Below are 57671 nucleotides of genomic sequence, written 5' to 3' on the forward strand. Positions count from 1 at the left end.
TGGTTCGCCTCGATGGCCTATGTGCTGATTTGCGCGCTGCGCCGCATCGGCCTGGTGGATACACGGCTCGCCAGGGCAAGCTGCGCCACCATCCGGCTCAAGCTGTTCAAGATCGGCGCCCTGGTCAGCGTCTCGGTGCGCCGCATCAAGCTGGCCATGAACTCCGCCTGCCCCTTCCAGCGCGAATGGGCCCTGACCTATGCCCGGCTCTCGGCAGCCGCCGCCTGAGCGGCCCGATCCACCCCTCCCGTCAACAGCAAGGAAACAGCGCCGAACCACACCAACCGCTCCAAGCGGCCGACATCCCTTGCCCGCAGCTCAAGCGCCGGCAAAATCGCTGCCGCCAGCCTCGCGCCGAAAGACTGTGTGAGATATCCGGGCTAAGCGCCACCCTCCCCCTTGAGGGGAGGGTGGCCCGAAGGGCCGGGAGGGGTCCGACGTGAAGCGCGCCGACGCCCTTCAGACCACATGCCCTCGAGGGTCATCGCTGCACCCTTTTTGATCACACTCGGTTTTAAAAAAGGCCGAGCATTCTTCGGCGACCCCACCCGACCGCTTCGCGGCCACCCTCCCCTCAAGGGGGAGGGATCTACGCCGCCTGCGCCATGCGCTCCGAACTCATGCGATAGGAGATCGCTTCGGCGAGATGGATGCGGCCGACCGTCTCGCTGGCGTCGAGATCGGCCAGTGTGCGCGCTACCTTCAGCACCCGGTGGTAAGCGCGGGCGGAAAAGGCGAGCTTCTCGCTGGCATCCTTGAGCAGCGACAGGCCGGCGGCGTCAGGCATGGCGATCTCCTCGATGACCGAGGGCACGCAATGCGCGTTGGTGGTAGCGCGGGTAGCGCCGAGACGTTCGAAGCGCTCGCGCTGGATGGTGCGGGCGCGGGCCACGCGCAGCGCCACATCGGCACTTTTCTCCGCCCGGTCCGGCCGGATGAGATCGCTGGCAGAGACCGCCGGAACCTCGATACGCAGGTCGATGCGGTCGAGCAGCGGGCCTGAGATGCGCGCCTGGTAGTCGGTGCGGCAGCGGTCGCCGCGCAGGCAGCGATAGCCGGGCTCGCCGGCCATGCCGCAGCGGCACGGGTTCATCGCCGCGACCAGCTGGATGCGCGCCGGATATGTGACGCGATGGTTGGCGCGTGCGATCATGCAGTCGCCGGTTTCCAGCGGCTGGCGCAGCGCATCGAGCGTCTGCGGCGTGAACTCCGGAAATTCGTCGAGGAACAGCACGCCATGATGGGCAAGCGACACTTCGCCCGGCCGTGCGCGGATGCCACCGCCGACCATCGCCGCCATCGAGGCCGAGTGGTGCGGCGCGCGGAACGGCCGCCGGTCGGTCAGCTTGCCCTCGCCGAGTTCTCCCGCCACCGAGGCGATCATCGACACCTCGAGCAGTTCCTTTGGCGCCAACGGCGGCAAAATCGACGGCAGCCGCTGCGCCAGCATCGATTTTCCCGATCCCGGTGGCCCGATCATCAGCAAATTATGCCCACCGGCGGCCGCCACTTCCAGCGCCCGCTTGGCGGTCTCCTGGCCCTTGATGTCGGCGAGGTCGGGCAGGTCGCGCGCCGCGGCGTGGATGCCGGCTTCCGGCCGTGACAGCACCTGCGTGCCGCGAAAATGATTGGCGATGGCGATCAGGCTGCGCGGCGCCAGAATGTCGATATCCTTGCCGGCCCAGGCCGCTTCCGGCCCGCAGGCGAACGGGCAGATCAGGCCCTTGCCTTCGGCATTGGCCCCGATCGCTGCCGGCAAGGCGCCGGCGACCGCGGCAATCGTGCCGTCGAGCGACAATTCGCCGAGCACGACATAGCCGGCCAGCATGTCGCCCGGAATGGCGCCCAACGCCGCCATCAGGCCAAGCGCGATCGGCAGATCGTAGTGGCTGCCCTCCTTGGGCAGGTCGGCGGGCGCCAGATTGACCGTGACCTTCTTCGACGGCATCGACAGGCCCGATGCATGCAGCGCCGCCTGCACCCGCTCGCGGCTTTCGGCGACCGCTTTGTCGCCAAGACCGACGATGTGCATGTTGACCTTGCCGGGCGCAATCATCACCTGCACGTCGACCGGCACGGCCTCGATGCCCTGGAAAGCGACCGTGCGAACCCGCGCCACCATTTCTTGCCCCCGGATAGTGGTTCGCCCATGCCCTGGCGACCAGGGTGTGAGCGAAGTCAAGGGAGACAACCACAGATTTCAGAGTTAGGCAAGAACATTACAAGAACATGTGGCCGCCTCACAACGGTGAAGAATGCTGCCGGCAAGGACGCGCGTTCATAAGTTGGGCTCGATCGGAAGCTCGAGCGCCCGCTTTGTCAAAAGCTCGCTCGCATCAGGGATGAGATACCCGAGCGTGGATGGCTAGAATTTGTCAAACAGGCGCTCCACCTTGCGGGCGAACATTTCCCTTTTGTCATAAGAAATGCTCTCGACAGAATATTTCGTCAAATAGAGGTGCTTCACGTTGCGGCCGCACATAGTCTTGAGGCCTCGCAGCAGCACTTTCCTCCCCGGGTTTTGCATGTAGAGTTCGGTATACCACCATGGCGACCCGCATGTGGTAACGACGCCGATCCGCCGGATGTTCAATAGCGCCGGCTTGATCGTGCCACCGTCTGCCGGCAATTCGTAAGCCACCCCTGGTCGCCAAACTCGATCGAAATAGCCCTTCAGGATTGCAGGCATGCCCGACCACCATGTGGGAAAGCAGAAAACGCAAGCTTCCGCCCATCTCAACGCATCGATGTAAATCTGCAAGTCGCCGGGTGCTTGAGCAGGATCGAAGTGGCCGCGTCTTTCTTCGGCATGCATCACAGGATCGAACTTCATTTGATGGAGATCGAAATCAACGACCTCGTCTCCCCTGGCCTTGAGGGTCTGAACGACCCGTTTGTGGAGCGATGCCTGGTAGCTGTCGACTAATGGATGCGCATAGACGACATTAATTTTCATGGCGTGGGCCTTCAGGCTTCGGACTACACATACATATTTAGCGATCACGCAACCAACAAGGAACAGCAGGTCAGCGGCGAGGAAGGAAAAGCCTTTCGCTAATCGCCTGGTCAAACCATGAACACTGCAGGAACATGCAACCGCCCCGGTCGCGGTCAGGTTGTGCCCGGTTGCAAAAGCGGAACATGTTAAGACAAAATGAAAACGGTTACTTCCGCTTGTCCTCGACCGCGTCCCAGAACAGGCCGGCGATGTCGGCGCCGCCGAAGCGTTGGACTTCGCGCACGCCGGTCGGCGAGGTCACGTTGATCTCGGTCATGTAGTCGCCGATCACGTCGATGCCGACCAGGATGAAGCCGCGCTCCTTCAGCGAGGGCCCGATGCGGGCGCAGATCTCGCGTTCGCGCTCCGTCAGTTCGGTCTTTTCGGCGCGGCCGCCGACATGCATGTTGGAGCGGGAATCATGTTCGGCCGGCACCCGGTTGATGGCGCCGACCGGCTCGCCGTCGATCAGGATGATGCGCTTGTCGCCCTTGCGCACGTCCTTCAGATAGCGCTGCACGATATAGGGTTCACGGAACATCTGGCCGAACATTTCGAGCAGCGAGGCAAGGTTGCGGTCGCCCTCCAGCAGATGGAAGATGCCGGCGCCGCCATTGCCGTAGAGCGGCTTGATGATGATGTCGCCGAACTCCTTGCGGAAGGCGGCCACTTCCAGCGGATCCTTGGTGATCAGCGTGTCCGGCATCAGGTCGGAAAACTCGGTGACGAAGATCTTTTCCGGGCTGTTGCGCACCCAGGCCGGATCGTTGACCACCAACGTCCCGGGATGGATGCGCTCGAGGATGTGCGTGGTGGTGATGTAGTTCATGTCGAAGGGCGGATCCTGGCGCAGCAGGACGACGTCCATCTCCGACAGATCGGTGCGCACCTTCTCGCCCAGCGAATAGTGGCTGCCTTTCTCGTCGCGCACCTGCATTTCCTCGATGCGGGCAAACACCTTGCCGTCGCGCAGCGACAGCCGCTCGGGCGTGTAATGGAACAGTTGGTGGCCGCGCCGTTGCGCTTCCAGCGACAGCGCGAACGAGGTGTCGCCGGCGATCGACACGGTGGAGATGTGGTCCATCTGGACGGCGATTTTCAGCTTCATGGCGGGTCTCCGGCGGACTCGGATGGGGCGACTGTCTTGCCTGTACAGGCTCACTGTGCGTCTGCCAATCGCGACCTTTTGAAGATTGGCATAAGCAAGCCGCAAAGCCAGGTCGGCCCCCGATCTCGCCAGCCATCTGGAGACAAGGCGAGGCGCCGCGTCATCCAACGGCGGGAAACGGCTGAAGATGTGCGTGAAAACAAAGGTTTGACGCACCCGTCTCGACCTTCCCGAAGGTCATGCGCTTTACCCGTGAAAAATCTATTTCGCGATACGTTTCCTAAAGGGTTTGCTGCCAGTCTCGAAATAAATTCCGACGTCACAAAACAGGGACACCGATGCAAACTTCGTTTGGCACCGGTCAGGCAAACAGGGAGAGCACGGATCTGGCATTCACAGATCCGTTGACCGGGCTTGGCAACCATCGCCGGTTCTTCGACAAGGTCGATCGCCTGATCAGCGATCGTGCCGACGACCCCGCACCTTTTACCGTCGGCATCCTCGACCTCGACGGCTTCAAGCCGATCAATGACCTGTTCGGACACAAGGCCGGTGACGATATCCTGATCCAGGTCGCGATGCGGCTGCGCGCCTCGATGGACGGCTACTCCACGGTCTGCCGCATCGGCGCCGACGAATTCGCCTTTCTCTATCCGATGGTGTTCAGTGAGGAAGCGGCGGCCGAAAAGTCGCGCATGCTGATCGAGATCCTGTCGGCGCCCTACGATGTCGGCGAACGCACCGCCAGGCTCTCGGCTTCGGTCGGCTGCTCGCTGTTCTCTTCGGGCGACGAAACCACTGAGATCCTCATCAACAAGGCAGAGACGGCGCTCTACCACGCCAAGCGTTCCGGGCGTGGCCGCGTCGTCGTCTACACCCGCGAGATGGAAGAGGCGGCCAAGCGCGTCACCCGCATCGAACAGGCGCTGCGCCGCGCCGTCTCGGCCGGCGAGGTGGAACCGCATTTCCAGCCCATCGTCGACCTCAACACGCGCCGCACCATAGGCTTCGAGACGCTGGCGCGCTGGACCGATCGCGACCTCGGCTCCGTGCCGCCAACCGTCTTCATTCCCATCGCCGAGGAGCGCGGCATCATCGGCCCGCTGTCGCAGCTGGTGCTGCGCAAGGCGACCGAGGCGGCCCGGAGCTGGCCGAAGGACCTGTTCCTGTCGTTCAACCTGTCACCCTCGCAGCTCGTCGACCAGAACACCGGCCTGCACATACTGGCGATCCTCGATCGCACCGGCTTCGATCCGCGCCGGCTGGAGATCGAGATCACCGAGACCGGCCTGATGAACGACCCGGCCTCGGCCGCGCAGATCGTCGAAGACCTGCGCCGCGTCGGCATCCGCGTTTCGCTCGACGATTTCGGCACCGGCCAGTCCTCGCTCGGCCGCCTGCGCGAATTCCATTTCGACAAGCTCAAGATCGACCGCGCCTTCGTCTCCTCGATTCTCGATGATAGGCCGTCCGAACACATCATCCGCGCCATTCTCGCCATGTGCGAGGGGCTCGGCATGGATGTGGTCGCCGAGGGCATCGAGCAGGAAGCGCAGGCCGATCGTCTGGTCCAGTTCGGCTGCGCCGGCGGGCAAGGCTATCTGTTCGGCAAGCCGGCCGATGCCGCCGCCACGCTCGGCTACCTCCGCGATTCTTTCCGCGGCGCCCTGCGCGCCAAGGCGATCTGATCGCTGGTCTCGAAGCCGCCGCCAATCCCGATGATGCCACTGTGCGCAATCCGATGCGGCGCATTGTCGTTTTGTCTGACATAAGGCCAGAAATCCGAAGGTTCGCCCTTGCCCGCGCGCCTTGCGTGGCTAGGATGCGCGCCGGTCTGGCTACAGCGCCGCGCCTCCTTCAGGACGCGCAAAGGACGTTGTAGCATTTTATATTTGCGCATGATCCCTTTCCGAAAATCGATCCGATTTTCGGGGTCATGCGCTCGGAGAGAAAAGATATGATGCCATCGGCGAATTTTGCCGACCTGGAAGGCGCTTCGGTGCTGATCACCGGCGGCGGCTCCGGGATTGGCGCGGCACTGACCGAGGGGTTTGTGCGCCAGGGCGCCAATGTCGCCTTCATCGATATCGCCGATGGTCCAAGCACGATACTTGCCGACCGCATCGAGAAGGAGTTCGGGCGGCGGCCGCTCTATCTCAAGACCGATTTGCGCGACGTCGAGGCCTTGCGGGCTTCGGTAGCCAGGGCGGCAGAGGCGCACGGCGACGTCACCGTGCTGGTCAACAATGCCGCATGGGACGAACGCCACGCCGTCGAGGACGTGACGGTCGAATTCTGGGACAACAACCAGGCCGTCAATCTGCGGCCGCATTTCTTCACCGCGCAGGCGGTAGCGCCGGGCATGAAGCGGGCCGGCGGCGGCTCGATCATCAACTTCACCTCGACATCCTACCTGATCAACCATCCCGACATGCCGTCCTACACCGCCGCCAAGGCCGGTATCCTTGGTCTGACCAAGGGGTTGGCCGGCAAGCTCGGCGTCGACGGCATCCGCGTCAACGCCATCGCGCCGGGCTGGGTGATCACCGAGCGGCAGAAGGAACTCTGGGTGACCGAACAGGCGCTTGCCGCCCATGTCGCCAAGCAGTGCATCAAGCAGGTGATGCAGCCCGACGACATCGTCGGCACGGTGCTGTTCCTGGCCTCTGACGCCTCGCGCATGCTGACCGCGCAGATGCTGATCGTCGATGGAGGCTTCCTGTGAGCCCGGAGTTTGCCAGCAACGCATCGGCGGTCGCCGCCGTCGACTGGGGCACGACCCGCATGCGGGTCTGGCTGGTCGACGGACAAGGCAAGCTGCTAGCCGAACGCCGCGGCGATGATGGCCTGATCACCGCCCAGCAAAAGGGCTTTTCTACCATCCTTGAAGGGCATCTGGCGGCGATGGGAGCACCGGAAGCACTGCCCGTGATCATCTGCGGCATGGCCGGCTCCCGCCAGGGCTGGCTGGAAGCGCCGTACGTGACGGTGCCGGCGCCGCTCAGTGCCATTCTCGGCGGTGCTGCCAAGGTGCCCGGCCAGAGCCGTGACATCCGCATCGTTCCGGGCCTTGCCCAGCGGCTGGCCGATGCGCCAGACGTCATGCGCGGCGAGGAAACCCAACTTGCCGGCGCCGGCCTGCCGGCCAAGGGGCGCCAGTTGGTCTGCATGCCCGGCACCCATTCAAAATGGGTGCTGGTCGAGGACGGCACCGTCGTCGGTTTTGGTACCTGGCCGACCGGCGAACTGTTTTCCGTGCTTGCCGCGCACTCGATCCTGCGCCATTCACTCGGCGAACATCCGAAGCCCGTCACAGCAGACAATCCGTTCTTCCGCCGCTGGTGCGAAACCGCACTGGCCGAAGGCGGCGATGTCACCTCGCGGCTGTTTTCCATTCGCGCCGCCGGCCTGCTTCAGGATCTGAAAGCCGATGATGCCGCCGCCTGCCTGTCCGGGCTGTTGATCGGTGGCGAGATCGCCTCGGCCAGCCGTCGTCACGGCGCCGGCGCGGAGCCCGTCGTGCTGGTGGCATCCGGTGCGCTCGCCGCCCTTTACAGTGAGGCGCTCGGCCTCGCCGGGCTTGCAGTCCGGGTCGTCGATGCCGACGAAGCGGTGCGTGCCGGGCTCATTGAAGCCGCGCGCGAGAACGGCATGATCGCCAGAATTGGAGCAGCCTCATGAGCCAGACCGCACCTTTTCCCAAGCTCAAGCGCGGCTTGGTCGCCATCTTGCGCGGGCTGAAACCGACTGAGGCAGTCGCCATCGGCCAAGCATTGTTCGACGCCGGCATCGAGGCGATCGAAGTGCCGCTCAATTCACCGGAGCCGTTTTCGTCGATCGCCGGGATCGTCGAAGCGCTTCCGAAAACGGCTCTGGTCGGCGCCGGCACGGTGCTGACGCCGGCCGATGTCGATGGCCTGCACAAGGCCGGCGGGCGGCTGCTGGTCAGCCCCAACATCGATGCCGAGGTGATGGCGCGCGCCATGCACTATGGCATGGTCACCATGCCCGGTGTGTTCACGCCGACCGAGGCTTTCCTGGCGATCAAGCTAGGCGCTTCGGCGCTGAAGTTCTTCCCGGCGAGCGTGCTGGGTGCTGCCGGTATTTCCGCGATGCGCGCGGTGTTGCCGGCGCAAACACTGGTCGGTGCTGTCGGCGGCGTCTCCGAAAAAGATTTTGCCGGCTACAAGGCGGCGGGCGTGACCGCCTTTGGTCTGGGCTCCAGCCTGTTCAAGCCGGGCATGAGCGTCGACGAGGTGGCCGGGCGGGCCCAGGCGGCGGTGACAGCCTGGGATGCAACGTTCGGCGGAGAGGCATGATGAGCGAAGCCATCGTTTCGGTTTTTTCCGATCATGTCTGCCAACTCGGCGAGGGGCCGAGCTACGATCCCGCCACCGATACGCTCTACTGGTTCGACATCGTCAACAGCCAGCTTCTGGAAAAGCGGCTGTCCGGCGGCTCGACCACCGTCCATGAGCTTGGCCAAATGGCGAGCGCCATCGCCGTCATCGACGACAAGCGCCAGCTGATCGCCACCGAGACCGGCCTTTTTGTCCGCGACGTGGCGACCGGCAGGCTGACGCTGCATACACCTGTCGAAGCCGACAATGCGCTGACGCGCTCCAACGATTCGCGCGTCCATCCCTGCGGCGCCTTGTGGATGGGCACGATGGCCAAGGACGAGAGCAAGGGCGCGGGCTCGATCTACTGGTTTTTCAAGGGTGAGTTGCGCAAGCTGTTTTCCGACATCACCGTCTCCAATTCGATCTGCTTTTCGGAAGATGGCACGCTCGCCTACTACACCGACACTTCGACCGGGTTGCTGATGCGGATCGCTTGCGACCCGGCCACCGGCCTGCCCATCGGCGAACCGAAAATCTTCATCGATCACCGCTCGTCCAAGGGTTTTGTCGACGGCTCGGTCGTCGACCGCGACGGCGTGCTGTGGAATGCCGTCTGGGGCGGCAAGGTGGTCAAGGCCTATTCGCCTGAAGGCGTGCTGCTGCGCGAAATCCCGATGCCGGTGACGCAGCCATCCTGTCCGGCCTTCGTCGGCAAGAACGCCGACCGGCTGGCGGTGACTTCCGCCTGGAAGGGTAAGGACGAGAAGCAGCGCCAGCTCGATCCGCAGGCGGGCATGACCTTCCTGCTCGACATCAAGGTCAACGGCCGCTTCGAGCCGCGCGTGCTGATCGCCTGAACTGCATTCTGCGGTCGGCCCGTGTGCTGTCGTGCAGGCGCCCGCGCCGTGTCGGTTTCGCGAGAGCCTGACGCCTTCACCGTGCGATGGTAGGCGATCGCACCGCCGGGAAGCGTTAATTTCATGCCGAGCCGCAAGCCAAGACTGATCCTCGTCCATGAGCCGGAAAAGGCCTGTTTCGACCGTCTGGTCGCCGACGGTCATGCACCAGAGCGCGCTGCTGAGATCGCCTCCTATCTGGCGCAGTCGACCGATTTCGCCCCTGAATTCGAAGCACTCGGCCGCGCCTGCCAGGCACGCGGCCTGTCTTTCGCGCCGGTGGCGCTTGACGAGGCTGCAGGCGTGCTCGCCGGCGAGGATCCCGGCACGACGCTGGTCTGGACGCTGACCGATGGCATCGCCTATTTCCGAGGCGGCGCGGCACCCGCTTTGGCGAGACTGGGCGGGTTCAAGACGATCGGCGCCGACGATGCGCTGTTCGCGCTTTGCCAGGACAAGTTCCGCTCCGGCGCCGTGCTTGGCGCGCTCGGCTTGCCGGTGCCGCGGGCCGGGCTTGCACGCGACGGCAAATGGCTGGTCGAGCCGCCGGCCTCGCCCGCCGGCTGGTTCGTCAAGCCGAACCGGCTTGGCGCCAAGATCGGCATCTGGCCGGATTCGCGCTGCAGCGACCTCGGCCACGCGCTGGAACTCAGCCGGCGTGTGTTCGCCGCTTATCGTGATGACGTCGTCGTCCAGCCCTATGTCGCCGGCCGCAATGTGCGCGCCAGTTTTCTCGGCCTGGTGCCGGGCGCAGGGGTCGAAGCGCTCGGCGTGGCCTTTGTCGATTCAGGCGCGGATTTCCAGACTATGGCGGACAGCCTGGCACTCTACGGCGACACCGGCGAGGCGGCGAAGGCGGCGGGACATTATGCCGAACCGGAACTCGTTGCGGTTGCCGACAGCCAGCCGGTCGCCGACGCCAGGATTCGCGTGATCGCCGAGCGGCTGATGAGCGGGCTCGGCCTGCGCGACGTTTTTTCGATCGATTTCAGGGTCGAGGCCAACGACACCGTCCATCTCATCGAGTTCGAGGTCTGCCCCGGCCTGCCCTGCTTCGATTTCCGCGCCTATTGCCGCCAGCAATGGGGCCTCGAACTCGTTGACGCCATGGCCGAAACCGCGGCAAGCCGGCTGATCGGCCAGCAGCGCTGCGTTTAGACGGCCCAACCGAACGCCACCAAGCGGAAGCGCTCGCCAGTGACGAGCACTCGCCACGCCACGAGAGCTGTTAACTCACGGAATAGCGTAGGCGGCCCGATCGGCGGGACCTATCCCTACGGCATTCGCTCGAACGCCTGCAAAGACGGATCCATCCTGTCCCAGTCATGGCCGCGGATCGTGTAGGTGACCACCTGCGGTTCGAAAACACTGGGGTCGTCGAGGCTGGTCGCATTGATCGCTATGAACTCCGGCATGGCGACGAATGTCAGGTAGACTGGCGTTCCGCATGTTGGGCAGAAGGCGTGGATCTTTTCGTTGCCGCTGGCGCCCGCCACGCGCCATGTGCTCGCCTCGCCGGTGATTGCCATATCGGCGCGCCGGCCGAAGGTCATGTAGGATCCGTGGCCCGTGCCGCTACGCTTTTGGCAATCGATGCATTGGCAGTGGTTCTGGAAGATCGGCTCGCCGCTGGCTTCATAGCGGATCGCGCCGCATGCACAGCCGCCGGTATAGCGCTTGGTCATTGTCATTCTCCGCTGGCTTTGGTTCTGCGTGATTCGAGCGACATCAAGCCGATTTCGGCTTGGCGGAAATGTCGATGCCGCTGCCGGTTTCGAGGAAAGATTTCAGGCTGGACAGCACCGCTGGCCATCCCTGGCTGATGCCTTTCGCCATGCCGCTGCCGGCTTCGAGTTCGTCATGGGTGACGGTCAGCCGCACCATGGTGTCGTATTCCTCGATGCCGAACGTTACCCGGCTGTACTTCGACGGATCGTCGGCCTGCGAGGCGTTCGCCCAGGTGATGACGAGACGGGTCGGCGGCGAGATCTCGACGACCTTGCCGACAAGTTCGAGGGTCCGTTCGTCATTGGCGCGGATGTGCTCCCATTTCGATCCCGCCTTCCAGTCGGAGACGTTCTCGTGGCCCCAGTAGCGCCTTGCGACATCGGGCTTGATTATGGCCTCGAACACCTTTTGCGGCGTCGAGCGGATATAGGTCACGTAGACAAAACTGGTCGTCTCTTTGGTGGTCATTGGTCGTCTCCTTCGAGTTCTTGCTTCAGGTCGTGCAGCAGGCTGAGCCGCTGCCGTTCGAATTTCCGCACCCAGCGCTCGTAGACTTCGTGCAGCGGCACGGGGTTGATGAAATGCAGCTTCTCGCGACCACGCTTGACGGTGCTCACCAGATTGGCCGCCTCCAGCAGGTCGAGGTGCTGGGTGGCGGATTGCCGTGCCATGTCCAGGTGTTCGCAAAGCTGACCGAGCGTCTGCCCGTTCTGCTCACACAGAAGGTCAAGCAGCCTTCGGCGTGTCGGGTCGCCCAGCGCTTTGAAAACCTTGTCGGCGTCCATCGTCCCCACTCTGTTGTGGGGTATAATATGCAGGCAAATACCTGCATGTCAACTGGCGCAATTATCCGGCCTCGCAAGATTGGATGCGGCTATTCGGACTCGGACGTTGATTGCGCGACGGGCCGCGCCGGCCATGTACGGACGTAAACCTGCAGGATTTCGTCTGAAGTCCTGCTACTAGCGCTGCAGCAGGGATTTGACAGGATGCCTATCGACGGCCGAGATTTCATCGTTCGTTGGTGGACCATCCTAAGCGTTCGAGATTGGCCGAAGCCTCCCAACTTCGTCATCCCTGGGCGAAGCAGGAGCGAAGCGACGCAGCGCAGACCCGTGGATGACGAAGGCGCTGGGCGTTTGCGCCAATCGCCAAGGTATGCCGTCCGTCACACCCGCGATTCGTCAAAACTGCTCCAGGCGGATTTTAGGCGCCCTCGACCAGGACGATCTCGCCGTCGGCGACCTTCTGGCGAATGGCGACAGCGCGCTGGTATTCCGGCGAGTGGTAGCAATCATGTGCGGCGGCGAGCGATTCGAACTCGATGATGACATTGCGTGCGCGGCCCGGGCCTTCAGCCTTTTCATGCTGGCCGCCGCGCGCCAGGAATTTCGCGCCGAAGCGCTCGAAGGCAGGCTTGGCGGCGGCGACATAGTCCTTGTAGCCTTCGGCGTCGCGCACATCGACGCGGGCGATCCAGTATCCCTTGGGCATGTCTTGTCTCCGAACTTTTTCTTGGGAAATTATGCCGAGCGCATTTCATCAAGAATGGCCTCGGCCGCTTCCCGTTTGTTGGCCGCCGCGACGATCGGTCGGCCGACGACGAGGTGGCTGGAGCCGTTGCGGATTGCCTGTCCCGGCGTCACCACGCGCTTCTGGTCGCCATGGTCGCTGCCGGCCGGCCGGATGCCGGGCGTCACCACCGCCATATCGGGTCCGACGATGCGGCGCACCGCCTCGGCCTCCGCCGCCGAGCAGACGATGCCGCCCATGCCGGCATGCAGCGCCTGTTCCGAGCGCCGCAGCACCAGCGTATGCGGGTCATATTCGTAGCCCGCGTCGATCACGTCCTGCTCGTCCATCGAGGTCAGCACACTGACCGCAAGCAGGCAAAGGTCGCTGCCGCGCGCTGCTTCCACCGCCGCCGCCATCGCCTTGGGATAGGCATGGATGGTCAGCATGGTCATGCCCATCTTGACGATGTTCTCGACGCCCTTGGCCACCGTGTGGTCGATGTCGAGCAGCTTCATGTCGAGAAAGATTTTTGTCCCGCCGCTGGCCAGTTCCCTGGCGAAGTCGAGCCCGCCGGCGAAGGCCAGCTGATAGCCGATCTTGTAGAAGGAGACGACGCCGTCGAGTTCCCGCACCGCCTGCTCGGCTTGCTTCACGGTCGGCAGGTCGAGGCCAACGATGAGCCTTTCCTGCATGGATTGGGCGCGTATGGTGCCGGCAATCATGTCTCGATCCGGGTGGACAGCATGCGCGAGGTCTCGATCAGCGTGCGGCATAGGTGCTCCATCGATTTGTACAGTCTGTCGTCACGGAAATGGCCATCCTCGTCGAAGGCGTCGCCGCCCTCCGGCACCGAGCATTCCGGCGTCACCACCTCCATCTGGCAGCGCACCAGAACGGCGCGCAGATGGTTGATGCAGCGGATGCCGGCAAAGTGGCCGCTGGAGGACGAGCAGAGGCCGGCGACCTTGCCGGCCAGCGGCCGGACCGATCGGCCACCATCCCTGCGCACCCGGCTCACCCAGTCGATCGTGTTCTTGAGCAGCGGTGGGATGGAGCCGTTATATTCGGGCGTGGCGATCAGCAGCCCGTCATGGGCGATCACCAGCCGGCCGAGTTTCAGGGCGTTTTCGGGAACGCCCTTTTCCTTTTCCAGATCCTCGTCGAGGATCGGCAGGGGATAGTCTGCGAGCGAGATGCGGGTCACCTCGGCGCCCTGCATGGCGAGTTCCTTTTGTGCCACGTCGGCTGTCCTGCCGCTATAGGCGCCGCTGCGCACCGAGCCGGCGAAGACGAGGATTTTCGGGATCACTGCCATTGGCCACCCTTGTTCCCGGACAGGTACAGCCAAGGACGGCTCAAATCAACGCATCGGAGCCACAAAACGATCGGGATTAGCAGAAGCCCCCGAACTTCGTCATCCCTGGGCGGAGCAGGAGCGAAGCTCCGTCGCGGAGACCCTGGGATCCATGCCGCGACTGTGGTCGGAGAGTGCCGCGGTTCAGAATCTTGCACCGTAGCGGCGCCCGGAAGTCGCGGCATGGATCCTCGGGTCTGCGCCGCGTCGCTGCGCTCCTTGCTCCGCCCGTGGATGACGAAGTGAGAGATGTTACCGCCAATCGCCAAGGTATGCAGCCAGCGCTAGGAACCGCGAACGATTGTGCGTCGAGGAACCTAATGCGCTCCACGCCGGTATATCCACAGCTGCGTCGGGGGGATGTTGCGGATGACGAAATGGAAATGCTCGACGCTGTAGTCGCCGCGGCCGGCCGGGATCGGCGACATCGGGCCATAGGTCAGCTGCACGATCGGCCGTCCGGCCGGGATGCGGTCGAGCAGGCTCTCGATATAGGCGATGCGCTGGGCGACCGGGAAATTGAGCAACGGCACGCCGGAAACGACGGAATCGAAGATCATCCCGCTCTTCTCGCCAAGCGTGGCGTTGAGGTTGAAGGCATCGCCCTCGATGACATTGACGCCGGGATAGAGCCGCCGCAGGTGGCGCACGAAATCCGTGGAATATTCGACCGCGTAGAGATTTTCGGGCCGCACGCCCTGGGCCAGGATGGCGCGGGTGATGACACCGGTGCCGGGACCGACCTCAAGCACCGGCAGGCCGGATTTCGGGTTGACGATCGAGGCCATCTTGCGCGCAGTGATCGAACTGGTCGGCACGATCGAGCCGACCGTCTTCGGCTTGTCGATCCAGCCCTTGAAGAATTTGAGCTCGTCGTCGAACTTTTCGGCAAGCGCCTTGCGCAGTCCGGGACGTGTCATGCAAGCTCTCCTCAGCGCTCCCCTTCAAGTTACTTAACACTTGAGCGGCGCAAGGCAAGGCGCGGCCAGGCGCATGTCGTGGATAAGATAATTTTCGTCGCGTCTCAAGACACGGTGTGGGTCACGATTTTCGCGGCCCAAACCGGTTTCCGCTGCTGGCCAACGTGCATCAACGCTCGCCGAAGGACTCGAAAAAATCCTTCATGCGGGTGAAAAAGCCGCTCGATTGGGGCGAATTGTCCTGCGAGGAGAGCTGTTCGAACTCCTCCAGCAGCTCGCGCTGGCGGCGGGTCAGGTTCTGCGGCGTCTCGACCGCGGTCTGGATATAGAGATCGCCGATATTGGGCTGGCGCAGCACCGGCATGCCCTTGCCCTTGAGGCGGAACTGGCGCCCGTTCTGGGTGCCTTCCGGCACTTTCACCTTGGTCTGCGTGCCATCCAGCGTCGTCACCTCGAAGGAACCGCCAAGGGCGGCCGTCGTCATCGAGATCGGCACCTTGCAGTAGAGATCGGCGCCGTCGCGCTGGAAGAATTCGTGCGGCTTGACCGCCAGGAAAATGTAGAGGTCGCCCGACGGCCCGCCACGCAGGCCGGCCTCGCCTTCATTGGCAAGGCGGATGCGGGTGCCGTCCTCGATGCCGGCCGGGATGTTGACCGACAGCGAACGCTCCTCGGTGACGCGGCCCTGGCCGGCGCATTTCGGGCATGGGTCCTTGATCGTCTGGCCGCGCCCCTGGCATTGCGGGCAGGTGCGTTCGATCGAGAAGAAGCCTTGCGTGGCGCGCACCTTGCCGTGGCCGTTGCACATCGAGCAGGTGACGGGCTGGGTGCCGGGCTTGGCGCCGCTGCCCGAACATTCAGAGCAGGAGATCGACGCCGGCACGCGAATCTGCGCGGTCTTGCCGGCAAAAGCTTCTTCCAGCGAGATTTCCATATTGTAGCGCAGGTCGGCGCCACGTTCGCGGCCGCCCGACGAGCGGCGCTGGCGCCCGCCCATCATGTCGCCGAAGATATCCTCGAAGATGTCGGCGAAGCCGCCGGCGCCAAAGCCTTGCGCGCCGCCATTCATGCCGCCCTGTTCGAAGGCGGCGTGGCCGAAACGGTCATAGGCCGCACGCTTCTGCGGGTCCTTCAGCGTCTCGTAGGCTTCGTTGATTTCCTTGAATTTGTGCTCGCAGGAATGATCGCCGGGGTTGCGGTCGGGATGGAACTGCATGGCGAGCTTGCGGAAAGCGCTCTTGAGCTCCTTCTCATCGGCACCTTTTTGGACGCCCAGCGTCTCGTAGAAATCAGCTTTCATTTTTTCCCGCTGTCCGGATGCTCAACGTCTTCAAGCATTGTTGCGTCTCTTGCCGGCACTGACGCTTCGATTTAGGTGCGATGGAACCGCGATGCCAGTGTCGACGCGGCTTTGCCCGCATTTTTTCGGCGTGGTCCGCTGTTTTTCCGCAAAGGGTTGCAAAAAAGCCCGGCTCTGCGCCGGGCTTTTCGCACTATCTTGCCGTCAAACGGTTCAGGCCGACTTCTTCTTGTCGTCATCCTCGTCGATTTCCTCGAAATCGGCGTCGACGACGTCACTGTCCTTGGCGGCGTCCGCCTTGGCGTCGGCTTCCGCCGCTTCCTTCTGCGAAGCCTCGTACATGGCCTGGCCAAGCTTCATCGAAGCCTCGGCAAGCGCCTGCGACTTGGCCTCGATGTCGGCCGCGTCATCGCCCTCGGTTGCGGTCTTCAGCGCCGCGATCGCATCGGAGATCGCCGTGCGCTCGGTTTCCGAAACCTTGTCGCCATATTCCTTCAGCGACTTCTCCGAGGAATGCAGCAGCGCTTCGGCCTGGTTGCGGGCCTCGACTAGCGCACGCCGCTTCTTGTCGGTCTCGGCATTGGCCTCGGCGTCCTTGACCATCTTCTCGATGTCGGCGTCCGAAAGACCGCCCGATGCCTGGATGCGGATCTGGTGCTCCTTGCCGGTGCCCTTGTCCTTGGCCGAAACGTTGACGATGCCGTTGGCGTCGATGTCGAAGGTGACCTCGATCTGCGGCACCCCCCGCGGCGCCGGCGGGATGCCGACCAGGTCGAACTGGCCGAGCGCCTTGTTGTCGGCGGCCATTTCGCGTTCACCCTGGAAGACCCGGATGGTCACGGCCGACTGACTGTCCTCGGCCGTCGAGAACACCTGGCTCTTCTTGGTCGGGATCGTCGTGTTGCGCTCGATCAGGCGGGTGAACACGCCACCCAGCGTCTCGATGCCGAGCGACAGTGGCGTCACGTCGAGCAAAAGCACGTCCTTGACGTCGCCCTGCAGCACGCCGGCCTGGATGGCGGCGCCGAGAGCGACGACCTCGTCCGGATTGACGCCCTTGTGCGGCTCCTTGCCGAAGAACTGCTTCACGATCTCCTGGATCTTGGGCATGCGGGTCATGCCGCCGACCAGAACGACCTCGTCGATCTCGCCGGCTTTCAGGCCGGCATCCTTGAGCGCCGCCTTGCAAGGGGCAATCGTGCGCTGGACGAGGTCGTCGACCAGCTGCTCGAACTTGGCGCGCGTCAGCTTCAGCGTCAGGTGCTTCGGGCCGGTCGCGTCGGCGGTGATGAAGGGCAGGTTGATTTCGGTCTGGGTGGTCGACGACAGCTCGATCTTGGCCTTTTCAGCCGCCTCCTTGAGGCGCTGCAGGGCGAGCTTGTCGTTCTTCAGGTCGATGCCCTGTTCCTTCTTGAACTCGGCCGCCAGGTACTCGACCAGACGCATGTCGAAATCCTCGCCGCCGAGGAAGGTGTCGCCATTGGTCGACTTGACCTCGAACACGCCGTCGCCGATTTCGAGCACCGAAATATCGAACGTGCCGCCGCCAAGGTCATAGACGGCAATGGTCTTGCCTTCCTTCTTGTCGAGGCCATAGGCAAGCGCCGCAGCCGTCGGCTCATTGATGATGCGCAGCACTTCGAGGCCGGCGATCTTGCCGGCATCCTTGGTTGCCTGGCGCTGGGCGTCGTTGAAATAGGCCGGAACGGTGATAACTGCCTTCTCGACCTTCTCGCCGAGATAGGCTTCCGCCGTTTCCTTCATCTTCTGCAGGATCATGGCCGAAATCTGCGAGGGCGACTGCTTCCTGCCGCCGGCCTCGACCCAGGCATCGCCATTGTCGCCCTTGACGATCTTGTAGGGGACAAGCTTCTTGTCCTTCTCCGTCACCGGATCGTCATAGCGGCGGCCGATCAGGCGCTTGACCGCGAAGATGGTGTTTTCAGGATTGGTGACCGCCTGGCGCTTGGCCGGCTGGCCGACGAGACGTTCGTCGTCACCGCTGATGGCGACGATGGAAGGCGTCGTGCGCGCGCCTTCCGCATTCTCGATTACCTTCGGCTCCTTGCCATCCATGATGGCGATACAGGAGTTGGTGGTGCCGAGATCGATACCGATTACTTTTGCCATTTTTCTAGTCTCTCCGCTAAGCAGGCTCTCAGGACCCGTACAGGCATTCCGACGAAAGCCCCTGTTCACAAGAAATCCCGTTCCGGCAACCGGCATTCCGGCGCCGAACGGCTTGGCGCGTATATAAGAACAGGCTGCATCGCGCGCAAGCATTCTGCGCAAGGCTTCCATGAACCTTTCCACTTCCGCCTGCGACTGATCTCCAGGTGCCGCATGGTGCGGCCCGGAAAGGAAGCCCCCATGACCAATAACCCAGAGGCTCTGCGGTCTCCGGGAACAACAGAAGTTCGGCGCGACCACCGCCTTCGGGACGGAGTCGATGCGCTGGGCTTTCCGCTGATTCCGTTGACCCTGCGTAAGAGCAGGCGTATCGTGACAATGAGGAAAGCAGACAATTCGATCGGGGAAGAACGAGCCGGACCGCCGCGCCTTGCCCTGATTTGCGCGGCCAGACCGGCCATTTCCCCCGTCGACTACGGGGGGAATGTCATGTCTCGCATCCGCGGCTTGTTCGTGTCGTCTCTTGATGGACATTTGCATCGTGCCGCACATGTCGGCGGCGCATTGCTGGCGCTGACGCTCAGCGCCAGCCTGTGGCAGGGCAGCGCCGCGCAGGCGCAGGAAACCCAGATCATCTATCCCGGTTCCATGGCGGTGACCGGATTTTCCGGCACCATCATTCCCAATTTCGACGAGGGATTGCCGCCCGGCGTCGATCCGGTCGACGAAACCTTCATCGACGCCACGCGCGCCACCTTGCGCGTGTTCGACGTCTCGCATCTGGGCGGGCCAGCCGCCGGCCAGCTCGTCAATACGCCGCCGCCTTTCGAGGTGACGGCAGAGCAGATCGGCCAGGTCTTCGGCGTCACCTATGATGACGGCGTTCCATGGGGCATTCCAAATCTCTATGCCGGGGCCACCTCGCTGCACGGCATCCGCATCGTCACGCCTGATACGGACGATGATGGCAGGCCGGAGCGGCAGCGCCGTGGCGCGGCTGGCGCCACCTTCATGGATGGCCAGTTCGGCACCGAAAACGGTGGCGGGCCGGGCACCATCTGGAAGATCGACGGCATTACCGGCCAGGTCTCCAAGTTTTCAGACATCGACACCAACAGCGGTCCCGGCATCGGCAATCTCACCTTCGATCCTAGCCACCGCCAGTTCTTCGCTTCCGACCTCGACACTGGCCTGATCCATCGCATCGACGCCACCGGCGCGCTGATAGACAGCTTCGACCATGGCGTTGCCGGGCGCCCGGCGCATGGGTTGGCTCCGGTCGCCGACGACGGTTCGGTGATGGATATACAGGGCGCGGCTTTCGACAGCGAAGACCCCGACAGCTGGGGCTATACGCAGGACGAGCGCCGCATCTGGGCTGTGTCCTATCATGGCGGCCGGCTTTACTATTCGGTCGGCGAACAATCGGAAATCTGGTCGGTAGGCATTGCCCGCGACGGCACCTTTGCCGGCGATCCGCGCTGGGAGCTGACGGTCAAGGCCGACAAGGACTACGCCGTCACCGATATCGCCTTCGACAACAGCGGCTTCATGTACCTGGCCCAGCGCGGCCCGGTCGAAAACCGCTACGACTACAGCCAGTTCGCCGATTCCGGCAAGGGCGAGGTCATCCGCTACTTCAGAGAGAACCCGGACGATCCGGAAACGGAATCGGTCTGGGTCGAAGTGCCGCAGGAATATGCGGTCGGCTTCCCGCAGGGCAACAGGCAGTCGGCCGGCGGTCTCGACCTGCAATACGGTTATGATGCCGACGGCAATCTCGACACCTCGGTCTGCACGCAGACGCTGGTCAACACCGGCGACAAATTGCGCGACAATCCGGCTCTTGCCGAACAGCTCGCCGCCGGCGGGCCGCTCGCCGTGCACGGCGTGCAGATCACGCCGAAAGAGCTGGTCAAGCCGGCCAATGTGCCGCCCTTCGGCTCCTGGTTCGTCGACTTCGACAGCTATTTCCAAGACCCGGAGGTCGAGGGCCATGTCGGCGACGTCGCCGTCTGGCATCCTTGTGAAGGCCGCGCTGGCTATTATGAAGAAATCCCGGGCGGCTATCTGCCTCCCTTCTACCCGCCGGACTTCCCTCCGCCCGGCAATCTGCCGCCCTGTCTCGATGTCGACGACGTCCAGTACTACTGCACGCCTTCCGGCCTCGAGGCCGATCTCTATCTCCATGACCATGCCGGCTTCGGCGGCGATTCGATCAAGGCCCAGTCCAGGACGCCCGGCGTCGGGGTAACCACCCGGCAGTCGCATGCGCCCGGCAAGCCCTACACGATCGACATCACCGGCCACTATCCGGGCGACACAGTCGACGTCGGGCTCTGCTTCTACAGGAAGTCCGACAAGGACAAGGGTGGCTACTACCCTTGCTGCAAGATGACTTTGCCGCTCAGAACCCCAGCCGTCAGCTGCGAACGTTGAGGAGGGGAAGATGAAAAATCTCGCACTCTCCCCGTTCGAAACGAACACTCAAACAACCGTCATGGAGACGATCATGAAACCCCTGTCATACGCCAGGCGCGGTGCGCGCTGGCTGATGGCGGCCGGTATCGCGGTCGCCATGCTCACCCCGGTGCAAGGCTTTGCGGAAGACGCCGCCCCGAGCACCCCGGAGCTGAAGCTCGATCTCGACAGTTCGCGCGTCATCACCCCGAGGCCCGACCGGGTCGTGCCCTTCTTCACCAAGAAAGGCACGCAACGAGGCTGCGACTATGTCGTCTATTCGCTGAGCTTCGGGCTGCGCGGCGATCCGCAGGGCCTTGCCGACCCGAGCCTCGAGGCCAGGCTGAAGAAGGTCAGGGTCGACTTCAAGGACCAGCTTCCGCACGGTCTTGAGATCGTCAACGTCAATGTGTCCGGCGACGGCACGGATTCGTCCGGCGGACCGCTGCCGGGAGCGACGATCAGCACGTCGGCAAATCCGAACGATACTGCCACGGTTTCCGATTTCCGCATCTCCACGTCCGATCTCGACGGCGTCGGCGCGCCCAACGAGCGCGTCATCAACTTCAAGATCACGGCCAAGATCGATCATGCGGCATTTCTGGCGCCGGCAATCGTCGACAACCGGGGCATGATCAAGGTGACGGCCGGACCGGGCACCGGGACCATCATCCCGTCGCAGGATCCGAGCAAGCCCGACGACGGCGACTTCAAGACCGGCGTGAAGACCTCGATCAAGATCGATGTCACCAAGTGCAACCCGCCACCGCCACCTCCAGGCAAGGAATGCTTCAAGGTGGAACGCGGCACGGTCGATTGCGTGCCCGGCGGCGGCGCCTTCATCTACCACATGCCGGTCGGCGCGGAGATGAGCGGCAAGTGGGTGCAGGTGTCGACAACCACACCCGGCATCACCATCATCCCCGACACCCAGCTGGTGCCGGCGGGCGGCGGTGTGCTCAATTGGAAGATCGTCGGCGCGTCGCCTGGCGACGTCATCCACCTTATCGTCACCGGCATCGAAACCTATGCCGGTCCGAAGGAAGGTTGGGGCCTGTGCTGCACGCAGACGATCGACATCGTCATCCCGCGCGACCAGAGGTGCCCGCCCAAGGACAAGGAGCCGGACCTCAAGGTCGAGAAACGCGCCGACGTGACGCGTTGCACGATGGGTGGCGGCTGCGACTTCACCATCAGGGTCACCAATGTCGGCACCGGTGCCTACCACGGCAAGATCGTGCTCGACGAGGTGACGCTTCCGGCCGGCTCGACGCTCGATTCAGGGCCCAATCCGCCCTGGGTCTGCGTGCCCGGCACCACCCCGATGACGTGCACCTATCCGGTGACCACGCTCAATCCGGGGGACTCCGTCGACCTCAAGCTCGGCTTCAAGCCGGCCGGGGGCTGGCAAGGCAGCGTCTTGCGCAACTGCGCTACCTATAATTATGGGGCCAGCGGCAAGCCGCTTTTCGGCAGCCAGTCGAACGATCGCGGCTGTGCCTCGATCCCGATCTGCCGGCGCGGCGACCGTGACTGCCGACCGCCGGTCGAAAAGAAGGTCGACCTGATCCTGAAGAAGCGTGCCCGCATCCCGGTCTGCACGGCCGACGGCATCTGCTACTTCGTGATCGACATCATCAACAACGGCACATCAACCTATAACGGGCCGTTGACGGTGATCGACAGCTATCCGGGCGGCGCGCCGTCCTCCTCGACCTTCGGCCCGAGCCCGCCCTGGACATGCGGACCGAATGGCCCCGGCCAGTTCCGCTGCGACAATGCGGGCATCTCGCTGCCTCCGGGCGCCTCGACACCGATCGTTGTCAAGGCGGTCATGCCGGCCGGCTACCAGTCGGACTCGGTGGAGAACTGTGCGTTGGTGAAGGCCATCCCCGGTGAAAACGACCTCACCAACAACAAGGCCTGCGCCAAGGAACGTTTCCGTCATCCCAATGGCGGCAAGCCGACCCTGCGCATCACCAAGGTGTGCAACGGCTCGCTCGCCGGTGCCGCGGTCATCTCTTGCCGCATCACCGTCATCAGCCTTGGCACCGCTGCCCCCACCGGTCCGGTGCGGGTCAACGATGCCGCCACGCTGGTGGCCGGCGGCGCGCCCGTCCAGATCCAGTCCGTCACTCCTGACGGCGCGGAATGGGCGTGCGGACCGGTTCCGGCCAATGCGCTGTCGTGCCAGATCCCCGGTGCCGTGATGACACCCGGAACCAGCCGCCACTTCGACGTGATGGTTTCTGCGAACGGCGCGTTCGAGAACTGCGCGCGCGGTTCGTATGGTCCGGCGCCGGGCGACGACATCGTCTATCCGATCGGCCAGGCCTGCGCCAAGGGCGGCGGCTCTTCGACCATCCGTGTCGAAAAGACCGGCGACCGCGAATGCAAGCTCGGCCAACGCTGCTCGTTCGAGATCACCATCACGAACGACGGCACAAGCCCCTTCTCCGGGCCGGTCCGCATCGGTGATGCGATCGGCGTGGAGGGTCTCGGCAGGCTGGAAGGGGTTGAGATCACTTCGATCGATCCGCCCTTCGGCTGCTCGCCGGAACCGACAAGCTTGCCGCTGTCCTGCATTGCCAACCTGACGCTCGGCGCAGGCGAAAGCCAGGTGCACCATGTCACCGTGGTCATTCCCGACGACGGCCGCCTGGCCAATCTGCAAGGCAACGTCAGCGGCCAGAACTGCGTCGGCGTCCTGTCTCCCGACACACGGGTGCAAGGCGGCGACGTGCTCTCCGGCGATCAGGCCAACATCCAGGGCGATCGCGGCAAAGCCTATGCCTGCCATCCCTTCACCATCAGTCAGGAGACGAAGAAGGAATGCTCGGCAGGCTTCGTCCTGAACGATGCCGGCCGCTGCGTCTGCCCGGCCGGCACGACCTTCCGCAACGGCCAGTGCTCGCCGGGCGGTGGTATCGTGCCAAAGCCGGAAGAGCCGAAGCGCTGCGTGCTGCTCGAAGGCCAGATACGCACCGAGGACGGACGCTGCGTCTGCCCACGCGGAACCGGGCTTGAGAACGGCAAATGCGTCAGGACCGACAAGCCCGAGCAATGCACGATCCGTGGCCAAGTCCACAATTCGGACGGCGATTGTGTCTGCCCGAGAGGGACCGAGGTGCGCAATGGCGCTTGCCGTCCGATCCGGCCGAAGCCTGAGCAGTGCACGATCCGTGGCCAAGTCTACAATGCCGGCGGCGATTGCGTCTGCCCCAAGGGTACGGAAGTCAGGGACAACGCCTGCCGTCCGATCCGGCCGAAGCCTGAGCAGTGCACCATCCGTGGCCAGGTCCACGACGCGGATGGAGACTGCGTCTGCCCAAGAGGGACTGAGGTGCGCAATGGCGCCTGCCGTCCGATCCAGCCGAAGCAGGAGCAATGCACCATTCGTGGCCAGGTCCACGACGCCAACGGCAATTGCGTCTGCCCAAGGGGTACCGAGGTGCAAGGCAATGCCTGCCGGCGCAAGCAGCCGACGCAGGAGCAGTGCGACATACGCGGCCAGGTCCATAACAAGCGCGGCGAGTGTGTCTGTCCGCGTGGGACCGAGGTGATCGACGGTGCATGCCGCAAGCCCAGGCAGGAGGTGGAATGCGCACCGGGCTCGCAGATGATCAATGGCCAGTGCCAGCCGATCATCAGGCGGCGCTGCCCGGAAGGCACGATCGGGCGCTATCCGAACTGCCGGCCGGTCCGCGGGCAACCGTCGCTGGAACTCAATCCGGGCCTGCTGAACCCGAATGTGCTGCAGCAGTTGCTGCCGCGGCGCAAGCCGCAGGTCGATCAGCAGCAGGATCCGGTCCCAGACAGGACCCTGAAACTCCAGCAGCAATAACCATCTGCTCGACGCCAGACCAGAAACCCGCCGGAGCAATCCGGCGGGTTTTTCTTCATGGCTCCGGGGCAAGCGGAAATTGGCCGCAACACGATCGGAGGCGCCGCAACGCCACCCCCAGCCCGTGCAGCCGCCACGCCTGCGCCCTCGACAAGTCGGCTGGAGCGCATTAGGCAGTCGATAGAGTGTTCTGACGAAAAGGGCGCTCGGAAAGGCCGCACCCATGAGCAAAAAGACCCTGATCGCACCCTCGGTGCTGGCGTCGGATTTTTCCAAACTCGGCGATGAGGTCGAAGCGGTTGTGGCGGCCGGCGCCGACTGGATTCATCTCGATGTGATGGATGGGCATTTCGTCCCCAACATCACCTTTGGCCCGCCGGTGATCAAGGCGATCCGCAACCGCACCAAGGCCTTCTTCGACTGCCATCTGATGATTGCCCCGGCCGACCCCTATCTGGCCGCTTTTGCCGAGGCCGGCTGCGACGGCTTGACGGTGCATGCCGAGGCCGGGCCGCATCTCGACCGCTCGCTGCAGACCATAAGGAACCTTGGCAAGAAGGCCGGTGTGTCGCTCAATCCGGCAACGCCGGAAAGCGCGATCGAATACGTGCTCGACCGGCTCGACCTGATCCTCATCATGACCGTCAATCCGGGCTTCGGCGGCCAGGCCTTCATTCAGGCGATTGTCGACAAGGTGAAACGGGTCAAGGCGCTGATCGGCAGCCGGCCGATCCGCATCGAGATCGACGGCGGGGTTTCGGCCGAAACCGCGCCGCTGGTCACCGCCGCCGGCGCCGACGTGCTGGTGGCAGGCGCCGCCATCTTCAAGGGCGGCAGCGTCGAAGCTTACCAGGCAAACATTCAAGCGATCAGGACGGCAGCCGACAACGCAGCCGGCTAACTCACTGCCTTCCCCGTCAATCCGGAGCTGCGATCTGATTCGATTCGTGGGTTCGCAGCCTATCGCACGGCAGAATAGATAATTGCGCGCGTACAAAAGACGGATGATTCTGCGTGCATACAAAACATGTTAAGTTTCCGCAGGTTGTGAGAATACGCGAAATTACAGCATCGCACGCCGGAATGCCGCATATTCCTTTGTGCTAAAGTACAATAGCGTGATCTTCTGCTTTGAGCACGCGACGGCACGCGTTATAGGGTACAAGTACGAAAAGGCGAATGCTGCCGGACTCGAATTGCCCAAGACAAGTTTTGGGGACAAGGAGTCGCTATGACATACGGAGCTGCCAATCTGAACGACGACGCTGCAGGACCCAAAAGCACGCTTGCCAGCACGGTCTATCAGCAATTGCGGGACGATCTTCTCGGCGGTGTTCTTGAAGCCGAGAGCAAGCTGCGGGTCGAATGGGTGGTCTCCAAATATGGGGCTGGCGCGTCCCCGGTCCGCGAGGCTCTCAATCGCCTCGCCTCGGAAGGGCTTCTCGGCCGCCACGACCAGCGCGGCTTCTTCATCATGCCGATCAGCGCGTCTGAGCTTGAGGAACTGACGCGCACCCGCTGCTGGCTCGAGGAGCGGGCGCTTCGCGAATCCATCGCCCACCGCACCGCCGAATGGGAAGAACAACTCGTGCTGGCGCTGCATCGCCTGGGCCGCGCCTCACGGCTTTCGCCGCAAAATCTCTTCTCGCTCAATCCGGATTGGGAGCGGCTGCATCGTATCTTTCACCGGGCGCTGATCTCGGCCTGCCGGTCGCAATGGCTGATCGGGTTCTGCGATCAGCTTTCCGATCACGCCTATCGCTACCGGCAAATGGCCAATGACGGCGAAGGCGTCCAACGCGATGATTTCGGTGAGCATCGCCTGATCGCCGAACGTGCCCTCGACGGCGATGCCGACGGCGCCGTCGAGGCATTGATCAACCACTACCAACTGACCGCCGCCATGTGCATGAAACGCCTCGAGCAGGACGAAGTTACAAAGGCGATCGCCGGCAAGGCCGAACGCGCCCGGCGATAGCAGTTATTTTTCCCGCGGTCTTTTACACCCCATTGCCGGCAAACCGGCCGGCGTGAACCGCGTCTGCGGTCTTGACGGCGCGGCCAAGAACCGCGAACTCTTCGCCGCCAAGGCATGCCGCTCCAGGCGCATGCGCCAGGCCAGCCGTTCCGCCATCCCAGGGAAGCCTTCATGAGCAATCATCTGTTCGATGCGTTCCGGTCCCGGATGCCGGCGCCTGGGCGCCTGCTTATGGAAACCGATGACGGCCGTTCGCTCACCTATGGCGATATGCTGGAGCGCTCGACACAGCTCGCGCATGCTCTTTTGCAACTGGATATCGAACCCGGCGACCGGGTCGCCGTTCAGGTCGAGAAGAGCCCGGAAGCGGTCCTGCTCTATCTCGCCTGCCTGCGTGCCGGCGCCGTCTTCCTACCGCTCAACACCGCCTACACACTGACCGAGCTGGCGTATTTCTTCGGCGATGCCGAACCACGGCTGGTCGTCTGCGATCCGGCAAGGGCGGCCGACATCGGCGCGCTGGCGGAAAAAACAGGCGCTGCCGCCGTCACGCTCGGGCGCAATGGCCAGGGATCGCTGACCGATCAGGCCTCTCGGCTGCCAACGGATTTCCATGACGTGGCGCGCGGGCCGGATGACCTCGCGGCGATCCTCTACACGTCAGGAACCACCGGCCGCTCGAAAGGCGCCATGCTCAGCCACGAGAACCTTGCTTCCAACGCGCGCGTGCTGGTCGAGCACTGGCGCTTCACCGGCGACGACGTGCTGATCCACGCGCTGCCGATCTTCCATACACACGGCCTTTTCGTCGCCACCAACGTCATCCTGATGGCCGGCGCCTCGATGCTGTTCGAGCAGAAGTTCGATCCGGCCCGCATCGTCTCGCTTTTGCCGCGCGCCACGGCCCTGATGGGCGTGCCGACCTTCTACGTGCGCCTGCTGCAGCAGGATGGACTGGACCGTGAGGCGGCGAGAAACATCCGCGTGTTCATTTCCGGTTCGGCGCCGCTGCTGGCCGAGACGCACAAGGCCTGGCGCGAGCGCACCGGCCACGCGATCCTGGAACGCTACGGAATGACCGAGACCAACATGAACACCTCGAACCCCTATGAGGGCGAGCGGCGCGCTGGTACGGTCGGTTTCCCCTTGCCCGGCGTCGCCCTTCGCATCGCCGATCCCGATAGCGGCGTAGCACTCGCCCAAAGCGAGGTCGGCATGATCGAGGTGAAGGGTCCAAACGTCTTCGGCGGCTATTGGCGCATGCCGGAAAAGACCAAGGCAGAATTCCGCGCCGACGGTTTCTTCATCACTGGCGATCTCGGCATCATCGACGCCGACGGCTACGTCCACATCGTCGGGCGCGGCAAGGACCTGATCATTTCGGGCGGCTACAACATCTATCCGAAGGAACTCGAAAGCGAGATCGACGCGCTTGACGGGGTTAGCGAAAGCGCCGTCATCGGCGTTGCCCACCCGGATTTCGGCGAAGGCGTTACTGCTGTCGTCGTGCGGTCGCCGACATCGCAGATCACCGGGGCCGAAATTCTCGGCGCCATCGCCGGACGCGTGGCGAAATACAAGCACCCGAAGCGGGTGATCTTCGTCGACGAGCTGCCGCGCAACACCATGGGCAAGGTGCAGAAGAACCTGCTGCGCGACACCTACAAGAACCTTTATGCCTCCTAACGCAATTCCAGGAAAAGTATGAAACAGTTTTCCCGGGAAAAGCGCGGAAACAAAGTGATAGAGCGGTGGGCGGTCCGTGAAACGATGGATCGCTCTGGAATCGAGAGCCGCGTGGGCATTCGGGTCAGCCCGGGTACAACAGCTCGGAAACATGCTCGGCGATTGCCAGGCTGGCCGTCAGGCCGGGGCTTTCGATGCCGAACAAATTGACGATGCGGCCGGCGCCATGGTCGGCCGGACCCTGGATGGTGAAGTCGGCCGCCGGCTGGCCCGGCCCGGATAGTTTCGGCCTGATGCCGGCATAGGCCGGCTGCAGGGCGCCATCCGCAAGCTCGGGCCAGTAGTGCCGGATCGCCTCGTAGAAGACAGCGCCTCGGCGGGGATCGACCGTGTAGTCGAGGTTGTCGATCCACTCTACATCCGGACCAAAGCGCGCGCTGCCGGCAAGGTCGAGGGTCAGATGCACGCCGAGGCCGCCATTGACCGGCACCGGATAGATCAGCCGCGAGAAGGGTGACTGTCCCGAGAGCGAAAAATAAGTGCCTCGCGCCAGCCAGAGCGGTGGAACGAGATCTTGTGGAAACCCCTCAATCCGATTGGCCAGTGCTTGTGCATCGAGACCTGCCGCATTGACGAAGGCGCCGGCTTTCAACGTGAAGATCTCGCCCTTGGCATCGCGCGTGTCGATCCGAATCCCATCGGTTTCGATGGCCGCTCCGTCAACGTCGGTGAGGAAGACAAATGATGCGCCGGCGGCCTCCGCGTCGCCGCGCAGCGACAGCATCAGCGCCTGGCTGTCGATTATGCCGGTCGACGGCGACAGCAACGCGCCGGCGCACCTCAGCGCGGGTTCGAGGCTTTCGGCTTCTGCCTGTGTAAGCAGATCGAGATCGCCAACCCCGCAGCTCCGCGCATTGGCCCTGATCGCGCTCAGCCTGTCCAACTGATCCGGTTCGACGGCGACGATCAGCTTGCCGGTACGTTCATGGGCGACGTTGTGCTCGCGGCAATAGGCGTAGAGCCGCTCACGGCCTTCGGCGCACAGCCGGGCCTTCAGGCTGCCCGGCGCATAGTGGATACCGGCATGAATGACCTCGGAATTGCGCGAACTGGTGACCGTGCCGATCGTGCTGGCCTTCTCGACCACCAGCACCTCGCGTCCCGACAAAGCGACCGCCCTGGCAATGGCGAGCCCGACGACACCGGCTCCCGCGATGACACAATCGAAATCATGCATGTCCTGATATTACCGAGCGGTGTCGGAGCCGGCTGCAAAAACCTTGTCGCCACCGATCCAGACCCCCTTCATGTCGAGATTGTCAGACAGCGAAACGATATCCGCCGCGGTGCCGTTGGCGAAACGCCCGAGCCGGTGCGACTGGCCGATCGCCTGCGCCGGATAGAGCGAGGCCATGCGCAAGGTTTCCGACAGGTCCAGCCCGACAACCCGGTGGACGTAGCGAACGGCCGAGATCATGTCGAGATCGGCGCCTGCCAATGTCCCGTCGGCGAGCCGCAGGCTGCCATCCCTGCGGTAGATGGTACGGCCGTTCAGCGTGAACGAGGTCATGTCGGTGCCGATTGTCGCCATGGCGTCGCTGACCAGCACGATCTTGCCGGGACCTTGCTTGGCGCGCAGCGCGATCTTGATGGTGGCGGGATCGACATGGATGCCGTCGGCGATGAGCCCGGCGGACAGCACGCCGATATCGATGGCCGCGCCGGCCAGCCCGGGCTCGCGGTTGCCGATCTGGCTCATTGCGTTGAACAGATGGGTGACCATCGAGGCGCCGGCCGCGGCAAAGCTGCTGGCCTTGTGGTAGCCGGTGTCGGAATGGCCAAGACTGACGATGATTCCGGCCTTGGCGAGCGCCGAGACCCGCGCCGGGTCGACGGATTCCGGGGCTATGGTGGTGAGCAGCACCGGCAGTTTTTGCCGCGCCGCGATCAGCATCGCCTGGTCGGCGTCCGTCATCGGCCGGATCAGCGCCGGATCATGCGCACCCTTGCGGGCGATCGACAGATGCGGGCCTTCGAGATGCAGGCCGAGAAACCCAGGCACTTTCCGCAGCGCCGCTGCTTCGCCGGCGGCGATAGCGGCGGCAGTGATGTCGGGCGTATCAGTGATCAGCGTCGGCAGCAGCGCCGTCGTGCCGAAGGGCGCATGTGCCTCGCAGATGGTTTCGAGCGAAGCGACATCGGGATGGTCGTTGAGCATGACGCCACCGCCGCCATTGACCTGGAGGTCGACGAAGCCCGGCGCCAGCACGCCGCCGCCGGTCTTGACGATGCGGATATCCGAGGGGACGGCGCTCGTGGGCAAAATAGCCTCAACGAGGCCGTCGCGCACGACAAGTGCCGCGCCTTCGTGCCAGTCGTCGCCGTCGAAAATCCGGGCGCCGGTCAGGGCAAAGCGATCGCTCATAGCGTCTCCGTCACCTTGCGAAGATTGCGCGGCGTGTCCGGATCGAGGCCGCGATGGCGGGCAAAGGCCTCGACGAACATGTAGAAGGAGACGATCAGCGTCAGCGGATCGGTCAGCGGATGGCCGGTGGCGACATGCGGCAGGCGCACGGCACGCTGCGCAAGTGCCGAGGTGACGAACACCGGCGCGCCCTTGGCCGCCAGGCTGTCGGCGGCCTCAGCGATGGATGGTTCGGACGCGTCACGCGCGGCCAGCGCCAGCACCGGAAAATCGGGGCCGATCAATGCCAGCGGGCCATGCATGACTTCGGCGGCGCTATAGGCCTCCGCATGCATGCCGCAGGTCTCCTTGAATTTCAGCGCCGCCTCGTTGGCCATCGCCGCCGACGGACCGCGGCCGAGGATGAACAGCGATTTCTGCTTCTCGATCGTTTCGGCCAGTAGGCCCATCCAGTCGCAGGCGATCGCCTTGCGGAAATGCTCCGGCAAGCGGGCCAGTGCCGCCAACAGCGCGTCGTCGCCGGTGGCATGCGCCATCAAAGCGAGACCGGCAATGGCGGAGTTGATGAAGGTCTTGGTCGCCGCCACGCTGCGCTCGGGGCCGGCCAGGATATCGATGGCATAGTCCGAGGCGCGCGCCAGCGGCGAATCGGCGGTGTTGGTGATGGCGATGGTCAGCGCGCCACCGGCCCGCGCGGTTTCGGCCATGGCGACGATATCGGGGCTCTTGCCCGACTGCGAGATCGCCAGGCAGGCCGAGCCGGCAAGCCTGAGCTTGCGGCCATAGATCGAGGCGATGGACGGTCCGACCGATGCGACGGCGAGGCCCGCGGTCAGCTCGACGGCATACTTCATGAAGGTGGCGGCATGGTCGGACGAGCCGCGCGCCACGGTAACGACAAACTGCGGATCGCGTTCCTTGATGCCGCGCCCGGCCTCGGTCAGCACGGTGCCTGAGCCGTCGAGCAGGCGGGCGACGGCTTGCGGGATCTCCTCGATCTCGCGCCGCATATGGGTCATTCCTGCCGACATGGTCGGCTCTGTCGACTTGGTCGGCTCTTTACTCATGGTCGGCCCTCTTCGCTCGGCCCTGTCAGCCGCAGTTCGGCGACGAAATCATAGGCGTCGCCCCGGTATATAGAGCGGGTGAATTCGATCACCTTGCCGCTGGCCAGATAGGAAATGCGTTCGATGTGCAGGCCGGCGATCCCCGGCGGCACTTCGAGCAGGCGTGCGTCGCTGTCACCGAGATTGGCGGCGGAAATGCGCTGCACCGCCCGCACGGGCCGGTTGCCGGTCAACTCAAGCGCAGCATAGAGCGAGGAACCTATATCAGCCGGGTCGGGCAATACTCTCGCCGACAGCGAGGCGCGTTCGATGGCCAGTGGCGTGTCATTGGCAATGCGCAGGCGCGCCACCCGCGCCACCAGTTCGCTCGACGACAGGCCGAGCACCATCATTTCGTCGGGCGAGGGCGCATAAAGGCCGCGGTCGAGCCACGCCGAACGCACCGCCATGCCGCGCCGCGCCATGTCCTCCGTAAATGAGGTCAGCCGCGACAGCGACTGTTCGACGCGCTCCATGCGCGGCGCCACAAAGGTGCCGGAGCCGTGGCGCTGCACCAGAATGCCGCCCTTGACCAGGTCCTGCACCGCCTTGCGCACGGTGACGCGCGAAATGTCGGCCTTGGTGGCGATGTCGCGCTCGGAGGGCAGCGCGTCGCCCGGCCCGATCAGGCCGCGATTGACGGCATCCTCGATGCTCTTGCGAAGCTGCAGGTAGAGCGGCGCGCCGCTTTGCGCCTGATGTTTCAGCATGGCGAAGATCTGGTCGGCGGCCTCGCTCATCGGGCCGCCCCCGCGTGTCCAGCGAAAAGGCGGACCGCCATCTGCACCGCGCCGCCCAGCGCGTCGTCGAGCGGCGGCTTCAGCAGCGCCCGGTAGCGGGCCGACAGGCGCGGCGCATAGAGCGGCGCCAGCCCGCCGAGCAGGCAGAGCGGCGCGTCGTCCGCAAGGTCGAGCGCGCCGAGCGAGGCTTCGACATCTGCGACCACCCTGTCGAGGATCCAGTTGGCGACGCTGTCGCCCTTCTCGGCGTGCTCGAACACCTTGGGCGCGAAGCCGCCGAAATCGCCGGGCTTGGCATTGGTGGTGAATTCGACCACGTCTTCCGGATTGTTGCGGAAAACCGCCAGCATGCTCTGCGTCAGCGGCGAACCTTCGCGAACGCCGTCATAGGCAAGCAGCGTCTGCTCCAGCAGGTCGCGGCCGATGCGGGCGCCGCTGCCCTGGTCGCCGACCTGAAAGCCCCAGCCGCCGATGGCGCGCGATTTGCCGTTCTTGCGCGCCATGTAAGCGGTGCCCGTGCCGAGGATCGCCATGGCGCCGTCACCGGAGCCGACAGCGCCTTCCAGCGCGATCTCGGCATCGGTCTCGACGCGGCTGATGCTGAACGGCAGGATCGCTTCGAGCTGCTGTCGGTAGGTGCCGACATTGGCGCCGGCAAGGCCGAGAATGGCCGGCGTCTGCGGGATCAGCTCCGGATCCTGCGCGGCGGCGAGGAACGCCTGCTTCGCGGCCTCGACGATGTTCGACCGGGCACCGGTCAGGTCGGTGCGGATGTTGGCGGCGCCGCTTTTGGCGCGGCCAACAACAGTGCCGTCCACCGTCGCCAGGGCTGCCCGGCAGCTGGTGCCGCCGCCATCGATTCCGAGCACGAAATTCACGCGATTTCTCCTCCGGGCGGATAATACCAATAAAATACCAATAGCCAAGGATTAATTTCTGTTTCAAAAAGATTAAGCCGTATTTTATTGAAAAACTTACGTATTTCGTTGGCTCAGCGATTTCCGGTCGGCGAGTTCGTTAATGCGTGTGGACAAGTGGTATTTTTTTGGTATTGTTCTGGTATTGGAGGAACCGGGATGGCCGAAACGCGCACGGAAGCGCTTCACCAGAATGCCGAGGGGCTGGATATCCAGGCCCCGGACGCCATCCTTTCCTATTTGGCCGACGCGCAGATCGAAGCGGCAAAGGTGGTACGTCACGCCATTCCGTCCATCGCCAGGGCGGCTGAAATCATCGCGGGCAGGTTGAAGAGCGGCGGCAAGCTTGCTTATGCGGCAGCCGGCAGCTCGGGTCTGATGGCGCTCGCCGACGCGCTGGAGTTACCCGGCACCTTCGGCATACATCGCGACCGCATCGCCATCCTGATCGCCGGCGGCGACGAGGCCTTCCGCACGCTGGCCGGCGGGCCGGAAGACGATACCGAGGAGGCCGCAGCAGCGGTCGCCAACGCCGGCCTCAGCAAGGGCGACTGCCTGATCGCCATTTCCGCCAGCGGCACGACCCCCTATGCGGTGCGGGCCATCGAGGAAGCCGCTCGCCGTGGGGCTGCCACCATCGGCATTGCCAACAACCGGAACTCGGCTCTGCTGCGGCAGGCGCAAACCGCCATCCTGCTCGAAACACCGCCGGAGCTGATCGCTGGTTCGACGCGCATGGGCGCCGGCACCGCCCAGAAGATGGCGCTCAACATGCTGTCGACGCTGACCGCGGTCCATCTCGGCCATGTCCATGACGGCTACATGGTCAATTTGATGGCCGACAACATCAAGCTGCGCGACCGCGCAGCACGCATCGTCGCCGCCGTCAGCGGGCGCGGCACGGACGAAGCGGCCCGTCTGCTCGAGAAGAGCGGCGGCGCGGTCAAGACCGCCATTCTGCTCGCCGCCGGCGCCGACAGCGCCGATGCGGCGCGGAAGATACTGGAAGAGGCCGGCCAGAAGCTGCGGCCGGCCCTTTCCGCTATAGAGGGGAGCAAGGGGCGCACTGCCTCTGTTCTCATCAAAACCGAACCTGAAAAAGGTCAACAGGGAGACTGAGCATGACAACGAAACTACTGACGGCACTGCTTTTGGGCACCAGCATTCTCGGCTCGGCCGGGGTGGCTTATGCCGACGACGTAACGCTCAACATCGAAAGCTGGCGCGGCGACGACCTTGCCATCTGGAAGGACAAGCTGATCCCGGCTTTCGAAGCCAAGAACCCGGGCATCAAGGTGGTGTTCGCACCGTCGGCTCCGACCGAGTATGACGCCGCACTCGGCGCCAAGCTCGCCGCCGGCTCGGCGGGCGACCTGATCACCTGCCGCCCGTTCGACAAGTCGCTTGAACTGTTCAAGAAGGGCAACCTTGCCGACCTGTCGGCATTGCCCGGCATGGAGAACTTCTCGCCGGTGGCCAAGTCCGCCTGGCAGACCGACGATGGCAAGGCGAGCTTCTGCGTGCCGATGGCCTCGGTCATCCACGGCTTCATCTACAACAAGGACGCCTTCGACAAGCTCGGCATCAAGGTGCCGGAGACCCGCGACGAGTTCTTCGCCGCGCTCGACAAGATCAAGGCCGACGGCACTTACATCCCGATGGCGATGGGCACCAAGGATCTCTGGGAAGCCGCGACCATGGGCTACCAGAACATCGGCCCGAACTACTGGAAGGGCGAGGACGGCCGCGCAGCGCTGATCAAGGGCGATCAGAAGCTGACCGACAAGGACTGGGTCGCGCCGTATGAGGAACTGGCCAAGTGGAAGCCTTATCTGGGTGACGGTTTCGAGGCGCAGACCTATCCGGACAGCCAGAACCTGTTCACGCTTGGCCGCGCCGCCATCTACCCGGCCGGCTCGTGGGAAATCGGCCTGTTCAACACCCAGGCCCAGTTCAAGATGGGCGCCTTCCCGCCGCCGGTCGAGAAGGCCGGCGACACCTGCTACATCTCCGACCATACCGATATCGGCATGGGCCTGAATGCGGCTTCGAAGAACGCCGATGCGGCCAAGACCTTCCTGTCCTGGGTCGCCTCGCCGGATTTCGCCACCATCTATGCCAACGCGCTGCCGGGCTTCTTCAGCCTGAACTCCGCGCCGGTGAAGATGGAAGACCCGCTGGCGCAGGAATTCGTCTCCTGGCGCGGCAAGTGCAAGTCGACGATCCGCTCGACCTACCAGATCCTGTCGCGCGGCACGCCGAACCTCGAGAATGAGACGTGGGTTGAATCGGCCAACGTCATCAACGGCACCGATACGCCGGAAGCTGCCGCCAAGAAGCTGCAGACCGGTCTCGACAGCTGGTACAAGCCGGCGAAGTAAGAGCTCAGGCTGAGCGCTGCTTATCTCCCCCTCGAGGGGGGAGATGTCGCCAAAGGCGACAGAGGGGGTCGGTAGAGGCAGGCTGCGACCTGATCGCTGCTGGAAAGCACGGTCAAATGTCGATGGCGCACTGCCTTGACCGACCCCACCCGCCTCGCTTCGCGAGGCACCCTCCCCTCAAAGGGGGAGGGAGGCGCCGCGCCTTTGGCGGCATTTGCCAACCTGATCGGCGGGGACCGAACTCATGGCCGCAGAAACACGACCGAAAAGACCGTTCCGCTGGCACATCGGCATCTTCCTGGCGCCGGCGGTGCTCGTCTACACGGCGATCATGATCCTGCCGCTCGCCGGTACGCTGCAGCTGTCGCTGTTTCGCAACATCGAGCAGCACCAGGTCTTCGTCGGGCTGCAAAACTTCCGCACCCTGTTTGGCGATCCCAACTGGTCGGTAGGTTTCTGGAACGCGCTCAGGAACAATACCTGGTTCTTCATCATCCACATGCTCGTGCAGAACCCGATCGGCGTCATGCTGGCCGCCATGCTGTCCAGCCCGAGACTGAGATTCGCGGCCTTCTACCGCACGGCGATCTTCGTGCCGACCATTCTGTCCTTCGTTATCGTCGGCTTCGCCTGGAAGTTGATCCTGTCTCCGCTATGGGGCGTGGCGCCACATCTGATGGACCTTGTCGGCCTGAAAAGCCTGTTCACGCCTTGGCTGGGCAAGGAGCAATATGCGCTGACCGCGCTCAGCCTGATCTCGGTCTGGCAGTTCGTCGGCATCCCTATGATGCTGATCTACGCCGCCCTGCTGTCGATCCCCGAAGAGGTGATCGAAGCCGCCGAATGTGACGGCATCACCGGCCTGTCGCAATTCTGGAAGATCAAGCTGCCGCTGATCCTGCCGTCGATCGGCATCATTTCGATCCTCACCTTCGTCGGCAATTTCAACGCCTTCGACCTGATCTACACCGCGCAAGGGGCGCTCGCCGGGCCGAACTATTCGACCGACATTCTCGGCACCTTCCTCTATCGCGCCTTCTTCGGTTTCCAACTGCAGGTCGGTGATCCCAATATGGGCGCGGCGATCGCCACGATGATGTTCCTGATCATCCTCGGCGGCGTCTGCGTCTATCTCTTCCTCGTGCAGACGCGCCTGCGTCGCTACCAGTTCTGAGGGGAGCGTCATGCCGAGCTTGAACACCCCCCTCTGGCCTGCCGGCCATCTCCCCCTCAAGGGGGGAGATTGGATGTCATCACCGGTTTCGCCAACTTTCAGCGCAGCAGGACAGGTGGCGACATTGACGCTGCCGATCTCCCCCCTTGAGGGGGAGATGTCCGGCAGGACAGAGGGGGGTGCCTTGGCGCCGTTCCCTGGAAATGCAGCTCATCAGGAGACGCTCCAATGAGCACCGCCACCCGTTCCATGCCCCGCACCATCGGCGCCCACGCGATCCTGCTGACCTACACGGTGATCGCGCTGTTTCCGGTGATCCTGGTCATCATGAATTCGTTCAAATCCCGCGCTGGCATCTTCGGCGCGCCGCTGACGCCGCCGACGCCCGGGACATTCGACCTGATCGGCTACACGACCGTGATCGGCCAGGGCGACTTCATCCACTATTTCCAGAACAGCCTCGTCGTCACCGTCGCGTCGCTGTTCTTCGTGCTGCTGTTCGGCGCCATGGCGGCGTTCGCTCTGTCGGAATATCGCTTTCGCGGCAACTCGCTGATGGGACTCTATCTGGCGCTCGGCATCATGATCCCGATCCGCCTCGGCACCGTCGCCATCCTGCAATTGATGGTGGCAAGCGGGCTGGTCAACACGCTGACGGCGCTGATCCTGGTCTACACCGCGCAAGGCCTGCCGCTCGCCGTCTTCATCCTGTCGGAATTCATGAAGCAGGTGTCCGACGATCTGAAGAATGCCGGCCGCATCGACGGCCTGTCCGAATACACCATCTTCTTCCGCCTGGTGCTGCCGCTGGTCAGGCCATCGATGGCGACTGTCGCCGTCTTCACCATGATCCCGATCTGGAACGATCTGTGGTTCCCGCTGATCCTGGCGCCGTCGGAAGAAACCAAGACGGTGACGCTCGGCGCCCAGCTGTTCCTCGGTCAGTTCGTCACAAACTGGAATGCCATCCTGGCTGCACTGTCGCTGGCGATCATGCCGGTGCTGATCCTCTACGTCATCTTCTCGCGGCAGCTGATCCGCGGCATCACCTCTGGAGCCGTCAAGTGAGTTCTGAAACACCCCTGCGCGTTGTTGTCGCTGGCCTCGGCAATATGGGCCGCAGCCATGCGCTGGCCTATCACACTAATCCGGGTTTCCAGATCGCAGCACTCATCAACCGTTCCGATGTGCCGCTGCCGGAAGGGCTTTCGGGCTACGGCATCAGGCGTTCCTTCGATGACGCCCTGCGCGACGAAAAGCCCGATGTCGCCTGCATCGCCACTTATTCCGACAGCCATGCCGACTATGCTGTGAAGGCGTTCGAGGCCGGCTGCCATGTCTTCGTCGAAAAGCCGCTGGCAACGACGGTCGCCGATGCAAAGCGCGTCGTGGCGGCGGCCAAGGCCAATGGCAAAAAACTGGTGATCGGCTACATCCTGCGCCACCATCCGTCCTGGATCAGGCTGATCACCGAGGCACGCAAGCTCGGCGGCCCCTACGTCTTCCGCATGAACCTCAACCAGCAATCCTCAGGCCATACCTGGGAGACGCACAAGCAGTTGATGCAGACGACCTCGCCGATCGTCGACTGCGGCGTGCATTATCTGGACGTCATGCTGCAGATCACCGATGCGAGGCCGGTCGAGGTGCGCGGCATGGGCGTGCGGCTGACCGAGGAGGTCGCGCCCTCCATGTACAATTACGGCCATTTGCAGGTGCTGTTCGATGATGGCTCGGTCGGCTGGTACGAGGCCGGTTGGGGTCCGATGATTTCGGAAACGGCCTTCTTCGTGAAGGACGTCATCTCTCCCAATGGCTGCGTGTCGATCGTGATGAAGGAAGGTGTGAAGTCGGATGATATCGACACCCACACCAAGACATCGACCATCCGCCTGCACAGCGCCGCGACCGGACCGGACGGCAAATTCGCCAGGCCGGACGAAATGCTGTCGATGGAAGGGGAGCCCGGCCACCAGGACCTCTGCGACCTCGAACAGGCCTTCGTGCTGAAGGCGATCCGCGAGGATCTGGATCTCACCAAACACATGGACGACGCGGTCAAGTCGCTCGCCGTCTGCCTCGCCGCTGACGAGAGCGTGCGCAGTGGAAAGGCGGTGCGATTGTGACCGCAGAATTGTCGTCAGGGGTTGCGCTCTATGGCGCCCCCCTCTGGCCTGCCGGCCATCTCCCCCTCAAGGGGGGAGATCAGATGTCGGCACTGCCTTCGCTAACTATCAGCGTTGCAAAGCGGCGCGAGACCTTGAAGCTGCCAATCTCCCCCCTTGAGGGGGAGATGTCCGGCAGGACAGAGGGGGGTGCATTCGCGCCCACATTCCAATTTGGAGGATCGCCGTGGGCTCGCTGAACATCGAGAATGTGAAGAAGGCTTTCGGGCCGGTCGAGGTGCTGAAGGGCATCAACCTTGAGGTGAACGACGGCGAATTCGTCGTCTTCGTCGGCCCGTCCGGCTGCGGCAAGTCGACCTTGCTCAGGGTCATCGCCGGACTGGAGGATTCGACCTCCGGCCGCGTGGTCATCGACGGCGCGGATGTCTCCGTCACGCCGCCGGCCAAGCGCGGCATTGCCATGGTGTTCCAGACCTATGCGCTCTACCCGCATCTGACGGTGAAGAACAATATGGGCCTCGGCCTCAAGCAGGCCGGGACGCCGGCGGCCGAGATCGATCGCCGTATCGGCATCGCCTCGTCGATGCTGTCGCTGGAGCCCTATCTCGAGAGGCGGCCGGCGGAACTCTCCGGTGGTCAGCGCCAGCGCGTCGCCATCGGTCGCGCCGTGGTGCGCGAGCCGAAGCTGTTCCTGTTCGACGAGCCTCTGTCTAACCTCGATGCCGCGCTGCGCGTCAACACGCGGCTGGAGATCGCGCAGTTGCACCGCCGGTTGAAGGCGACGATGATCTACGTCACCCACGACCAGGTCGAGGCGATGACGCTGGCCGACAAGATCGTCGTGCTCAACGCCGGTCGCATCGAGCAGATCGGCGGCCCGATGGAGCTCTACAATTCGCCGGCAAATGAGTTCGTCGCCGGCTTCATCGGCTCGCCGAAGATGAACTTCGTCGACGGCGCGAGGCTCGGAGAAACCGCCAAAACCATTGGCGTGCGCCCGGAACACCTGACCGTCGATCCGAAGGCGGGCGCATGGAAGGGAACGGTCGTCCATGCCGAGCATCTCGGAGCCGACACCAATCTCTACCTCGATTGCGAGAAGGCCGGGCTGATCACCGTGCGGATTTTCGGTGTCTATGACGCCGAGCCAGGCGCCACGCTGTATGCGACGCCGGATCCTGCGAAGACCTATCGGTTTGGGGCGGATGGGAAGGTGCTGAAGTAGGCGGGACGCAGCCCCCTCACCCAGCCTCCGCTTCGCTCGGCTGACCTCTCCCCGAGGGGAGAGGAGATTGTCAGCGCCGACGCTCACCTCTTCTCCCCAGCGGGGAGAAGGTGGCCGCGAAGCGGCCGGATGGGGGGGCAGCGCAACCTCTACACGTCCGCCTTGAACGTCTGCTTCTGCTGGCCGAGCCCTTCGATGCCGAGCTCCACAACATCACCAGCCTTGAGGAACACCGGCGGCTTCATGCCGAGGCCAACGCCGGGCGGCGTGCCGGTCGAGATGATGTCGCCGGGGTGCAGCGACATGAATTGGCTGAGATAGGACACCAGATACTTGACGCCGTAGACCATAGTCCTGGTCGAGCCGTTCTGCATCGTCTTGCCGTTGACCGTCAGCCACATCTTCAAGTTCTGCGGGTCGGCGATCTCGTCCTTGGTTACCAGCCATGGGCCGGTCGGGCCGAAGGTGTCGCAGGACTTTCCCTTGGTCCACTGGCCCTGCCGCTCGGCCTGGAAGGCGCGTTCCGACACATCGTGAGCAACGCTATAGCCGGCAACATAGTCCAGGGCGTCGGCTTCGCTGACATATTTGGCTTTTCTGCCGATGACCACGGCCAGTTCGACTTCCCAATCGGTCTTGTCTGAGCCGCGCGGGATCAGCACATCGTCATCAGGCCCGACAATGGCCGAGCTTGCCTTCATGAAGATGATCGGTTCCGGCGGCACGGTGGCGCCGGTTTCGGCGGCGTGGTCGGAATAGTTGAGGCCGATGCAAATGAACTTCCCCGTGCCGGCGACGCAGGCGCCGAGGCGCGGGCTGCCGGAAACCGCCGGCAGCGACTTCGGATCGAGCTTCGCCAGATCAGCCAGCAATGCCGGGTCCAGCGCCTTGCCACTGATGTCGGCGACATGAGCGGAGAGATCGCGAATGGTGCCATTCGTATCGAGCAGACCTGGGCGCTCGCTTCCCACCTCGCCATAGCGCAGCAGTTTCATCTAAATCCTTCTCCTGATTGCGGCCATCGGCCGATTACAATTCGCTCCGTCGCCGCGACGACGTGGTTCCAGGGTCGGCGGAACCTAGCCAGTGGATGGTGGCCGGGCAAGCGCGGAAGCAACCTGCTTTTCCGCTAGGGAGAGCACCCTAGATCGACCAGCCGCCGTCGATATTGTAGGCCTGTCCGGACGTATAGGTGGCGCCCGCCAGATAGACGGCGAGATCGGCGATTTCTTCCGGCGTGCCGAGCCGGCCCATCGGCTGGCGGGCGATGAAGGCGGCGCGGGCGGCATCGTAATCGCCTTGCGCGTGCATGCGGTCCTGCAGCGAGGGGCTTTCGACCGTGCCGGGGCAAATGGCGTTGCAGCGTATGCCCTTGCCGACATAGTCAGCGGCGATCGCCTTGGTCAGGCCGATGACGGCGGCCTTGGTGACACCATAGGCGAAGCGGTTGGGCACGCCTTTGCCGGCGCCGGCGACCGAGGACATGTTGATGATCGATCCGTCGCCGCGCTCCAGCATGCCGGGCAGCACTGCCCGCACGGTGCGGATCATGGCGCGGACATTGAGGTTGAAGGCGAAATCGAGATCGGCATCCTTCATCTCCAGGATCGAGCCGGAATGGACGAAGCCGGCGCAATTGAACAGGACGTCGACGATGCCGATCTCGGCAAAGGCCGCCTCGACGGCCTCGTCGTTGAGCACGTCCAGCTTGCGGGTCTTGATGCCGGTGGTCTTGGCGAGCTCAGCCAGCAGCGCTTCGTTGATATCTGTGGCGTGGACCACGGCGCCTGCCTTGGCGAAGGCCAGCGCGCTCGCCTTGCCGATGCCTTGCGCCGCTGCCGTGATGACAACGACCTTGCCTGCCAGATCCGCCATGCTGTTCTCCTCGTCCGCTTGGCATCGTTAGGGTCTATCGGCTGCCGGCCGGGGCGTCATGTGCCAGTCAGGCATCATCATGCGGCCTGCGCGTCATCAACCCACAGATAAAAATGTTTTTTCTCGTTAAAGAACATGCATCCGGGCGTCAAGCCCGAACACGATCACCATCGCGGCAGCCCCATGGCTCAATCGCCGTAGGGCACCCACACATTCTTCACCTCGACGGCGCGGCGCAGGAAGGCATCGCCGGCCGTCTCGTCGGACATCCAGTCGAGGCCGCGGCCATTGCCGCTCCAGACGCGTTTGAGGTTGCCGATGGACTCGGCTTCCGCCTTGGCGCAGGTCTCGGCATCGGCGAACACCCACAGCCCGTCGACATCGTCGTGCTTGGCCAGCACGCCGGCAAGTTCGGCGCTGCGGCCGGTGACGATGTTGATGGCGCCGGCAGGAACGTCGGAATATTCGATGACCTGGTAGAGATCGGTCGCCAGCAGCGGATAGCGCTCGGACGGCACCGCGACCACCGTGTTGCCCATGGCCAGCGCCGGTGCGACCAGCGAGATCAGGCCGAGCAGCGGCGCGGTATCAGGCGCGACGATGCCGACGACGCCGACCGGCTCATGCAGCGCCAACGTGACAGCGCGCGCCGGCGGCTGGTGCACGCGGCCCTCGAACTTGTCGGCAAGGCCGGCATAGAGGAACAGCCGCTCTATGGACTGTTCTGCTTCTTCCCGCGCGGCCTTGGCGCTGGCGCCGGTCAGCTCGGTGAGGCGGGCGGCAAACTCGCTGGCGCGGCCGGAAAGGTTCTCGGCCAGATAATAAAGCACCTGCGAGCGGTTGTACGCGGTGGCTTCCGGCCAGCCTTTGCAGGCACGGGCGGCGGACACGGCATCGCGGATGTCCTTGCGGCTGCCGAGCCCGACTTCGCCGGCAAGCTTGCCCTTGGCGGTGGCGACAGCCAGCGAGTAATTGCCGTCCGGTCGTACCTGCTTGCCGCCGATGAACAGTTTTGCCGTGCGATCTATGGTCGAGCCGTCCGCCTGCTCGACAGGCTGCGCCGAGAGCGTCGCCGGCTTGATCACCGGGCCGAGCGGCAATTTCGCCGCGAGATATTCGAACATGCCCTCGCGGCCGCCCTCGCGGCCGAAACCGCTCTCGCGGTAGCCACCAAAACCACAGGCGGCATCGAACATATTGGTGCCGTTGACCCAGACGACGCCGGCCTTCAACTGCGGCGCGACATGCAGAGCGAGGTTGACGTTCTCGCTCCACACCGAGGCCGCCAGCCCATAGCGCGTGTTGTTGGCCAGCTCGATCGCTTCCTCGGTATTGCGGAAGGTCATGGTCGCCAGAACCGGGCCGAAGACTTCCTCCTGCGCCAAGATATTAGCCGGCGAAACACCTGTGGCCAGTGTCGGCAGATGATAGTAGCCGGAGGACGGCAGCGCCGCATCCGGCTGCCAGCAGACGGCGCCTTGTCTGGCGCCTTCAGCGACCAGACCCTTGACCCGGTCGAGCTGCGTGGCGTCGACCAGCGGGCCGATATCGGTGTTCTTGTCCAGCGGGCTGCCGACGCGCAACCGACTCATCCGCGTCTTGACCTTGGCGATCAAGGCATCGGCGATGCCTTCCTGGACCAGCAGGCGCGAGCCGGCGCAGCAGACCTGGCCCTGGTTGAACCAGATGCCGTCGACCAGGCCTTCGACGGCGCTGTCGAGATCGGCGTCCTCGAAGACGACGAAGGCCGATTTGCCGCCGAGTTCCAGCGACAGTTTCTTGCCCGAGCCGGCGGTTGCCTTGCGGATGATCTTGCCGACCTCGGAAGAGCCGGTGAAGGCGATCTTCTGGATGCCGGGGTGGTTGACGATGGCTGCACCCGCCTCAGGCCCGCCCTGGCCGATGTTGACAACGCCTTTCGGCACGCCGGCACGCTCGCAAATCTCGGCGAACAGGATTGATGTCAGCGGCGTGAATTCGGCCGGCTTCAGCACAACCGTGCAGCCGGCGGCGAGTGCAGGCGCGATCTTCCAGGCCAGCATCAGCAGCGGAAAATTCCACGGGATGATCTGGCCGACGACGCCGACGCCCTTGTGGCCGGGGAAATCCCTGTCCAGCGCCTGCGCCCAGCCGGCATGATGGATGAAATGGCGGATTGCCAGCGGCACGTCGATGTCGCGGCTTTCGCGGATCGGCTTGCCATTGTCGATTGTCTCCAGCACCGCGAAAAGGCGCTGATGACGCTGCATGGCACGGCCAATGGCATAAAGCACCTTGGCGCGCTGATAGCCGGAGGACGCCGACCACTTCGGCAGCGCCTTGGCGGCGGCCGCAACCGCCGCGTCGATATCGGCGGCACTGGCGTCGGACACTTTCGCCAGCAGCTTGCCGGATGACGGCTCGCTGGTCTCGAAAGTCTTGCCGCCGGACGCTGCTTTCCAGGCGCCGTCGATGAACAGCGCCTTGCCGAAATCGCGCGCGGCAAGCCAGGCATCGGCCTCGTTGCGGGCTTCCGGCGCCGGGCCGTACTCCATGGCGTGATAGCGGTCGAGGATGTTCATGGATCGCTCCAGATTATTGTCTTGGAAGGCGTTCTTTCGCGCCCCCCTCTGTCCTGCCGGACATCTCCCCCACGAGGGGGGAGATCGGCCTTCGCGCCTGTCGGCTCGCCTCCTGCAACCTCGGCAATTGGCGAAATCGTCGATGACGGCCAATCTCCCCACAAGTGGGGGAGATGTCCGGCAGGACAGAGGGGGGCGCGAAGGAACTCCACGTTCAAAGCCTTAGCCCGATCCCTATGCCATCGCGTGGCGATGATTGGCCGAATAGTGACCGGTCAGATGATGTTCGAGCTGCCGCTCGATGTCGGTCAAGAGGCTCGACGCGCCGAAGCGAAACAGCTCGGGCTCCAGCCATGGCCGGCCGAGCTCCTCCTTCATCAGAACCAGCCAGTCGAGCGAGGCCTTGGCCGTGGAAATGCCGCCGGCCGGCTTGAAGCCGATGAGGTAGCCGGTCTCCTCGAAATAGGCCCTGATGGCACGCACCATGGCGAGCCCGACGGGCAGCGTCGCGTTGACGCTTTCCTTGCCGGTCGAGGTCTTGATGAAATCGGCACCCGCCATCATCGCCACCATCGAGGCCAGCATGACATTGCGCAGCGTGGCGAGGTCGCCGGTGCCCAGGATGACCTTCAGATGCGCGTCACCGCAGGCGGCGCGCATCGAGACGATTTCATTGTAAAGTTCCCGCCACTTGGCGCCGAACACCAGACCGCGCGGGATAACGACGTCGATCTCGTCGGCGCCGTCGCGGACCGAGGCGTCGATCTCCTGCAGGCGGGTCGACAGCGGCGCAAGGCCATGCGGGAAGGCGGTCGAGACAGCGGCGACATGAATGCCGGTGCCGCGCACCGCATCGACGGCGGTGGCGACGAAGGGATGGTAGACGCAGATGGCCGCCGGGCGGATGGTTTCACCCGCAATGCCGAGGCCCTCGACAATGTCGCGGCGGAACGGGTTGATCGCCTTGGCGCAGAGCCGGCGCACGCGCTCCTCGGTGTCGTTGGAGTTCAGCGTCGTCAGATCCATGCAGGCGACGGCGCGCAGCAGCCAGGCCGCCTGATTGTCGGCCTTGATCGATCGCCGCTTGGTCAGGCTGGCGACACGGCGTTCCAGCGCCGAGCGGTTGACGCTGCGCACCGATTCCATGAAGCCGAGGTCGAGCTTCATGCCTGGGTTGCGCGCAATACGATGGTCGTGCGGGACGGGGGTATTGGCGGCGGCACGCGCGGGCAGCGGCGTCACCTTCGTGCCAAGATCGGCTTCGCGGATTGTGCTGCTCATCTCCTGCCCTTTCATTCAGCGACGTGCGCTTATGTCTTGGTGCGTATCGTTTTCCCAAAACCGCTCGACACTTTTGGGCGACACGCACGAAGATAGCCCGCGAAGTCATACTTCACGAGTCCTTTGGGCCGTCATAGCTGAAAAAGGCTACGGGAGCAGCTGATTTTTGACCGCATGATCAAAATGTAGATTCAAGATGCGGTCGCCTGGGCTCAGCCGACGAAGGCGCGCTCGACGACGAACGTCGCCGGATGATGCAGCGAGCCTTCTTCGAAGCCGAGGCTTTCGGCCAACTCCTTGACATCCTTGAGCATGTGCATCGAGCCGCAGATCATGATGCGGTCCGTTTCCGGATTGAGCTTCTCGATGCCGAGATCGGTATAGAACTTGCCGGAGCCGATCAGCGCGGTGATGCGGCCCATGCGTGCCGACTCTTCCTGGGTCGTCGAATTGTAGAGCGTGACGCGGCCGCCGGTCAGTTCGCCGATCAGCGGGTCGCTTTCCAGTGCCGCCACCAGTTCCTGGCCGTAGGTCAGTTCCGCATTGTCGCGGCATGTGTGGGTCAGGATCACCTGCTCGAATTTCTCGTAGGTGTCGGGGTCGCGCAGCAGGCTGGCGAAGGGCGCGATGCCGGTGCCGGTCGAGATCATGAACAGCCGCTTGGCCGGGGTCAGCGCGTCGACCACCAGTGTGCCGGTCGACTTCTGGCGCATGATGACCGTGTCGCCGACCTGGATCTTCTGCAGCTCCGAGGTCAGCGGGCCATCCGGCACCTTGATCGAGAAGAATTCCAGCTCATCGTCCCAGGCCGGGCTTGCCACCGAATAGGCGCGGTACACCGGCTTCTCGGCATTGGGCAGGCCGATCATGACGAACTCGCCGGAGCGGAAGCGCAGCGACTGCGGACGGGTGATGCGGAACGAGAACAGCCGATCGGTGTAGTGCTTCACCGAAACGACTGTTTCGGCATAGACATTGGCCGGAATCGGGAACTGCAGCGGGCGGGCACCGGCGGTGTTGAGCGCGGATGTGGTGTTCATCAAATCCAACCTTCTGGCCCAACTGCGGACGTGGGCGCCAAACCTTCACCTGCGCGCCCGAACCATTCAGGTCCCGGCGTGCTGTTTGCACACTCCAAAGCGGCAAGCTCTTGTGTCCCGAATTTATTAGTATACAAACGATATTTGCGTCAAGATGCTCGCTTAAAACAGCTTTCCAAACTGACGCATATCCGTAGTCCGCGCATTTCGGGTTTCGACGATGGAAGAGAATTTTTCGGCGCAAGCGCATGATTCCCTGGGAAATGTCGTTGCCGGTATCGACGTCGGCGGCACCTTCACCGACCTGCTCCTGATCGACGGTCGCGACGGTGGCAGGGTGTATCTGGCCAAGACTCCGACCACGGTCGACAACCAGGCCTTCGGCGTCGTTTCGGCACTCGGCGCCACCGGATTTGCCATCGACGGCATCGACCTCATCGTGCACGGCACGACCACCACCACCAATGCGGTGCTCGAGCGCCGGCTGGCGAAAACCGGCATGATCACCACGCGCGGTTTTCGCGATGTGATCGAACTTGGCCGGCGCACGCGGCCGCAGGCCTATGGCATGACCGGCAGCTTCGTGCCGATCATTCCGCGCAATCTCAGGCTCGAAGTCTCGGAGCGCGTCGAAGCGTCGGGCGCGATCCGCACGCCGCTTGACGAAGCGGAAATGCGCGACGCCGTGCAGACGCTGATCGCGGCCGGCTGCGAATCCCTCGTCATCCATTTTCTGCATTCCTACGCCAACCCGACGCACGAGCGCCGCGCCGCCCAAATTGCCGCCGAATTCTGGTCGAACGGCTACATCACGGCGGGCCATGCGCTGCTGTCGGAAGCGCGCGAATTCGAGCGCGGCGTCACCGCCTCGGTCAACGCCTCCGTGCAGCCGATCCTCGAGCGCTATGTCGAGCGGCTGCGCAAGGAACTGGGGGCAAAAGGCTATGCCCGCGACTTCCTGATCATGAACGGCAATGGCGGCATGATCTCGGCCCGCTTCGTCACACGTGAATCGGCCAAGACCGTCATGTCCGGTCCGGCCTCGGGCGTCATCGCCGCCGCCTATACGGGCAAGCGCGCCGGCTTCGAAAACCTCGTCACTTACGACATGGGCGGCACCTCCACCGATGTGGCGCTGATCCGCAATGCCGAGCCGGCTGTCTCGAACGAGATCGAGATCGAATATGCGATGCCGATCCATGTGCCGATGGTGGCGGTGCACACGGTCGGCGCCGGCGGTGGCTCGATCGCCCGCGTCGATGCGGCCGGCCTGATCCAGATCGGTCCGGAAAGCGCCGGGGCCAATCCCGGCCCGATTTGTTACGGGCGCGGCGGCCTCGAGCCGACCATCACCGACGCCAATCTGGTGCTCGGCCGGCTGGCGCCGAAGAAGCTGCTAGCCGTCGACAACCCGGTCACATCAGAGCGTGTCACCGGCATATTCGAGGACAAGATAGGCAAGGCGACCGGCCTGTCCGGCGTCGAGGCAGCTGGCGCGGTGCTGCGGTTGGGCAACATGAAGATGGCGGGCGCCATCCGCATGGTCTCGGTATCGCGCGGCCACGACCCGCGCGACTTCGCGCTGTTCGCCTTCGGCGGTGCCGGCCCGCTGCATGCCACCGCCCTGGCGCGCGAACTCGGCCTGCCCAAGGTGCTGGTGCCCGCGCGTCCCGGCATCACCAACGCGCTCGGCTGCGTCGTCGCCGATCTGCGCCATGACTTCGTCAACACGATCAATCAACCTGTCGCGGTGCTCGATGAAAGCCAGCTTCACGCTGTATTGGAACGGCACCGAAACGAAGGTGAGGAGTTGATTGACAAGGAAGCGGTGAAGCCGGAGACGATCCGCGTCACGCACTCCGCCGACATGCAGTTCGTCGGCCAGACCCACATCATCAACGTGCCGCTGCCATCGTCATCGGTGACGCGGGCAACGCTGCAGCAGCTGTTCGAAAAGGCATATTTCGCCCGCTTCAAGGTCGAATTGCCGGAAATCCGCGCCAACCTCGTCAACCTCAACACCTCGGTGACCGGCGTGCGCCCGGCGATCGACCTTTCCCGCCTGATCGACCCGGGCGGGCGTGCCAAAACGCTGGATGAGGCGCGGCGCGAGATCCGGCCGGTCTGGTATGCCGGACGCTGGCATGACACGCCGGTGTATGCGCGTGAAAAGCTGCCGCTTGACGCGGTCATCGAAGGCCCGGCGATCCTCGAACAGATGGACGCCACCACCGTGCTCGAACCCGGCGACCGCGCACGCTGTGACGCCGACGGCAACATCATCATCGACATTGGCGAGGCCTGATATGAAGCTCGACGCCATCACGCTTTCGGTCCTTCAGGCGGCGCTGCAGCAGGTCTGCGACGAGATGGACCTGACCTTTTCGCGCGCCGCCTTCTCGCCTGTGATCGCCGAGGCCAACGACCGCTCCGACGGCATCTATTCGGCCGTCGATGGCTCACTGATAGCGCAAGGCAGCCAGGGCTTGCCGGTGTTCGTCGGCGTCATGCAGTATTCGACCAAAACGGTGATCGAGATGATTGCCGACGGCCGCTGCTTGGCCCCCGAGCCGGGAGACATCTATATCGTCAACGACCCCTATCTCGGCGGCACGCATCTGATGGACGTGCGCTTCGCCATGCCGGTCTACCGGGACGGCAAGATTTTCTGCTGGCTGTCCAACACCGGCCACTGGCCCGACATTGGCGGTTCTGTGCCGGGCGGCTTCTCGGCTTCCGCCACGGCTGTCGAGCAGGAAGGGCTGCGGCTGCCGCCCGTAAAACTGTTCAAGAAGGGTGCGCTCGACCGCGAAATCTACGCCATCATCTGTTCCAACATCCGTGTCGCCGACCAGCGCATCGGCGACATCCGGGCGCAAGCAGCGGCCCTGCTGATCGGCCAGGACCGGCTCAACGGAATCCTCGATCGTTACGGTGACGAAACTGTTGTCGAGGCGATTGCCGAACTGCGTCGCCGCGCCGCCGAACAGATGCGCGCCAACATCTCAGCCATTCCCGACGGCACTTACCATTCGAAGGCGTTTGTCGATTCCGATGGGGTGATCAACGAGCCGTTGACCATTGCGCTCGCCGTCGAGAAACAGGGCGACACGCTGACCTTCGACTTCACCGGCTCGTCAAAACCCTGCGCCGGACCGATGAACAGCGTGCTGGCGACCACTTTGTCGTCCGTCTATCTGGCCATGCGCCATATTTTCCCGGATGTGCCGATCAGCGCTGGCGCGTTTGAGCCGCTGATCGTCAAGCGCCCGGAAGGCACCTTCCTCGACGCCAAATATCCGCGCCCGGTCTCGGGCTGTGCGGCCGAAGTGTCACAGCGTATCGCCGAAGCCGTATTCGCGGCCATGGTGCAGGCGTTGCCGGAGAAGGTGACGGCCGCCCCCGCCGGCTCCAGCGGCAATTTCGCGCTTGGCGGCAACGATCCGGCGCGCGGACGCGACTACGTCATGTATCAGATCTCCGGCGGCGGCTATGGCGGCAATTCAGGCCATGATGGGCTGACAAATGGCTGCTCGACCATCGGCATTTCCAAATCGCCGCCGGTCGAGATCATGGAACAGGCCTTCCCGGTGCTCTACCGCCATTATGCCTTGCGCGAGGGTTCGGGCGGCGCTGGCAAGCATCGCGGCGGTTTCGGCCTCGCCTATGAGGTCGAGATCCTGCGCGGCGACGCCCGCGCCTCCTTCGTCATGGACCACGGCCGTTTCGGCCCGCAAGGCGCGCTCGGCGGCAAGGACGGCGCGGTCAACACCGTGACCGTTTTCCGCAACGGCGAGGAACACGTGCCGGCACATCTCTCCAAGGAGCAGGATATCGCGCTCAAGGCCGGCGATCGCGTATGCGTTGGCACGCCGGGCGGCGGCGGCTATGGCGATCCGCGTGAGCGCGATCCCGATCTGGTGCTGCGCGACGTGGCCCTAGGTTACTATACGGCTGAAGAAGCCAGTAAAAAATTCGGCGTTGTCCTGTCGGCAGCGGAGTTAGCCGTCGACCGGACGGCGACGGACAAGCATCGCGCCGACTGACGCACCGCCAATTGCAACGGCGTTCGATCCGCCGTGATCGGCGCAAGGCATGTCGTTTCCGTCTCTGCTGACGATGCAAAAGCTCGTATTTTTCCCGTCGGCAAACAATGGAGACTTCGTTGGCTGAGCGGCGCTCCCCCTTCTATAGCAGCATCGTCGGACTGGGCGCGACCATGGGTCGGGCCGGGGGCGATTTCATCTCGGCCAGAACCTATTCCGGCATTGCCGACGAGCATCTGAACACCCGCAGAAATGTCGGCGTTCAGGATCTCAGCACGATGGGCAAGATGGACATCAAGGGACCGGACGCCGAGGCGCTGGTCAACCATGTCATCGTCAATGACGCCGCTGCCATGAAACCGGGCCAGGTGCGTTATTCCACCGTCTGCCGCGAGCATGGTGGCATCATGGATGACCTCACCGTGTTCCGGTTGGCGCCGGAGCATTTCATGCTGGTCACCGGCTCCGTCAACCGGCTGAAGATGCTGCCCTGGCTGTTGCATCATGCGCAGGGGCGCAAGGCCTATGTCACCGACATCACGGCAGCCATCGCCTTCCCGACCATCCAGGGCCCGCGCTCGCGCGAACTGCTGAAGGCAGTTGTTGCTGATGCTGATCTGGACGGGCTGAAGCGCTGGTCATTCATCTCGGGCCATATCAACGGCACGCGGGTGCTGATCTCGCGCACCGGCGTCACCGGCGAACTCGGCTTCGAACTCTTCGTCCCGGCCGACGAGGCAGCCTCCGTCTGGGAGGCACTGATGCGGGCCGGCCGTGACTTTGGCCTGAAGCCTTACGGCGTGCTGGCGATGTTCACACTCGGGCTGGAAAAGGCCTATCCGGCGCATGGCATCGACATGGACGAGAGCCGCACGCCGTTCCATGTCGGCCTCGACCGCTGGATCAAGTTCGACAAGGGCGATTTCGTCGGTCGCGAAGCGCTGCTCAAGATCCGCGACAAGGGCCTTGACGAGCAATGGGTCGGGCTGATCCTCGACGGTGACAGGCCGGCCGCGACTGACGCCAGGGTCCTGGCCAATGGCGAGGACGCGGGCGTGGTCACCTACAGCGACCATGGTTATTCCCTCGGCAAAGTGCTGGCCACGGCGCATCTGCGGCTGCCGTTCATTGCGATTGGTACGCAGCTTGGCATCGACATCGACGGCAGGGTGACGCGAGCGGTCGTGGCGCCGATCCCGTTCTTCGATCCGGAGGGGGTTAGGTTGCGCGGCTAGACGCTTGGCCGGCGGGTCGCGGACCTTCGCGATTAGCTAAAAACGCGCCCATCGCTTCGTCATCCACGGGCGGAGCAAGGAGCGTAGCGACGCGGCGCAGACCCGAGGATCCATGCCGGGACTCCAACGCGTCACCACGGTGCCGAATTCTGCTCGGCTGCGTTCCACCACTAAGGTCGCGGCATGGATCCTCGGGTCTCCGCGACGTCGCTTCGCTCCTGCTCCGCCCGTGGATGACGAAGTTAGGGAGCCTCGGCCCATCCCCTGCGCGGTGCCGCCAGCCGGCTCCACCTACCCCCTCCGGTCCAGCTTAGCCACCAGACGATCCCCCACCCACTGGATACCGCAGACCAGGATGATCAGCACGATCACCACGGCGATCATCACCGAGGTCTCAAAACGCTGGTACCCATATCGGATGGCGAGGTCGCCGAGGCCGCCGGCGCCGATGGCGCCGGCCATGGCAGACGCACCGATCAGCGTCACCAATGTGACCGTGAAGCCGGCGACGATGCCGGGCAGGGCTTCGGGCACCAGCACCTCGCGGATGATCGTCCAGCGGTTGCCGCCCATGGCGCGCGCCGCCTCGATCAGGCCGTGGTCGACTTCGCGCAGCGACACTTCAGCGATGCGCGCGTAATAGGGCGTGGCGGCGATCGACAGCGGCACGATGGCCGCCCAGGTGCCGATCGAGGTGCCGACGATCAGCCGCGTCACCGGGATGAGCGCGACCAGAAGGATGATGAAAGGCACCGAGCGGAAGCCGTTGATGACGGCGCCGAGCGCCCGGTTCACCCATAGGTTCTCGGCAATGCCGCCGCGTTCGGTGGCGATCAATGCGAGCCCGAGCGGCAGGCCGAACACCAGTGAGATGAAGCCGGAGGCGGCCGTCATCAGCACCGTCTCCCAGATGGAACGCAGCAGAAGTTCAAACAGGATTGGCGACATGGCCAAGCACCTCCACCCGCGCCTGGCGGGCCTTCAGGAATGTGATGATGTCAGCGAGGTGATCTGCATCGCTGCCGGGAACAGAAAGGAACAGCGTCCCGACGGGCTGCTGCTGGATATGATCGATGCCGCCGTGGACGAGGCGGAAGGCGCCCGGAACAGCAACGGCAAGGTCGGACAGCAGCGGGCCGCTTGCCGCCTCGCCGGCCACGTCCACGCGCAGGATCGTCTCGGCGCCGGCCGCCGGCAGCAGCCGGGCTGTCAGCTCGGCTGGCAGTTGCGGCCTGATGGCGCCAAGCAGGCTTTTTGTGATGTCGGAGCGCGGGTCGGCGAACACCGACCAGACCGGGCCTTGCTCGACGATGCGCCCGGCATCGATCACCGCAACGCGGTCGGCGATCGAGCGGATAACTTCCATCTCATGGGTGATCAGCAGGATCGTCAGGCCAAGCTGCCGGTTGATATCCTTGAGCAAAGCGAGGATCGACCGCGTCGTCTCCGGGTCAAGCGCCGAGGTGGCTTCATCCGACAAAAGCAGCGCCGGCCGTGCGGCAAGCGCCCTGGCGATGCCGACGCGCTGCTTCTGGCCGCCCGACAGCGACGCCGGATAGGCTTTTGCTTTCTCGGACAGGCCGACGAGATCGAGCAGTTCGGCGGCGCGTGCCAGTCGTTCGGCTTTGGGACGCCCTTCGATTTTGAGCGGCAGCGCGACATTGTCCTCGACCGTCTTGGCCGACAGCAGGTTGAAGTGCTGGAAGATCATGCCGATGCGCCGCCGCAGCGGCTGCAACTCGCGCTCGCCGAGCCGGCTGATCTCGCGGCCTTCGATGAACACCTCGCCGGAGTCAGGCCGTTCCAACCCGTTCAGGCAGCGGATCAGCGTCGATTTGCCGGCGCCGCTGCGGCCGATGATGCCGAGGATTTCGCCCTTGCGCACCGTCAGCGAAATGCCGTCGAGCGCCGCCGTCGCACCGAAGCGGCGCTTCAGGTCGACAAGGCGCACGACGTCCTGAGACGCATCGGGCCGGGCGTGGGTCGGATCGGCGGTCTCCCCGGATGCCGTGATATGCTGGTTCATGAATGTTCCTGTTCTCGAAAACGCAATCGCGGCCCGCGCCTGGGCGCGGACCGCTGTTGCTCTCGAACCGGGCTTCCGGCCGAGGATCGGATCAATAGGCGCTGAGGCCGGTGCCCTTGTAGACCTTGTCGAACTCGGCCTTCACAGCCTCGTTCTGATAGGATGCCACCAGCGTCTTCACCCAGGCCTCGTTTTCATTGCCGGCCTTCACCGCGATGAAGTTGCGGTAGGGGTTGTCGGCAATGGGCTCCTGTGCGATCCGGTTTTCCGGCGTCAGGCCGCTTTTCAGCGCCCAGTCAGTGTTGACCACGGCGGCGTCGAGATCCTCTACCGAGCGGCCGACGATGCCGGCGTCGAGTTCCTTGATCACCACCTTCTTCGCATTCTCGGCGATGTCGGCGGTGGTGGCCAGAATGCCGGTGCCGTCCTTCAGTTTGATCACGCCCTCGTTCTGCAGCACGCGCAGCGCCCGGCCTTCGTTGGACGGATCGTTCGGCACGCCGATGACCGCGCCCTCGGGCAGGTCGGCGACCTTGGTGTACTTCTTCGAGTAGAGGCCGATCGGCCAGACGCCGGTGTAGCCGACGCGCACGATGTGATAGCCTTGCGTCTTGATCTGGTTGTCGAGATAGGGCTGGTGCTGGAAGGCGTTGGCGTCGATCTCGCCACGCTCCAGCGCCTCGTTGGGCTGGGTATAGTCGTTGAACACCACGGTCTCGATGGCGAGGCCCTTTTCGGCCGCCTGGGCGACGACGACCCGCCAGACATCCTCATCCTCGCCGCTGATGATGCCGACCTTGATCGCCTTCTTGTCTTCGGCGAACGACGCACTGGGCGTCATCAGGCTGCCGATCGCGACGGCCGAGGCAAACAGCAGAGCAAGGCCACTGCGCCGGTTGAGGGGTGACCAAAGGGAAGATGGCAAAGTGTTTTTGAAGTCGGTCATGATTGATCTCTGCGGTTGTGAAGTCATGCGGCCAAGCGGACTGCCTAGCCTTGGTCACATCGTCAGAAATTCTATCGATTATATCAAAGAACGTGTTTCGCCGTTCTCGTCAAAGCCGGGAATATTCTCTCAAAAATTTCAACGAAGAGAGAACAAGACGGCGCTCGGCGGACCGCAGCCGGATGCAAGGCGATCCCGGGCATCTCGGTGAGAAGGTCAGATTCGGTCTCAAAGCGCGATCCACGCGGTCTTGAGTTCCAGATATTTCTCCAGCGCGTGCAGCGACTTGTCGCGGCCGAAGCCGGACTGCTTGACACCGCCGAGCGGCACGGTGATGTCGGCGCCGCCATAGGTGTTGACGTGGACGACGCCGGCATTGATGGCCCGCACCATGCGATGCGCGGTGGAAAGGTTGGCGGTCCACACCGCCGAGGCAAGCCCGTAGACGGTCGAATTGGCCAGGCGCACCGCCTCCTCCTCGGTCTCGAAGCGCATGATGCCGAGCACCGGACCGAACACCTCCTCGCGGGCCAGTTGCATGTCTTGCGTCACGTTCTCGAAGATCGTCGGCGCCATGTAGCTGCCGCCGGTCTCTGTCAGGATTCGTTCGCCGCCGGTGACCAGCCGGGCGCCTTCCTCGGTGGCCTTGGCGACGAAGCCGAGATTCTTCTCCAATTGTTCGGCGCTCGACACCGCGCCGACGTCGCTGGCGAGGTCGAGCGGATCGCCGACCTTGAGCCGCGTCGTCGCCGATAGAAGCTCGTCCATGAAGCGGTCATAGACCGACGACTGGACGAGAAGCCGCGAGCCGGCGACGCAGACCTGGCCGGAATTGCGGAAGATGCCGTTGGCCGAGGCGACCGCCGCCTGCTTCAGGTCCGGGGCGTCGGCAAACACGATGTTGGGTGACTTGCCGCCAAGTTCGAGGAAGACGCGCTTCAGATTGGACCGCGCGGAGTATTCGAGCAGCCGCCGGCCGACCGGCCCCGAACCGGTGAAGGCGATGGCGTCGACATCCATATGCAGCCCGAGCGCCTCGCCGGTGACCGCGCCACGGCCGGTGACGACATTGAGCACACCGGGGGGAAGCCCCGCTTCGCTGGCCAGTTCGGTCAGCCGCAGCAGCGTCAGTGAAGCGATCTCCGGCGGCTTGACCACCACGCAATTGCCGGCGGCAAGTGCCGGCGCGATTTTCCAGGCGCCGATCATCAGCGGAAAATTCCACGGCACGATGACGCCGACGACGCCGAGTGGCTCCTTGTGGATCAGCCCGAGCACATTGTCGGCCGTCGGCGCGATCTCGCCATAGAGCTTGTCGATCGCCTCGGCGTAGTAGCGGATGGTGCCCGCCGCCGAGAGCGGTTCGGCCTTGTAGGCCATGCCGATCTCGGTACCGTTGTCGCGCACGCCGAGCACGGCGAGTTCATCGGCATGCTGTTCGACCAGTTCGGCAAACCTCGTCAGCACCTTTTTGCGGAAGGCGGGTGCTGCGCGCGACCACGAACCCTTCTCGAACGCCTTGCGCGCCGACTTGACGGCACGGTCGATGTCGGCGGCATTGCCGTCGGCGATGCTGGCAAAGAGCCGGCCGTCGATCGGCGATGTCACCGGCAGAGAGGCGCCACTTGTTGCCTCGGTCTGTGCGCCATCGATGAACAAGCCCCGCGCGCCGATCTCCGTCTTGCGCAGCGTGTCGATGGCATTCTGACTGATCATTGGCGACGGACTCCCAGGGAAACATGCAATGTGGTTGGCGCTCGGAATTCCCAGCCGCGAAACACCGGTTCCTTGCCCGGCACCAGGCTGAGATCGGGGAAGCGCAGGAGCAGCAGCCCTACCGCAAGGCACATCTGCTCGCGTGCGAAAAACCGGCCTGAACAGAAATGATGGCCGAAGCCGAAGGCGGCATGGTTGCCTTCGTCGCGGTTGATGTCGAAGCGGTCTGGATCGGTAAAGCGACTCTCGTCGCGGCTTGCCGAGGAGACAAGTGCCGCGACGGCGGCTCCTGCCGGGATCGTCACGCCGCCAAGCTCGACCGCCCGCGTCGTCTGCCGCGTCTGTGTGCCGATCGGCGCCACCCAGCGCAGGCCCTCGTCGACAGCCTTTGGCACGAAGGTCTCGGGATCGTCGAGCACCTGCCGCAATTGTTCAGGATGCGAAAGCAGGCCGGCGAGGATCGAGCCGGCGCCATGTCCGGGCTCCTGCATGCCGCCGAGCAGGATGACCTTGATGCTCGGCATCAGGAAGTCGATCGGCCGTGTCGTGCCGTCCGGCATGCCGTCATGCAGCATGTGCGACAGCGCGGAG

General features: G+C 63.9%; 48 protein-coding genes (1 of these 48 running past the window's edge). 21 read left to right on the top strand and 27 right to left on the bottom strand.

The features are described 5' to 3' along the window. On the top strand, positions 1-228 hold a 228-nt coding region (locus tag NKI38_RS19725; protein ID WP_352659862.1), incomplete at its 5' end, for a transposase. A gap of 361 nt (positions 229-589) precedes the next feature. On the opposite strand, the gene NKI38_RS19730 is transcribed toward NKI38_RS19725, so the two are convergent. The 3 genes from NKI38_RS19730 to gshB form a co-directional block, all read right to left on the bottom strand. Next, the gene (locus NKI38_RS19730; RefSeq protein ID WP_352659863.1) at positions 590-2122 is read right to left on the bottom strand and encodes a YifB family Mg chelatase-like AAA ATPase; all 1533 of its coding nucleotides are present in this window, start codon (positions 2120-2122) and stop codon (positions 590-592) included. Between the two features lie 243 nt (positions 2123-2365). Beyond that, positions 2366-2956, bottom strand: a complete 591-nt coding sequence (locus tag NKI38_RS19735; RefSeq protein ID WP_352659864.1) for an NAD(P)H-dependent oxidoreductase — start codon at positions 2954-2956, stop codon at positions 2366-2368. A gap of 208 nt (positions 2957-3164) precedes the next feature. Further along, on the bottom strand, positions 3165-4106 hold the full coding sequence (gshB, locus tag NKI38_RS19740; RefSeq protein ID WP_352659865.1) for a glutathione synthase: 942 nt from the start codon (positions 4104-4106) through the stop codon (positions 3165-3167). 338 nt (positions 4107-4444) lie between these two features. Here gshB and NKI38_RS19745 point away from each other — a divergent pair, with 338 nt between their 5' ends. The 6 genes from NKI38_RS19745 (at position 4445) to NKI38_RS19770 (ending at position 10503) form a co-directional block, all read left to right on the top strand. Next, positions 4445-5794 (top strand): putative bifunctional diguanylate cyclase/phosphodiesterase, encoded by a 1350-nt coding sequence (locus NKI38_RS19745; protein ID WP_352659866.1) that lies wholly within the window; start codon positions 4445-4447, stop codon positions 5792-5794. Between the two features lie 269 nt (positions 5795-6063). Beyond that, positions 6064-6831 (top strand): SDR family NAD(P)-dependent oxidoreductase, encoded by a 768-nt coding sequence (locus NKI38_RS19750; RefSeq protein ID WP_352659867.1) that lies wholly within the window; start codon positions 6064-6066, stop codon positions 6829-6831. After that, a complete protein-coding gene (locus NKI38_RS19755) occupies positions 6828-7787 on the top strand; it encodes a 2-dehydro-3-deoxygalactonokinase (RefSeq protein WP_352659868.1) in 960 nt (319 codons plus the stop codon). The genes NKI38_RS19750 and NKI38_RS19755 overlap by 4 nt, the downstream gene beginning before the upstream one ends. Further along, positions 7784-8425, top strand: a complete 642-nt coding sequence (locus NKI38_RS19760; RefSeq protein WP_352659869.1) for a 2-dehydro-3-deoxy-6-phosphogalactonate aldolase — start codon at positions 7784-7786, stop codon at positions 8423-8425. The genes NKI38_RS19755 and NKI38_RS19760 overlap by 4 nt, the downstream gene beginning before the upstream one ends. Continuing rightward, positions 8425-9306: an SMP-30/gluconolactonase/LRE family protein gene (locus NKI38_RS19765; protein ID WP_352659914.1), complete on the top strand. Its 882-nt coding sequence runs from the start codon at positions 8425-8427 to the stop codon at positions 9304-9306. The genes NKI38_RS19760 and NKI38_RS19765 overlap by 1 nt, the downstream gene beginning before the upstream one ends. Positions 9307-9429: 123 nt before the next feature. Further along, a complete protein-coding gene (locus NKI38_RS19770) occupies positions 9430-10503 on the top strand; it encodes a D-alanine--D-alanine ligase family protein (RefSeq protein ID WP_352659870.1) in 1074 nt (357 codons plus the stop codon). A 116-nt stretch (positions 10504-10619) separates the two neighbouring features. Here NKI38_RS19770 and NKI38_RS19775 read toward each other — a convergent pair whose 3' ends face one another. The 9 genes from NKI38_RS19775 to dnaK form a co-directional block, all read right to left on the bottom strand. Then, positions 10620-11030 carry a GFA family protein gene (locus NKI38_RS19775; RefSeq protein WP_352659871.1) on the bottom strand — a complete coding sequence of 137 codons (411 nt, stop codon included), beginning with the start codon at positions 11028-11030 and terminating at the stop codon, positions 10620-10622. A 43-nt stretch (positions 11031-11073) separates the two neighbouring features. Next, positions 11074-11541, bottom strand: coding sequence for an SRPBCC family protein (locus NKI38_RS19780; protein ID WP_352659872.1), 468 nt, complete (start codon positions 11539-11541; stop codon positions 11074-11076). Beyond that, positions 11538-11858 (bottom strand): ArsR/SmtB family transcription factor, encoded by a 321-nt coding sequence (locus NKI38_RS19785; protein ID WP_352608663.1) that lies wholly within the window; start codon positions 11856-11858, stop codon positions 11538-11540. Before NKI38_RS19785 ends, NKI38_RS19780 begins: the two co-directional genes overlap by 4 nt. A gap of 421 nt (positions 11859-12279) precedes the next feature. Further along, a complete protein-coding gene (locus NKI38_RS19790; protein WP_352608664.1) occupies positions 12280-12567 on the bottom strand; it encodes a DUF1330 domain-containing protein in 288 nt (95 codons plus the stop codon). Positions 12568-12596: 29 nt separating this feature from the next. Beyond that, entirely contained in the window at positions 12597-13310 is a 714-nt protein-coding gene (pyrF, locus tag NKI38_RS19795; RefSeq protein WP_352659873.1) for an orotidine-5'-phosphate decarboxylase, read from the bottom strand. Continuing rightward, entirely contained in the window at positions 13307-13903 is a 597-nt protein-coding gene (locus tag NKI38_RS19800) for an NADPH-dependent FMN reductase (protein WP_352659874.1), read from the bottom strand. Before NKI38_RS19800 ends, pyrF begins: the two co-directional genes overlap by 4 nt. A gap of 356 nt (positions 13904-14259) precedes the next feature. Continuing rightward, positions 14260-14862 carry a phospholipid N-methyltransferase PmtA gene (pmtA, locus tag NKI38_RS19805; protein WP_352659875.1) on the bottom strand — a complete coding sequence of 201 codons (603 nt, stop codon included), beginning with the start codon at positions 14860-14862 and terminating at the stop codon, positions 14260-14262. A gap of 169 nt (positions 14863-15031) precedes the next feature. Next, positions 15032-16162, bottom strand: coding sequence for a molecular chaperone DnaJ (gene dnaJ / locus NKI38_RS19810; protein WP_352635397.1), 1131 nt, complete (start codon positions 16160-16162; stop codon positions 15032-15034). A 213-nt stretch (positions 16163-16375) separates the two neighbouring features. Next, positions 16376-18292 (bottom strand): molecular chaperone DnaK, encoded by a 1917-nt coding sequence (dnaK, locus tag NKI38_RS19815; RefSeq protein WP_109667494.1) that lies wholly within the window; start codon positions 18290-18292, stop codon positions 16376-16378. A 213-nt stretch (positions 18293-18505) separates the two neighbouring features. Here dnaK and NKI38_RS19820 point away from each other — a divergent pair, with 213 nt between their 5' ends. The 5 genes from NKI38_RS19820 (at position 18506) to NKI38_RS19840 (ending at position 28260) form a co-directional block, all read left to right on the top strand. Continuing rightward, a complete protein-coding gene (locus NKI38_RS19820; protein ID WP_352659876.1) occupies positions 18506-20731 on the top strand; it encodes an NHL repeat-containing protein in 2226 nt (741 codons plus the stop codon). Between the two features lie 10 nt (positions 20732-20741). Next, a complete protein-coding gene (locus tag NKI38_RS19825; protein WP_352659877.1) occupies positions 20742-24596 on the top strand; it encodes a DUF7929 domain-containing protein in 3855 nt (1284 codons plus the stop codon). A 223-nt stretch (positions 24597-24819) separates the two neighbouring features. Further along, positions 24820-25497, top strand: a complete 678-nt coding sequence (gene rpe, locus NKI38_RS19830) for a ribulose-phosphate 3-epimerase (RefSeq protein ID WP_352659878.1) — start codon at positions 24820-24822, stop codon at positions 25495-25497. A 330-nt stretch (positions 25498-25827) separates the two neighbouring features. Next, complete coding sequence (locus tag NKI38_RS19835; RefSeq protein WP_352659879.1) at positions 25828-26574, top strand: GntR family transcriptional regulator; 747 nt, start codon at positions 25828-25830, stop codon at positions 26572-26574. A gap of 171 nt (positions 26575-26745) precedes the next feature. Beyond that, positions 26746-28260: a malonate--CoA ligase gene (locus NKI38_RS19840; protein WP_352659880.1), complete on the top strand. Its 1515-nt coding sequence runs from the start codon at positions 26746-26748 to the stop codon at positions 28258-28260. Positions 28261-28384: 124 nt separating this feature from the next. Here NKI38_RS19840 and NKI38_RS19845 read toward each other — a convergent pair whose 3' ends face one another. Genes NKI38_RS19845 through NKI38_RS19865 form a run of 5 tightly spaced genes read right to left on the bottom strand, consistent with a single transcriptional unit; the run spans position 28385 to position 33409 of the window. Beyond that, complete coding sequence (locus NKI38_RS19845) at positions 28385-29497, bottom strand: NAD(P)/FAD-dependent oxidoreductase (protein ID WP_352659881.1); 1113 nt, start codon at positions 29495-29497, stop codon at positions 28385-28387. A 9-nt stretch (positions 29498-29506) separates the two neighbouring features. Then, positions 29507-30685, bottom strand: coding sequence for an N-acetylglucosamine-6-phosphate deacetylase (nagA, locus tag NKI38_RS19850; RefSeq protein ID WP_352659882.1), 1179 nt, complete (start codon positions 30683-30685; stop codon positions 29507-29509). Continuing rightward, positions 30682-31716, bottom strand: a complete 1035-nt coding sequence (locus NKI38_RS19855) for an SIS domain-containing protein (protein WP_352659915.1) — start codon at positions 31714-31716, stop codon at positions 30682-30684. The genes nagA and NKI38_RS19855 overlap by 4 nt, the downstream gene beginning before the upstream one ends. Before the next feature lie 32 nt (positions 31717-31748). After that, a complete protein-coding gene (locus NKI38_RS19860) occupies positions 31749-32531 on the bottom strand; it encodes a GntR family transcriptional regulator (RefSeq protein WP_352659883.1) in 783 nt (260 codons plus the stop codon). Beyond that, entirely contained in the window at positions 32528-33409 is an 882-nt protein-coding gene (locus NKI38_RS19865; RefSeq protein WP_352659884.1) for a glucosamine kinase nucleotide-binding domain-containing protein, read from the bottom strand. The genes NKI38_RS19860 and NKI38_RS19865 overlap by 4 nt, the downstream gene beginning before the upstream one ends. A gap of 198 nt (positions 33410-33607) precedes the next feature. Here NKI38_RS19865 and NKI38_RS19870 point away from each other — a divergent pair, with 198 nt between their 5' ends. The 6 genes from NKI38_RS19870 (at position 33608) to NKI38_RS19895 (ending at position 40354) form a co-directional block, all read left to right on the top strand. Beyond that, positions 33608-34567: an N-acetylmuramic acid 6-phosphate etherase gene (locus tag NKI38_RS19870; RefSeq protein WP_352659885.1), complete on the top strand. Its 960-nt coding sequence runs from the start codon at positions 33608-33610 to the stop codon at positions 34565-34567. Positions 34568-34569: 2 nt separating this feature from the next. Beyond that, positions 34570-35829 carry an ABC transporter substrate-binding protein gene (locus NKI38_RS19875; RefSeq protein ID WP_127382318.1) on the top strand — a complete coding sequence of 420 codons (1260 nt, stop codon included), beginning with the start codon at positions 34570-34572 and terminating at the stop codon, positions 35827-35829. A 244-nt stretch (positions 35830-36073) separates the two neighbouring features. After that, positions 36074-37003, top strand: coding sequence for a carbohydrate ABC transporter permease (locus NKI38_RS19880; RefSeq protein ID WP_352659886.1), 930 nt, complete (start codon positions 36074-36076; stop codon positions 37001-37003). Positions 37004-37231: 228 nt separating this feature from the next. Further along, on the top strand, positions 37232-38071 hold the full coding sequence (locus NKI38_RS19885) for a carbohydrate ABC transporter permease (protein ID WP_352659887.1): 840 nt from the start codon (positions 37232-37234) through the stop codon (positions 38069-38071). Beyond that, the gene (locus tag NKI38_RS19890) at positions 38068-39129 is read left to right on the top strand and encodes a Gfo/Idh/MocA family protein (protein WP_352659888.1); all 1062 of its coding nucleotides are present in this window, start codon (positions 38068-38070) and stop codon (positions 39127-39129) included. The genes NKI38_RS19885 and NKI38_RS19890 overlap by 4 nt, the downstream gene beginning before the upstream one ends. A gap of 226 nt (positions 39130-39355) precedes the next feature. Beyond that, the gene (locus tag NKI38_RS19895; protein WP_352659889.1) at positions 39356-40354 is read left to right on the top strand and encodes an ABC transporter ATP-binding protein; all 999 of its coding nucleotides are present in this window, start codon (positions 39356-39358) and stop codon (positions 40352-40354) included. 149 nt (positions 40355-40503) lie between these two features. Here NKI38_RS19895 and NKI38_RS19900 read toward each other — a convergent pair whose 3' ends face one another. The 5 genes from NKI38_RS19900 to NKI38_RS19920 form a co-directional block, all read right to left on the bottom strand. Continuing rightward, positions 40504-41349: a fumarylacetoacetate hydrolase family protein gene (locus NKI38_RS19900; RefSeq protein ID WP_352659890.1), complete on the bottom strand. Its 846-nt coding sequence runs from the start codon at positions 41347-41349 to the stop codon at positions 40504-40506. 148 nt (positions 41350-41497) lie between these two features. Further along, a complete protein-coding gene (locus tag NKI38_RS19905; RefSeq protein ID WP_352659891.1) occupies positions 41498-42229 on the bottom strand; it encodes an SDR family oxidoreductase in 732 nt (243 codons plus the stop codon). 188 nt (positions 42230-42417) lie between these two features. Then, positions 42418-44790 carry an aldehyde dehydrogenase family protein gene (locus NKI38_RS19910; protein WP_352659892.1) on the bottom strand — a complete coding sequence of 791 codons (2373 nt, stop codon included), beginning with the start codon at positions 44788-44790 and terminating at the stop codon, positions 42418-42420. Positions 44791-45024: 234 nt separating this feature from the next. Further along, a complete protein-coding gene (gene deoC, locus NKI38_RS19915; protein ID WP_352659893.1) occupies positions 45025-46071 on the bottom strand; it encodes a deoxyribose-phosphate aldolase in 1047 nt (348 codons plus the stop codon). 212 nt (positions 46072-46283) lie between these two features. After that, positions 46284-47111, bottom strand: a complete 828-nt coding sequence (locus NKI38_RS19920; protein ID WP_352659894.1) for a ferredoxin--NADP reductase — start codon at positions 47109-47111, stop codon at positions 46284-46286. A 220-nt stretch (positions 47112-47331) separates the two neighbouring features. On the opposite strand from NKI38_RS19920, the gene NKI38_RS19925 reads away from it, so the two are divergent. The 3 genes from NKI38_RS19925 (at position 47332) to NKI38_RS19935 (ending at position 52392) form a co-directional block, all read left to right on the top strand. Beyond that, complete coding sequence (locus NKI38_RS19925) at positions 47332-49416, top strand: hydantoinase/oxoprolinase family protein (protein ID WP_352659895.1); 2085 nt, start codon at positions 47332-47334, stop codon at positions 49414-49416. 1 nt (position 49417) lies between these two features. Next, entirely contained in the window at positions 49418-51157 is a 1740-nt protein-coding gene (locus tag NKI38_RS19930; RefSeq protein WP_352659896.1) for a hydantoinase B/oxoprolinase family protein, read from the top strand. A gap of 119 nt (positions 51158-51276) precedes the next feature. Beyond that, a complete protein-coding gene (locus NKI38_RS19935) occupies positions 51277-52392 on the top strand; it encodes an aminomethyl transferase family protein (RefSeq protein ID WP_352659897.1) in 1116 nt (371 codons plus the stop codon). 291 nt (positions 52393-52683) lie between these two features. Here the strand turns inward: NKI38_RS19935 and NKI38_RS19940 are convergent, their stop codons facing one another. From NKI38_RS19940 to NKI38_RS19960, 5 genes are all read right to left on the bottom strand, one after another. Next, entirely contained in the window at positions 52684-53340 is a 657-nt protein-coding gene (locus NKI38_RS19940) for a methionine ABC transporter permease (RefSeq protein ID WP_352659898.1), read from the bottom strand. Beyond that, positions 53321-54418 carry a methionine ABC transporter ATP-binding protein gene (locus NKI38_RS19945; RefSeq protein ID WP_352659899.1) on the bottom strand — a complete coding sequence of 366 codons (1098 nt, stop codon included), beginning with the start codon at positions 54416-54418 and terminating at the stop codon, positions 53321-53323. Before NKI38_RS19945 ends, NKI38_RS19940 begins: the two co-directional genes overlap by 20 nt. A 91-nt stretch (positions 54419-54509) precedes the next feature. Beyond that, complete coding sequence (locus tag NKI38_RS19950) at positions 54510-55364, bottom strand: MetQ/NlpA family lipoprotein (RefSeq protein WP_352659900.1); 855 nt, start codon at positions 55362-55364, stop codon at positions 54510-54512. 228 nt (positions 55365-55592) lie between these two features. After that, complete coding sequence (locus tag NKI38_RS19955; RefSeq protein ID WP_352659901.1) at positions 55593-57080, bottom strand: aldehyde dehydrogenase; 1488 nt, start codon at positions 57078-57080, stop codon at positions 55593-55595. Further along, on the bottom strand, positions 57077-57671 hold the 3' end of the coding sequence (locus NKI38_RS19960) for a cytochrome P450 (protein ID WP_352659902.1). The gene runs 599 nt beyond the window's last position; the window shows 595 of its 1194 coding nt (coding positions 600-1194); its start codon lies beyond the right edge, outside the window; the stop codon is at positions 57077-57079. Before NKI38_RS19960 ends, NKI38_RS19955 begins: the two co-directional genes overlap by 4 nt.

Source organism: Mesorhizobium sp. M0621 (assembly GCF_040320745.1).
In the GTDB taxonomy this organism is placed as follows: Bacteria; Pseudomonadota; Alphaproteobacteria; order Rhizobiales; family Rhizobiaceae; genus Mesorhizobium.

What these genes read in the sequence shown, in the direction of transcription:
- NKI38_RS19765 (WP_352659914.1), top strand. Translation starts at nt 8,425, where the DNA reads ATGAGCGAAGCCATCGTTTCGGTTTTTTCCGATCATGTCTGCCAACTC.
- NKI38_RS19735 (WP_352659864.1), bottom strand. Translation starts at nt 2,956, where the DNA reads ATGAAAATTAATGTCGTCTATGCGCATCCATTAGTCGACAGCTACCAG.
- NKI38_RS19775 (WP_352659871.1), bottom strand. Translation starts at nt 11,030, where the DNA reads ATGACCAAGCGCTATACCGGCGGCTGTGCATGCGGCGCGATCCGCTAT.
- NKI38_RS19745 (WP_352659866.1), top strand. Translation starts at nt 4,445, where the DNA reads ATGCAAACTTCGTTTGGCACCGGTCAGGCAAACAGGGAGAGCACGGAT.
- NKI38_RS19770 (WP_352659870.1), top strand. Translation starts at nt 9,430, where the DNA reads ATGCCGAGCCGCAAGCCAAGACTGATCCTCGTCCATGAGCCGGAAAAG.
- NKI38_RS19875 (WP_127382318.1), top strand. Translation starts at nt 34,570, where the DNA reads ATGACAACGAAACTACTGACGGCACTGCTTTTGGGCACCAGCATTCTC.
- NKI38_RS19955 (WP_352659901.1), bottom strand. Translation starts at nt 57,080, where the DNA reads ATGATCAGTCAGAATGCCATCGACACGCTGCGCAAGACGGAGATCGGC.
- NKI38_RS19785 (WP_352608663.1), bottom strand. Translation starts at nt 11,858, where the DNA reads ATGGACGCCGACAAGGTTTTCAAAGCGCTGGGCGACCCGACACGCCGA.
- NKI38_RS19780 (WP_352659872.1), bottom strand. Translation starts at nt 11,541, where the DNA reads ATGACCACCAAAGAGACGACCAGTTTTGTCTACGTGACCTATATCCGC.
- dnaK (WP_109667494.1), bottom strand. Translation starts at nt 18,292, where the DNA reads ATGGCAAAAGTAATCGGTATCGATCTCGGCACCACCAACTCCTGTATC.
- NKI38_RS19825 (WP_352659877.1), top strand. Translation starts at nt 20,742, where the DNA reads ATGAAAAATCTCGCACTCTCCCCGTTCGAAACGAACACTCAAACAACC.
- gshB (WP_352659865.1), bottom strand. Translation starts at nt 4,106, where the DNA reads ATGAAGCTGAAAATCGCCGTCCAGATGGACCACATCTCCACCGTGTCG.
- deoC (WP_352659893.1), bottom strand. Translation starts at nt 46,071, where the DNA reads ATGAGCAGCACAATCCGCGAAGCCGATCTTGGCACGAAGGTGACGCCG.
- NKI38_RS19860 (WP_352659883.1), bottom strand. Translation starts at nt 32,531, where the DNA reads ATGAGCGAGGCCGCCGACCAGATCTTCGCCATGCTGAAACATCAGGCG.
- NKI38_RS19760 (WP_352659869.1), top strand. Translation starts at nt 7,784, where the DNA reads ATGAGCCAGACCGCACCTTTTCCCAAGCTCAAGCGCGGCTTGGTCGCC.
- pyrF (WP_352659873.1), bottom strand. Translation starts at nt 13,310, where the DNA reads ATGATTGCCGGCACCATACGCGCCCAATCCATGCAGGAAAGGCTCATC.
- NKI38_RS19945 (WP_352659899.1), bottom strand. Translation starts at nt 54,418, where the DNA reads ATGAACCAGCATATCACGGCATCCGGGGAGACCGCCGATCCGACCCAC.
- NKI38_RS19840 (WP_352659880.1), top strand. Translation starts at nt 26,746, where the DNA reads ATGAGCAATCATCTGTTCGATGCGTTCCGGTCCCGGATGCCGGCGCCT.
- NKI38_RS19920 (WP_352659894.1), bottom strand. Translation starts at nt 47,111, where the DNA reads ATGAACACCACATCCGCGCTCAACACCGCCGGTGCCCGCCCGCTGCAG.
- NKI38_RS19790 (WP_352608664.1), bottom strand. Translation starts at nt 12,567, where the DNA reads ATGCCCAAGGGATACTGGATCGCCCGCGTCGATGTGCGCGACGCCGAA.
- NKI38_RS19925 (WP_352659895.1), top strand. Translation starts at nt 47,332, where the DNA reads ATGGAAGAGAATTTTTCGGCGCAAGCGCATGATTCCCTGGGAAATGTC.
- NKI38_RS19820 (WP_352659876.1), top strand. Translation starts at nt 18,506, where the DNA reads ATGGTGCGGCCCGGAAAGGAAGCCCCCATGACCAATAACCCAGAGGCT.
- NKI38_RS19730 (WP_352659863.1), bottom strand. Translation starts at nt 2,122, where the DNA reads ATGGTGGCGCGGGTTCGCACGGTCGCTTTCCAGGGCATCGAGGCCGTG.
- dnaJ (WP_352635397.1), bottom strand. Translation starts at nt 16,162, where the DNA reads ATGAAAGCTGATTTCTACGAGACGCTGGGCGTCCAAAAAGGTGCCGAT.
- NKI38_RS19940 (WP_352659898.1), bottom strand. Translation starts at nt 53,340, where the DNA reads ATGTCGCCAATCCTGTTTGAACTTCTGCTGCGTTCCATCTGGGAGACG.
- NKI38_RS19950 (WP_352659900.1), bottom strand. Translation starts at nt 55,364, where the DNA reads ATGACCGACTTCAAAAACACTTTGCCATCTTCCCTTTGGTCACCCCTC.
- NKI38_RS19835 (WP_352659879.1), top strand. Translation starts at nt 25,828, where the DNA reads ATGACATACGGAGCTGCCAATCTGAACGACGACGCTGCAGGACCCAAA.
- NKI38_RS19900 (WP_352659890.1), bottom strand. Translation starts at nt 41,349, where the DNA reads ATGAAACTGCTGCGCTATGGCGAGGTGGGAAGCGAGCGCCCAGGTCTG.
- NKI38_RS19855 (WP_352659915.1), bottom strand. Translation starts at nt 31,716, where the DNA reads ATGTCGGCAGGAATGACCCATATGCGGCGCGAGATCGAGGAGATCCCG.
- NKI38_RS19910 (WP_352659892.1), bottom strand. Translation starts at nt 44,790, where the DNA reads ATGAACATCCTCGACCGCTATCACGCCATGGAGTACGGCCCGGCGCCG.
- NKI38_RS19880 (WP_352659886.1), top strand. Translation starts at nt 36,074, where the DNA reads ATGGCCGCAGAAACACGACCGAAAAGACCGTTCCGCTGGCACATCGGC.
- rpe (WP_352659878.1), top strand. Translation starts at nt 24,820, where the DNA reads ATGAGCAAAAAGACCCTGATCGCACCCTCGGTGCTGGCGTCGGATTTT.
- NKI38_RS19930 (WP_352659896.1), top strand. Translation starts at nt 49,418, where the DNA reads ATGAAGCTCGACGCCATCACGCTTTCGGTCCTTCAGGCGGCGCTGCAG.
- NKI38_RS19750 (WP_352659867.1), top strand. Translation starts at nt 6,064, where the DNA reads ATGATGCCATCGGCGAATTTTGCCGACCTGGAAGGCGCTTCGGTGCTG.
- nagA (WP_352659882.1), bottom strand. Translation starts at nt 30,685, where the DNA reads ATGAGCGATCGCTTTGCCCTGACCGGCGCCCGGATTTTCGACGGCGAC.
- NKI38_RS19885 (WP_352659887.1), top strand. Translation starts at nt 37,232, where the DNA reads ATGAGCACCGCCACCCGTTCCATGCCCCGCACCATCGGCGCCCACGCG.
- pmtA (WP_352659875.1), bottom strand. Translation starts at nt 14,862, where the DNA reads ATGACACGTCCCGGACTGCGCAAGGCGCTTGCCGAAAAGTTCGACGAC.
- NKI38_RS19905 (WP_352659891.1), bottom strand. Translation starts at nt 42,229, where the DNA reads ATGGCGGATCTGGCAGGCAAGGTCGTTGTCATCACGGCAGCGGCGCAA.
- NKI38_RS19845 (WP_352659881.1), bottom strand. Translation starts at nt 29,497, where the DNA reads ATGCATGATTTCGATTGTGTCATCGCGGGAGCCGGTGTCGTCGGGCTC.
- NKI38_RS19800 (WP_352659874.1), bottom strand. Translation starts at nt 13,903, where the DNA reads ATGGCAGTGATCCCGAAAATCCTCGTCTTCGCCGGCTCGGTGCGCAGC.
- NKI38_RS19870 (WP_352659885.1), top strand. Translation starts at nt 33,608, where the DNA reads ATGGCCGAAACGCGCACGGAAGCGCTTCACCAGAATGCCGAGGGGCTG.